Consider the following 55,314-nt stretch of genomic DNA (forward strand, 5'->3'; position numbering starts at 1 on the left):
GGTCGTCCTGTACGGCGCCCGCACGGGCGGCGACGGCATCGGCGGCGTGTCCGTGCTCGCGTCCGAGACCTTCGATGCTTCGACAGGCTCAACAACCGGGGGTCCGTCGAAGCGTCCGGCCGTGCAGGTCGGTGACCCGTTCATGGAGAAGCTCCTGATCGAGTGCACGCTCGAGCTGTTCGCCGCCCAGGTCGTCAACGGCATCCAGGATCTCGGCGGCGCCGGACTGTCGTGCGCGACCAGCGAGCTCGCCTCGGCCGGCAGCGGCGGCATGCACGTCGAGCTGGACACCGTGCCGCTGCGCGACTCGACGCTCTCGCCCGAGGAGATCCTCATGAGCGAGTCGCAGGAGCGCATGATGGCCGTCGTCGAGCCGCAGCACCTCGACGCCTTCATGGCGATCTGCGACAAGTGGGACGTCGAGGCGGTCGTGGTCGGCGAGGTCACCGACGGCGAGCACCTGGTCATCGACTGGCACGGCGAGACGGTTGTCGACGTGCCGCCGCGCTCGGTCGCCCACGACGGACCGACGTACGACCGTCCCTATGCGCGTCCGTCCTGGCAGGACGCCCTGCAGGCCGATGCCGCCGAGCAGCTGGCACGTCCCGCCACCGGCGACGAGCTGCGCGATCAGCTGGTCGCGGTGGTCTCGTCGCCCAACATGGCCGACAAGTCGTGGGTCACCGACCAGTACGACCGCTACGTGCAGGGCAACACGGTCCTGGCGCAGCCCGAGGACGCCGGCGTCATCCGCATCGACGCCGACACGAACCTGGGTGTCGCGGTCTCGACCGACTGCAACGGCCGCTTCGCCAAGCTCGACCCCTACACGGGTGCCCAGCTGGCCCTGGCCGAGTCGTACCGCAACGTGGCCGTGACCGGCGCGCTGCCGCTGGCCGTGACCGACTGCCTCAACTTCGGCTCGCCGGAGAACCCCGACGTCATGTGGCAGTTCGAGCAGGCCACCCACGGGCTCAAGGACGCCTGCGAGGTGCTGGGCATCCCGGTCACCGGCGGCAACGTGTCGTTCTACAACCAGACCGGCGAGACACCGATCCTGCCGACGCCCGTCGTCGGCGTGCTGGGGGTCATCGACGATGTCCGCCGGCGCGTCAAGCAGGGCTTCACGACCGACGGCAGCCATGTGCTGGTGCTCGGCGAGACCCGCGAGGAGCTCTCCGGGTCGACGTGGGCCGATGTCGTCCACTCGCACCTGGGTGGCATGCCGCCCGTCGTCGACCTGGAGGCCGAGCGCGCGCTGGCCAGCCTGATGATCGAGGCGGCCGCCACGGGCGTCGTCGAGTCGGCCCACGACCTGTCCGACGGCGGACTGGCCGTCGCGCTGGCCGAGGCGTCCTTCCGTCACGGGGTCGGCGTCACGGTCGATCTCGACGATCCGTTCGTCGAGCTGTTCAGCGAGTCGTCCGCGCGTGCCATGGTCGTCGTCGCGGAGGACCGCCACGAGGCGCTCGTGTCGCTGGCCGAGAAGCACGGGGTGGACCTCGCATCGGTCGGTCGCACGGGCGGCGACACGATCGAGGTCGCCGGCCAGCTCAGCATCCCGGTCGCCGAGCTCAAGGCCGCCTGGCAGGCGACCCTGCCGGCAGTGCTCGGCGCGCAGCTGGCCTAGCCATGGCGCGCTACACGCCCCTGACGCACGAGGAGTTCGCGCAGATCTGCGCCCGCCTCGACGCAGGGGAGCCGACGCGGGCCGATCTGAAGGCGGCCACCAAGCACCTGGCGGCCCTGCTGGTGCAGAAGGCGCCGGGGGCGAGCGTCGAGGTGCGCATCCCCCCGTTCGCTGCTGTCCAGGTCATCGCCGGCGCCCGGCACACCCGGGGCACGCCACCGGCGGTCGTCGAGATGGACGCCGCGACGTGGATCGCCCTGGGACGCGGGCGGCTGCAGTGGGCGGATGCGAAGGTCAGGGCGTCGGGGGAGCGGTCGGACCTGTCACCGCTGCTGCCGCTGGACGTGGCCTGACGGGTCACCGCACCGCTGCGAGGGCCCGCTCCGGGTAGTTCGTGGTCACCATCCACACGGACGCATCGTTCATCCACCGATCGAGCTCGGCAGGGCGGTCGACGGTCCACACCAGCAGCGGGAGACCGCGTCGTCGGGCGTAGCTGCGCAACGACCACCGGGCCAGAGCCTTGTGGGAGACCACCAGGTTGGCGTGGCTGAGCCGGATGCGTGTGCGCGGAAACGCGGCCTCGAGGCGGACGAGCCGGCGACGCCACGGCCGGCCGTCCCATGAGCGGGGACTCGATGACAGCCCCACCAGGAGCCCGGGCGCGTTCTCGCGCGACCACGCCACGATGCGGCGGACCGTGGAGTCCTCCGCCGTCGTGATGATGACGTCGTCGGCGCCGAGCGTCGCCACGACGTGCTGCACCAGGTCCAGCGCCCGGTGGCGCACCTTGAGGTCGACATGGGCCTTGATCCGTCCGCGGATCAGGGTCAGCACCTCGTCGAGCGTCACGAGCGCCGTCTCGGTGAGCTGGTCGTGGCGGTGCCCCGCGATCGAGCGGGCCGTCCCGTCGGACAGCTCGTCGTCGTGGAAGACGACCGGCACACCGTCGGCGGTGAGGCGGACGTCGAACTCGACGTAGTCGCAGCCCATCGCGATCGCCTGCTCGAAGGCGGCCAGCGTGTTCTGCGAGGAATGATCGTCTGCCGCGCCACCGCGGTGGGCCGAGATCAGGACCACGTGCGTCTAGGCGGTCTGCCCGCGCTGGAGCTCGGCCCAGACGCTGGCCTCGGTGGTCGTGTAGCCCGGCAGGCCGCGGGACCGGCGGTAGGCCTGGACGGCCTTGACCGTCGACGAGTCGTAGACGCCGGTCAGCCGAGGCCTCGCACCCGCCGCCACCAGGGAACGCTGCAGGCGCCACACCGACGGGCCGACCGAACCCTGCTTGAGCACGCGCGGGTTGCGTCCGCCCGACAGCAGGGCCGTCCACGTGGCCCGCGTCGCCGTGCCCGTGGGCCCCCAGCCGAGCGAGGCGCGGAAGGCATCGACGGCCCGGGCTGTGCCGATGCCGTAGTGCTGGTCGACCGAGGACAGGACCCCGCGGCGGCGCAGCAGGCACTCCAGGGTCTTGACCTGCGGCCCCTTCGACCCGATCTTGAGCGTCGCGTACCGGGTGAAGGTCTGCTTGACGCCGCACAGCGTGGGCGTCTTGCCGGGACGAGAGCCCTTGCCGACGTCGAGGTAGTTCTTGTCGATCAGCACGGACGCCCCGCCGTAGGCGACGGTCGTGTCGAGCTGGTACTGGTGGATGCGCTGCTTCTTCCAGCCGCTGTTGGACAGGTACGGCCCACCCTTGGTGTCGGCCTTGCCGTTGCCCCACGCGATCCACATCTGGTCAGGCGCCCGGAATCCCTTCCGCCCGGACCGGCGGGCCTGGTCGACGGCCTGGATCGCGGCGGAGCCGCTGGAGTAGAGCCCCGACTTGTAGCCCTTGCCGTGCAGGTACCGCGTCCAGGCGTCGACGAACTCCAGCACGATGCGGTCGCACTTCGCGGTGCGCGAGTACCACTCGATGTCCAGGTACGACACGCTGCGCTTGCCGAATCCGTACCTCTTGAGGGCGGCGATGGTCTCCCGGGCCTCGGTCCGCGCCTGCTGGCGCGCGGTCTTGGCGCTGTTGGACATCTTCGGCTTCTGCACCGAGCTCTTGGGGTTGTTCGCGAAGCAGGGAGCCTGGCGGCCGACGTGGATGGGCAGGAAGCGCCAGCCGTTGCGGGCGTTCTGGGCGACCCACTGCGGGCTCAGGTTGGGCTGCTTGTCGTCGCCGCAGAACCGAGAGATGCCCGAGATGTAGATGCCGACGGCGCTGAACGGGGATGTGAGGTTCCAGGCGTCCATCGTGGCCTGGTCGGGTGCGACGCAGGTGTCGAAGCCGTGACCCGTGAAGCTGCCCGGGGCCGATGGCCTCGCGGCCTGCGCGGGTGAGGACATCAGGACCGAGGCGATGAGCCCGATCCCCAGTCCGACGAGCGTGAGCCGAGAGGTCCGAGAAGGCATGACCTCGAGGCTACGTCGTCCGGCAGGGGTTTGTCAGGCCGTCCGGCCCCGCTGCAGCTGCGCCCACACCGTCTTGTCGGTCGTCGTGTACCCGCTGAGCTTGCGAGCCTTGCGGTAGGCCTGGACGGCCTTGACCGTCTTGGCGTCGTAGACGCCGCTGAAGCCCGGCTTGAGCCCGGCCGCGGTCAGCGCACGCTGCAGGCGCCAGACCGACTGACCCACCGATCCCTGCTTGAGCACACGGGGATTCGTCCCGCGGGCGAGCAGGGCCGTCCACGTCGCGCGGTTCGTGGTGCCGGAGGTGCCCAGGCCCTTGGCGCGGCGGAACTTCTTGACCGCCTTGGCGGTGCCGGTGCCGTACTTGGTGTCGACCGTCTTGAGGTAGCCCTGGTTCTTGAGCAGGCACTCCAGCGCCGTGACCTCGCGCCGCTTCGCGCCGACCTTGAGCGTCGGGTAGCTGGTGAACGAGCGGGTGTGGCCGCACGGCTTGGACTGCCTGACCGCGACCGAGCCCCGGCCCACGTCCAGGAAGTTCTTGTCGATGGTCAGCGTCTTTCCGCCGTGCTTGACGTTGATGTCGTTGTGGTACTGGTGGATGCGCTGGTGATTGGTCCAGCCGCTGTCGGACAGGTACGGCCCGCCCTTGGTGTCGGCCTTCTTGTTGACCCAGGCGTTCCACATGTGATCGGGCAGCGTGAAACCGGGCCGTCCGGCGAGGCGGGCCTCGTCGACGAGCTTGATGGCGGCCGAGCCGCTGGAGTACAGACCCGACAGGTAACCCTGTGCGTGCAGGTGCTCGGTCCAGGCGTCGATGAACTCCAGGACGATGGTGTCGCAGGCGGCCGTCCGGGCGTACCACTCGATGTCGAGGTAGGAGACGCTGCCGGCGCCGAAGCCGTACTTGCGCAGGGCGGCGATGGTCTCCTGCGCCTCGGCCACGGCCTGGGTGCGGGCCGTCGCGACGCTGGAGGACATCTTCTTCTTCTGGACCCGGCTGGCCGGGTTGTTCTTGAAGCACGGCGACTGGCGTCCGACATGGATCGGCATGAACCGCCAGCCGTTGTTGGCATTGCGCTGGACCCACGTCCGGCTCAGGTTGGTCTGGTACTTGTCGCCGCAGTAGCGCGAGCTGCCCGAGACGTAGATGCCGATCGCGCTGAACGGCGAGGTCAGGTTCCAGGTGTCCATCGTGGACTGGTTCGGCGCGACGCACGTGTCGAAGCCGTGACCCGTGAAGTCACCGGGGGCCTGGGGCGTCGCCGCCTGGGCAGGCATGGCGAGCAGGACGGACGCGGCGAGACCGGTGAACAGACCGGCGACGAGCAGCCGGGTGGAGGACCGGCGGGCAGAAGACCGCACGTGGGGAAGGACAGGCAGACGCATGGGCCCGAGGGTACGTCGTGGCGAGATGTGTGTCACGGCCGCATGGGGTCAGGGAAGACAATCTGGGCGGTTGTGGCTAGGCTCGATCCAGCGCGGCCCCGGTCCCTCCCCTGGATGATCGGGGTCGCGTCCTGTCTGCTCAGACCTGCCGGGCGCTGTCCCCCCAGTACGGCTTGCGGAGCTCACGCTTGAGGATCTTGCCCGACGGATTGCGTGGCAGCGCCTCGACGACGTCGATCGAGGCGGGAACCTTGAAGCCGGCGAGGCGCTCGCGGGCGAAGGCGATCAGCTCGGCGGCGGAGGCCGACTGGTCGGGCTTGAAGGCCACGACCGCCTTGACCGTCTCGCCCCAGCGGTCGTCGGGCACGCCGATGATCGCGATCTCGGCCACCGCGGGGTGCTCGGCCAGCACCCGCTCCACCTCGGGGGAGTAGACGTTCTCGCCACCGGTGATGATCATGTCCTTGAGGCGGTCCTCGATGAACAAGAAGCCGTCCTCGTCGACGCGTCCCAGGTCGCCGGTCCGGACCCAGCCGTCCTCGGTGATGAGCTCCGCGGTGGCGTCCGGTCGGCCGAGATAGCCGATCGTGGCCTGCGGGGTGCGGAACCACACCTCGCCCGATGCCCCGGTGGGGACGTCTCGCAGCGTCGTGGGGTCCACGATGCGCATCTCGGCCTTGGGCACGGGAAGCCCCGCCGAGACGAGTCGTTCAGGATGATCGGGGTCGCGGTGCGCGGCGTCGTCGAGCACCGTGATGACGCCGCCGAACTCGGTCATCCCGTAGACCTGCTGGAACTCGGTGTCCGGCCACGCCTCCAGCGCGGCGCGCAGGACCGGTGGGGGCATCGGCGCCGCGCCGTAGCCGACTGCCTTGAGGCGTCCGAACAGCGCCATGGCCTGTGGGCCGGCCGCCACGAGCGCCGCGATGACCGCCGGCACCAGGAAGGCGTGGGTGCAGCCGGCCATGATGCCGCCGGCCATGAGCGTCGCGTCGACCTCGCTGACGATGTAGGCCGGCACGCCGAGCGCCGGACCGAGCAGGGCGTACGACGCTCCGCCGACGTGGAACATCGGCATCGCCACCAGCATCATGTCGCCATCGGTGTAGGTCGTGTCGCCCGAGCCGTTGAGGCTGTGCTCGATCATGGCGTGCTGGGTCAGCTGGACGCCCTTGGGCCGTCCGGTCGTCCCGGAGCTGTACATCACGACGCACACGTCCTCCGGCGAGACATCGTCCTGGCGGTCGGTGGCGGGGCCGGCAGCCAGCCAGGCGTCGTACTCGTCGTGCTCGCCACCGACCACGACGATCCGCTCGACGTGCTCCAGCCGGTCGCGCACCAGCTCGAGCTGGTCCGCCAGGTGGTGCCCGACGAACAGGACCCGCGCGCCGCAGTCGTTGATGACGTAGTCGAGCTCATCGCCGGCGAGGCGCCAGTTCACCACGGTCGTCGCGACGCCCAGCAGGGAGCCGCCGAGCAGGACCTGCAGGATCGCGGGGTTGTTCTTGTCCAGGAAGGCGACCCGGTCGCCCCGGTGGACGCCCTCGGCCTGCAGCGCCCCGGCCGCATGACGGACCGACTCCCAGGCCTGCGACCACGTCCACCGCCGCTCACCGAAGACCCAGCACAGGTCATCGGGGCGTTCCGCGGCGCGAGCGGCCAGGAAGTCGGGCAGGAACGTGGCGGCGGGCGTGGTGCTCATGGCGGCTCCAGATACTGTGATGTGGGTCACGTCACAGTAGCGGGGTGGAGTGTCCGCGTCAGCCCTCCAGCGTCTGCGCGATGCGGTCGAGGGTCTTGTTCATGTCGTTCTTGGTCTTGCCGGCCATCTTGCTGCGCTTGAGCAGGAAGCCCTGCTTGTCCTGCGAGAGGTCCCACGTCTCGCGGACGATCGTTCCGTCGGTGGTCGGCTCGAGCTCGTACCGCCACACGCGTCCGCCGATGAGGCCCTTGAGCCCGGTGGTCTTCCAGGCGATCCGGCGATCCGGCTCGAACTCGACCACCGTGTTGGACGTCGAGTACGGGATGCCCATGTGCATCGACATCCCGAAGGTCGTGCCCAGGCTCAGCGGCTGGGAGTCCTGCCGCGTGCCGCGGACGGAGCCGGAGCCGTCGAACTGGCTGTGCTTGGCGGCATCCGCGAGCAGGGCGAAGATCTGGGCGGGCGCGGCCTTGATGGTGCGCTGGACCGTGATGGCGTCGGAAGTCATCGACCCACCCTAGGGGAGATGGCACCCAAGATTGGGTCGAGCGACACGGCCGCCCCTACACTTGAGCACGTGCCCCGCGGAGATGGACGCCTCACCCACGACATCGACCCCCAGGACGCCGGACCCCAGGATGCCTGTGGCGTCTTCGGCGTCTGGGCGCCCGGCGAGGAAGTCGCCAAGCTGACCTACTTCGGTCTGTACGCATTGCAGCACCGCGGCCAGGAGTCGGCCGGCATCGCGGTCAGCAACGGCCGGCAGATCCTGGTCTACAAGGACATGGGGCTGGTGTCCCAGGTCTTCGACGAGGCGACGCTCGACTCGCTCAAGGGCGAGATCGCGATCGGGCACGCCCGGTACTCCACGACCGGCTCCAGCGTCTGGCACAACGCCCAGCCCACCTTCCGGCCCACCGCCTCCGGCTCGGTCGCCCTGGGCCACAACGGCAACCTGACCAACACCGCCGAGCTGGTCACCCTGCTTCAGCAGCGCGATGCCGAGGCCGGCACCCAGCTCGGCAAGGGTGAGACCGCCACCTCTGACACCTCGGTCATGGCGACGCTGCTGTCGTCCTATCCGGACCGCTCGGTCGAGGAGGCTGCGCTCGAGGTGCTGCCGCTGCTGCGCGGTGCCTTCTCGCTGGTCTTCATGGACGAGGGCACCCTGTACGCGGCCCGCGACCCCCAGGGCATCCGTCCGCTGGTGCTCGGCCGGCTGGAGCGCGGCTGGGTCGTGGCCAGCGAGACCGCAGCCCTGGACATCGTCGGCGCCTCGTACATCCGCGAGATCGAGCCGGGCGAGTTCATCGCGATCGACGCCCACGGTCTGCGCACCGAGCGGTTCGCCAAGGCCGAGCCCAAGGGCTGCATCTTCGAGTACGTCTACCTCGCGCGCCCCGACACCACGATCGCCGATCAGCGGGTGTTCTCGGTGCGCGCGGAGATCGGCCGCCGGCTCGCCCGCGAGTTCCCGGTCGAGGCCGATCTGGTGATCCCGGTGCCGGAGTCGGGCACCCCCGCCGCGATCGGCTACGCCGAGGAGTCCGGCATCCCATTCGGGCACGGCCTGGTCAAGAACTCCTATGTCGGGCGGACGTTCATCCAGCCCTCGCAGACCCTGCGCCAGCTCGGCATCCGGCTCAAGCTCAACCCGTTGCGCGATGTCATCGCCGGCAAGCGGCTGGTGGTCGTCGACGACTCGATCGTGCGCGGCAACACCCAGCGTGCGCTGGTGCGGATGCTGCGTGAGTTCGGCGCCGCCGAGGTGCATGTGCGCATCTCTTCGCCGCCGGTCAAGTGGCCGTGCTTCTACGGCATCGACTTCGCCTCGCGAGCCGAGCTGATCGCCAACGGCATCTCGGTCGACGAGATCTGCCGCTCGATCGGCGCGGACTCGCTGGCGTACGTGACCCTCGACCAGCTGGTCGAGGCCACCAACCTGCCCAAGGACAACCTGTGCCGTGCGTGCTTCGACGGCATCTACCCCGTCGCCCTCCCCGAGGACGACCTGATCGGCAAGCACCTGATGGAAATTCAGGAAACGCTGCCTCTCGAGGTTCTGTGACATGACGTCCTATGCAAGCGCCGGTGTCTCGATCGAAGAGGGCGACCGCGCGGTCGAGCTCATGAAGGAATGGGTCGACAAGGCCCGCCGCCCCGAGGTCGTCGGCGGCATCGGCGGCTTCGCCGGCCTCTTCGACGCCTCGGCGCTCAAGAACTACCGCAAGCCCTATCTGGCCACATCGGCCGACGGCGTCGGCACCAAGGTGCAGATCGCCCAGCGCATGGACAAGCACGACACGATCGGCTTCGACCTGGTCGGCATGCTGGTCGACGATCTCGTGGTCTGTGGCGCGGAGCCGTTGTTCATGACCGACTACATCGCGTGCGGCAAGGTCGTGCCCGAGCGCATCGCCGACATCGTCAAGGGCATCGCCCAGGCATGCGCCGAGTCGGGCACCGCCCTGCTCGGTGGCGAGACCGCCGAGCATCCCGGGCTGCTGGGCGTCGACGAGTACGACATCGCCGGCTCCACGACCGGCGTCGTCGAGGCCGACCGGCTGATCGGTGCCGAGCTGGTGCGTCCCGGCGACGTGGTCATCGCGATGGCCTCCAGCGGTCTGCACTCCAATGGCTACTCGCTGGTGCGCCACGTCTTCTTCGAGAAGGCCGGCTGGGAGCTCGATCGTCACGTGCCCGAGTTCGGCACGACGCTCGGTGAGCAACTCTTGACACCGACCAGGCTCTACACGCTGCCGTGCCTGGCGCTGACCCGCGAGGTCGAGGTCCACGCGATGTCGCACATCACCGGAGGTGGACTCGCGGCCAACCTGGCCCGCGTGCTGCCGCCGACGGTGTCGGTACGCATCGACCGGTCCACCTGGACGCCCCAGCCCGTGTTCGGTCTGGTCGGCGAGCTGGGCGGGGTCGCGCAGGCCGATCTGGACCTCGCGCTCAACATGGGCGTCGGCATGGTCGCCCTCGTCGCGCCGGATGCTGCGGACGCAGCCCTGGCCCTGCTGGCCGACCGCGGAGTGGACGCGTGGATCGCCGGCGACGTGCAGGAGGCCGGCGTCCACGGCGCCGGCGGAACCGTCACCCTGACCGGCTCACACCGCTGACAGTGCGACAATCCGCACACTGTGGGGGGTCGATGACGAACTTCTTGGCTTCCTTGGGTAGGGTTGGCATCACGACATACTGACTATTTCTCTGCGAGGGGGTCGAGCCTTATGGGCCGCGGCCGTGCGAAAGCCAAACAGACCAAAGTTGCGCGCGACTTGAAGTACCGGACTCCGGACACAGACTTCAACACCCTGCAGCGAGAGCTCCACGGTGAATCGGGCGATCCGATTCCGGAGCAGTACCTCGACCTCGCTCGAGAAGACCCAGCCGCCAGCTGACGCTGTCAGCGAGATGACGGGCATCCCGGCGGGATGCCCGTCATCTGCGGCGTGCTGCGAGCCGTGGGCTCAGCCCTTCGGCAGGTAGACCTGGCGCAGGCGGCCGATCTCGCGGATCCGCTGCTCGGCGACCCGATCGGCAGCGATCGACGGCGGCACACCCTCGGCCTTGGCGCGCGCCAGCACGCTCAAAGTCGTGTCGTAGATCTTGGCCGCCCGTGCCTTCGCGCGGTCGAAGTCGAAGCCCTCGAGCTCGTCGGCGACCTGGATGACGCCGCCGGCGTTGACGCAGTAGTCGGGTGCGTACGTGATGCCGCGCTCCTCCAGCCGCTTCTCGATGCCGTCGTGCGCCAGCTGGTTGTTGGCCGCGCCGCAGACGATCTGCGCGGTCATCGCCTCGACCGACTCGTCGTTCAGCGCGCCGCCCAACGCGCAGGGCGCGTAGATGTCCAGCGGCTCGCGGATCAAGGTGTCGGTGTCCGCGACGGACACGACGCCCGGGTGGGTGGCCAGCAGTGCCGAGACGGCCGGCTCGTACGGATCGGTGATGACGACGTGCGCCTCCTCGGCCATCAGGTGGTCCACGAGGTGCTTGCCGACCTTGCCGACGCCTGCCACGCCGACCCGCTTGCCGGCCAGCGAGGCGTCGCCCCACACGTGCTGTGCCGAGGCGCGCATGCCCTGGTAGACGCCGAAGGCGGTCAGCACTGATGAGTCGCCGGCGCCGCCGTGCTCGACCGTGCGTCCGACCACGAAGTCGCACTCGCGCGCGATGACGTCCATGTCGGCCGAGAACGTGCCGACGTCGCAGGCGGTGAAGTAGCGCCCGTTGAGCGTCTGGACGAAGCGTCCGTAGGCCCGCAGCAGGGCCTCGCCCTTGAGCTTGCCCGGGTCGCCGATGATGACCGCCTTGCCGCCGCCGAGATCCAGTCCGGCCAAGGCGTTCTTGTACGCCATGCCCTGCGACAGGTTCAGGACGTCGGTGAGCGCCTCCGCCTCGGTCGCGTAGGGGTAGAAGCGGGTGCCTCCCAGCGCCGGACCGAGGGCGGTCGAGTAGATCGCGATGATCGCCTTGAGCCCGCTGGCCTCGTCGTGGCAGAAGACGACCTGCTCGTGGTGGCTGCCGAAGGCGGACGGGGTGGACGACGCGGGGGGAGTGCTGGGATCGGTCACGGTAGTGCTCTCTGTGGTGGGTGGCGCGGCAACGATGGTGGGTCACCGCAACGATTGAGCCACGGGGTGATGTGACTCACGATCGACTCTACTAGCGTCGGCGCCGCCGGCGAGCGCAGGTTCGTGGGCGGATGCGGCCGCGATGCACGGGTGCATGATGGGAAGGGTGAAGACTCCGCCGGCGCCCAGCATCTCCTACTCGATCACGATCCGGCTCGAGGTCCCGTCGGGCGGGTCGGCCGTCAGCGATCTCACCACGACCGTCGAGCGGGCCGGCGGGGTCGTGACGGCCCTGGACGTCGCCGCATCGGGCGCCGATGCGCTGCGCATCGACCTCACGTGCGCGGCGTCCGACACCGATCACGCCGATGTCATCGTGACGGCGCTCGCGGCGGTCGAGGACGTGTCGGTCATCAAGGTCTCCGACCGGACGTTCCTGATGCACCTGGGTGGGGTCATCGAGACGGCGACCAAGCACCCGCTGCGCAACCGCGACGATCTCTCGATGATCTACACGCCGGGCGTCGCCCGGATCTGTGAGGCGATCGTGGCGGACAAGGAGGACGCCCGGCGCCTGACCGTAAAGCGCAACAGCGTCGCGGTGGTCAGTGACGGATCGGCGGTCCTGGGGCTGGGCAACATCGGCCCGTACGCGGCGCTGCCGGTCATGGAGGGCAAGGCGGCACTGTTCAAGAACTTCGGTGACATCGACGCGTGGCCCTTGGTCCTCGACACCCAGGACGTGGACCAGATCGTCGAGACGGTCGTGGCGGTCGCGCCGGGATTCGCCGGCATCAACCTCGAGGACATCTCGGCGCCGCGCTGCTTCGAGATCGAGGCCCGGCTGCGCGAGCGGCTCGACATACCGGTGTTCCACGACGACCAGCACGGCACCGCGGTCGTGGTCCTGGCGGCGCTGCGCAATGCGCTGGCCGTCGTCGGCAAGGAGCTGTCGAAGGCGCGCATCGTGATGGCGGGGGCCGGGGCGGCCGGCACCGCGGTGCTGAAGGTCCTGCTCCACGCCGGTGCCGTCGACGTCGTGGTGTGTGATGTGCAGGGTGTCGTGTACTCGGCCCGTGAGGGGCTGGACCCGTCCCTGCAGTGGACGGCGGACCACACCAACATCGAGGGGCTCACCGGCACCCTCCAGGAGGTGCTGCCGGGCGCCGACGTGTTCATCGGCGTCAGCGCGCCGAACCTGCTGGGCGCCGAGGACGTCGAGGCGATGGCTGATGGCGCGATCGTGTTCGCGCTGGCCAACCCGGTGCCGGAGATCGACCCGGCGATCGCCCGCCGGCACGCCGCGGTCGTCGCGACCGGCCGCTCGGACTACCCCAACCAGATCAACAACGTGCTGGCCTTTCCGGGCATCTTCCGCGGGCTGCTCGATGCGCAGAGCCACGGCATCGGCACCGAGGTGCTGCTCGCGGCAGCGGAGGCCATCGCCGGCTCGGTGTCGCGCGAGGAGCTCAACGCCAACTACATCATCCCGAGCGTGTTCCACCACGACGTACACGTCCGCGTCGCGGCAGCGGTGCGAGCGGCCGCGGAGAAGGCCGATGCGTCAGAACACCCAGAAGATGCCGACGACGGTCGGCACGAAGGCTAGGGCGAGCCACGGCGACATCACCCGGGCTCCCAGGATCAGCCGGGTCACGACGTAGGTCACGACGCCGAACACCGCCGACATCGCCAGCAGGAGCACGGCATCGGACGTCCGCCCCTGGCCCTTGACCACCTCGGCCACCACGACCAGTCCGATGACGCCGTGGATCGCGATGGCGAAGAAGGCGATGGCGGCGACGCGGCGCTGCACGCGGCGCAGGGCGACGAGCTGTTCGGCGGTGGACCGGCTCTGGGTGCTCATGGGGTCACGCTCTCCTGTGCGGCGCCGATGATCCGGTGCAGCACGTCGTTGGTGGCGGTCAGGTCGGCCTCGGTCATGCCCAGGCGCTGCAGCATCGTGGCGGGGACGCCCATCGCCTGCTCGCGCAGCGCGCGCCCGGCATCGGTGACGCTGACCGCGAGGACGCGCTCGTCGCTGGTCGAGCGGCGGCGGGTCAGCAGCCCGGCGCTCTCGAGTCGCTTCAGCAGCGGGGACAACGTGCCGGGATCGAGGTGCAGCAGGGAGCTGAGCTCCTTGACCGACGGCTCCTCGTGCTGCCACAGGGCGAGCATCACGAGGTACTGGGGATGGGTCAGGCCCAAGGGCTCCAGGACGCTGCGATACGCCCCGACGACCTCTCGAGCGGCCACGGCGAGGGCGAAGCAGACCTGTTCCTCGAGGGCCAGCGGATTGCGATCGGTCACCTGTCCAGTGTACCAATCATTGGTGCACCAACCAATGTGACGCTGGCCCTGACGTTTTGACGCGACACGCCCGGCGTGTCGCGTCAAAACGTCAGGCCCAGCGGTCAGGGGGCGCTGAACAGGGCGGTGACCAGGCGGCGGCACCGCTGCGTCATCTGCTCGGCCGACTGGTCGGGGTGGTCCACCCACCAGCTGACCAGGGAGTCGACGATCCCCAACCACACCGAGGTCATCGCCGAGGCATCCAGCGGGTCGTCGTTGCCGGCCAGCCCCATGAGCTCGCCGACGCCCTCGGCCGCGACCCGGCCGATGCGGTCGGCGTGCATGGCCGCCGACTCGGCGATGGGGCCCGACGAGGGCGCGGTGGTGTCGAAGAACAGCCGCCACAGGTGGCGCCGGTCCTCCAGCAGCGAGAACATCCCGCCCAGGGTCTGCAGCCCGCGCTCGACGCCCACGGCGTCGCCACCGGCGATCCGCTCGATCTCGGCGGCGACCAGCGTGCCGCTGCGCTCGAGGCAGGCCTGGTACAGCCCGTCCTTGGAGCCGAAGTAGTTGTAGATCAGCGGCTTGGAGATGCCGGCTGCGTCCGCGATGGCCGCCAGCGAGGTGGCCGCGAACCCATGGGTGCCGAAGTGCTCGGACGCGATGTCGAGGATCTGCGCCTCGCGGGCGATCCGGGGGACGCCCTTGGTACCGGCATTGGGTCGGGGCATGCGCGAAGTCTAGTCGTGACAGGGAATTGCGTGCTAATTTACCCGCGAGTCATATGGAGGCCCCGTGGAGATGCTCGACCCACTGAAGAACCCGACGCTCGCGGCGGCGCCGTTCTTCGTCCTGACGCTCCTGATCGAGATCGCCGCGTTCAAGTTCCTCGAGTCCGACAGCGACATGCGGGGCTACGAGAAGAAGGACGCCCGCACCAGTCTGCTGATGGGCATCGGCTCGCTGGCGTCCAGTGCGGTCCTGAAGGTGTCGACCCTGGTCGTGTTCGTCGCCCTGAGCGTCTACGTCGCGCCGTGGCACCTCCCGGACGACACCTGGTGGTCGTGGGCGCTGCTGATCGTCGGGCTGGACCTGTCGTTCTACCTGCAGCACCGCTTCGTGCACCGGGTCCGGATCGGGTGGGCGGCGCACCAGGCCCACCACTCGAGCGAGTACTTCAACTTCTCGACGGCCCTGCGCCAGAAGTGGAACCCGTGGGCCGAGGCGATCTTCTGGGCGCCGTTCCCGCTGCTCGGCTTCGAGCCGTGGATGATCTACATCGCGTTCGGCTTCAACCTGATCTTCCAGTTCTTCCAGCACACCGAGCGCATCGGCACGATGTGGCGTCCCATCGAGCTGATCTTCAACACCCCGTCGCACCACCGCGTCCACCACGGCAGCGACCCGGAGTACCTCGACAAGAACTATGCGGGCATCTTCATCGTCTGGGACCGCATGTTCGGCACCTTCCAGCAGGAGCTGCACCGACCCACCTACGGCCTCACGGTGCCCGTGAACACCTACAACCTGCTGAAGCTGCAGTACGGCCCGTTCGCCGCGCTGCTGCGAGACGTGCGGTCGGCCGACCGGTGGCGCGACAAGATCGGCTACGTCGTCATGCCGCCGGGCTGGCACCCGGGGCAGACGCGCACCGAGGCCCACCAGCCGCAGCTCACAGCGCGCGCGTCGCTCCGCCGTCGACGGGCAGCATGACGCCGGTCAGGTAGCCGGCGGCGGGGGAGAGCAGGAACGCCGCGGCCCTGCCGAACTCCTCGGGACGGCCGTACCGACGCAGCGGGATCGTCTGTTCGGACGCGTCACGGGCCGCCTCCGGGTCCCCGGTCGCGGCATCGAGCGACCGGACCCGGTCGGTGGCCACCCGCCCGGGCAGCAGGCCGTTGACCCGGACACCACGTGGCCCGAGCTCGTCGGCGAGGTTCTTCGCCGCCATCGCCAGGCCCGGACGCAGCCCGTTGGAGATGCCGAGGCCGGGGATCGGCGCCTTCACGGACGTCGAGAGCACGAAGGCGATCGAGCCGCCCTCGGTGAGCCGCTCCGCGACGGCGGTCGCCAGCCGGATGGCCCCGAGGAACACCGTGTCGAAGGAGTCGCGCCACTCCTCCTCGGTGCGGCCCAGGATCGGGCCCGCCGGTGGACCGCCCACGCTGATCAGTGCGCCGTCGAGGCGCCCGAAGCGCTCCTGCGCCGTCGCGATGAGCCGGCCGGGCGCGGACGCGTCCGCATTGTCGAGCGCGATCCCAGCGGCACCGGCGCCGAGTGCAGCCACCGCCCGGTCGACCGACTCCTGCCTGCGCGAGGAGATGACGACCCGCGCGCCTTCCGCGACCAGCTGCTCGGCGGTGGCCAGGCCGAGCCCGCCCGAGGCGCCGGTGAGGATGTACACGCGATCTGCCAGGCCGAGGTCCATGCCGCCAGCCTAGGGACCCAGCCCGAGAACGTGCGGGACTGCCTGTCGACCACTACGGTCGGACCACACCTACGAAAGGGATCACCCATGTACTTCGGTGGATCGATCGCGCTCATCGCGCTCGGAGCGATCTTGTCGTTCGCGGTCCGTGACAACTTCAACGAGATCGACCTGACCGTCGTCGGGTACATCCTGATGGCGGCCGGTGTCCTCGGCATCGTCTTGTCCTTCGTTGCGCAGGGGCAGCGCAATGCGGCCCTGCGCCGCCGGGACGACCTGCCGCCGCGCTGACCCGCTCAGGCGTCCCCGGGCGGCCACACATATGGCAGGTCGTCCGGGACGCCTGGGAACAGGTGCGCGTAGTGCTCGGGGTCCTTGCGCACCAGCGCCGACTGGTGGCTGCGGTGGACGTCCTCGTCGCCCAGCCACGACGGCAGCTCACCGGCGACCTCCAGCTCGGCCTGTGACCGGATGAGCGGTACCCCGGCCAGCCCGACATCGGCCGCGATCGTCGCCCCGCACGTGTCGGCATGACCCCGCCTGAGCCACTCGTCGACGATGGCCAGGCCGTACGCCCCCAGCGCCTCGAGGCGCCCGCGCCACATCAGCGCCGCCGGATGGTGCCGCCACCCGTAGTCGGGCACCGTGATCGCCCGCACGACCTGGATGGTCTCCACCCGCTGCTTGCCCAGCCGGGCCCGGTCGAGGACCGCTGCCGTGGCGGCGAAGTCCGGGAACGGGAGGAAGGTCTGCACCGTGGGGCGGTACCCCGAGGCGCGCGGCCGAAAGCGGCGGGACGGGAAAATCTGGTCCCGTCTGCAATGGTGCGGACAAGACCCGATTCTCTCGTCCACCTCGCGGGTCGCGGTCGAAAGACGAAAGCCCCGCACAGGGTGCGGGGCTTTCGTCTTTGCTGTGGCCAGGGCCGGGGTCGAACCGGCGACCCTCCGCTTTTCAGGCGGATGCTCGTACCAACTGAGCTACCTGGCCACCGCTCGCGAACGAGCGACGACCACCATATCGCACCCCCTTCGTGGTCAACGAACCGTGTCCGCCAACCGCTGCAGCAGCAGGGCCTCGGCGACGCACACCTTGGCGAACTCTCCGACGTGCAGGCCCTCGTCGATGCCGTGGGCCCGGGTGTCGGGATCCTCGACGCCGGTGACCAGCACCGCCGCGTCGGGGAAGATCCGGGCGAACTCGGCGATGAACGGGATCGAGCCGCCCATGCCCATGTCGACCGGCTCGGTGCCGCCCCATGCATCGCGGAACGCCGACCTGGCCGCATCGTAGGCGGGCCCGTCGGCCTCGACCGTGAACGGCTCACCCACCTCGCCGCGCTCGACCGTCACCCGGGCACCGAAGGGCGCGTGCCGCAGCAGGTGGGCCTCCAGCGCGTCGAGGTGCGCCGTCGCGTCGCCGCCGGGGGCCACGCGCATGCTGATCATGGCGCGGGCACTGGGAGCCAATGTGTTGGACGCCGTCGCGACGGGCGTCGCGTCCAGGCCGACGACGCTGACGGCCGGCTCGGCCCACAGCCGTTGCACGATCGAGCCGCGGCCGATCTGCTCGACGCCCGGCAGCACCGACGACTCCGCGCGGAACCGGTCCTCGGGGTACTCCAGGTCGGACGCCGTGCCGTGGTGCAGGCCCTCGACCGCCACCGCGCCGTCCTCGTCGTGAAGGGTCGCCAGCAGCCGGCACATCGTGGTCAGCGCGTCCGGGACGACGCCGCCCCAGATGCCCGAGTGCACGGCGTGGCCCAGCGTCTCGACAGTGACCACGCAGTCGGCCAGCCCGCGCAGCGAGACGGTCAGTGCGGGGACGCCCACGGACCAGTTGGCGGAGTCGGCGATGACGATCGCATCGGCGGTCAGCTCGTCCCGGTACTGCTCCAGCAGGGCGACCAGGCTGGGAGACCCCGACTCCTCCTCGCCCTCGACGAAGACGGTCACGCCGACCGGCGGGTTGCCGTCGTGCGCCCGGAAAGCGGCCAGGTGTGCGGCCACGCCGGCCTTGTCGTCCGCGGCGCCGCGGGCGTAGAGCCGGTCACCGCGACGGGTGGGCTCGAACGGGGGAGAGGTCCACAGCGCCGGGTCGCCGGTGGGCTGGACGTCGTGGTGGGCGTACAGCAGCACCGTGGGCGCTCCGGGCGGTGCGGGGTGGTGTGCGATGACCGCGGGGGCGCCGCCCGCCTCCACGATCTGCGTACGGGCGAATCCGGCTTCGCGGAGCAGCCGTTCGACCTCGGCTGCGGAGCGGTGGACGTCGTCGTGGTGCTCGGGCTGGGCCCAGATCGACGGGATGCGGACGAGGTGCTCGAGATCGTCGAGCACCGAGGGGAGGACGTCGTGGACGCGGGAGGTGATGTCGGCCATACGTCCAGCGTGCCACGCGGCCCCGTGGTGGGCCGCGTGGCAGCGGTGGGTCAGGGTCAGGCCGTCATGATCGCGTCATCGGCCGAGATGCGCGGCAGGCGGTCGAACCAAGCGTTCTCGCCCGGGTGGCCGATGTTGATGACCAGCTGGGTGCGCCACGAGGTGCCGGCAAAGAACTCCTGGTCGATGCCCGCGGCGTCGAAGCCGCCCATCGGGCCGGCGGCCAGTCCGGCGGCACGGATGCCGACGATGAAGAAACCGGTCTGCAGCGCGGTGTTGTAGCGCGCGATCTGGGCGCGGCTGTCTGCGTCGCCGGCGAACATGTCGCCCGCGGTCGGGTTGTGCGGGAAGTGTGCGGCCATCGAGGTGTGGAAGTCGACGTCGGCTGCCACCACGGCGACCACAGGGGCGCTCTCGGTCTTGGCGCGGTTGCCCTCGGCCATCAGCGGCAGGAGGCGCTCGCGGCCGGCGCCCTGCTCGATCAGCAGGAGGCGCATCGGCTGGATGTTCATCATCGTCGGGCCGTACTTGACCAGCTCGAAGATCTCGCGGACCTGGTCGATCTTGACCGGCTCGTCGCTGAAGGAGTTGGCCGAACGGGCCTCGCGGAACAGCACGTCGAGGGTCTCATCGGGCAAGGGGAAGGTTTCAGAACTCATACCCCGTTCAACCTTCGAGGGGAAAAGAAAAATCCCACGCTCCCCGAAGGGAGTCGTGGGCTTTCTCACATGGCGACCCCGACCGGACTCGAACCGGCGACCTCCGCCGTGACAGGGCGGCGCGCTAACCAACTGCGCCACGGGGCCATGTTTTTTCGCGGCTAACCGCGGACGCAACTCTAACGCACACCCCTTTCGAGGACCAAAGCAGGGGGGGTCCCTACGGCTCATCGCCTGCTGTCGGAGGGCGCCGGCGCGACGTCGAGTCGTACAGCCGGTGCTCGCGTTCGAGGCCGTCCCCGGCGCGCGGCCCACGCGCTGTTCGCAGGGAGAGCATGGCGCCGACCAGCACGAGGGCGGTGGCGATGACGACGATCCACTTCATGTCTGAGACCTCTCGGGTGGGGATCGTTCCCACGATAGTTGCCCGCATGCCGGGCGCATCTCGACATGAGGCAGCAACCCGGCGGCGCTGTCTGCGTTGCCGCAGGCGTGGGATGACGGGAGGATGGGGACAGCCCGTTCGCCCCACTGATGCCCCGACGTCCCTGCGTCGAGCGCGGAGGACCGCATGATCGAGTACCGCGCCATCGGCAAGACGTTCGACGACGGGACGCAGGCCGTCGGCGACTTCAGCCTGGTGATGCCGTCCCGCAGCACGACCGTCCTGGTCGGATCGTCCGGCTGCGGCAAGACGACGCTGCTGCGCATGGTCAACCGCATGGTCGACCCGACGACGGGCCAGGTGCTGATCGACGACGTCGACATCGCGACCCGCAACAAGGTGCAGCTGCGCCGTCGCATCGGCTACGTCATGCAGGAGTCGGGGCTGCTGCCGCACCGCAAGGTCATCGACAACGTCGCGACCGTCCTGCGGCTCAACGGCGTCGACCGCAAGCAGGCGCGCGAGCGCTCGTACGCGGTGATGGAGACCGTCGGGCTGGACGCGTCACTCGCGACCAAGTACCCCGCCCAGCTGTCCGGCGGCCAGCAGCAACGCGTCGGGGTGGCGCGTGCGCTGGTGACCGATCCCAACATCCTGCTGATGGACGAGCCCTTCGGTGCCGTCGACCCGATCGTGCGCGAGGAGCTGCAGAGCGAGCTGCTGCGCCTGCAGCGCGAGCTGGACAAGACGATCGTGTTCGTCACCCACGACATCGACGAGGCCTTCCTGCTCGGCGACCAGGTCGTCATCTTGAAGAAGGGCGGCGAGGTCGCGCAGGCGGGTGCACCCGCCGACATCCTGGCCTCGCCGGCCGATGACTTCGTCCGCAGCTTCGTGGGCCTCGACAAGGGGCACCGCCGGCTGCACGTGCAGGAACGGGACGGGGCCCGCATCGTCGTCGACGCCCTCGGCAAGCCCGCAGGGGTCCTCGAGCCATGAGGTGGGTCCAGGACAACACCGACAAGATCGGCGACCTGCTGCTCAGCCACCTGTGGCTCAGCATCGTGCCGATCGTGCTCGGGTTCGCGATCGCGCTGCCGATCGGCTGGTTCGCCAGCCGGCACCCGCGGGCGAAGGGTTTGCTGTTGTCGATCGCCGGCGTGCTCTACACGATCCCGTCGCTCGCGTTCTTCCTGATCCTGCCCGGCATCATCGGAACGGGCTTCCTGTCGCCGCTGAACGTCGTCGTCGCGCTGACGGTCTACGCCGTGGCCATCATGGTGCGATCGGCCACGGACGCCTTCGAGTCCGTGTCGCCCGCCGTCCTCGACGCGGCGACGGCGGCGGGTTTCGCGCCCGCCGGACGCGCCTTCCTGGTGGAGCTGCCACTGGCCGGTCCCGTCCTGCTGGCCGGACTGCGGGTCGTGGCCGTCAGCACCGTGAGCCTGGTCAGCGTCGGCGCGCTGATCGGCGTCAACAACCTCGGCTCGCTGTTCACCGAGGGCTACCGCACCGACAACGACGCCGAGATCCTGACCGGTGTCGTCGCGATCGTCGCCATCGCCCTGCTGCTGGACGCGCTGATCGTCCTGGCCGGTCGGATCCTGCTGCCCTGGAACCGCGGCGCGCGCACGCGGTCGCGGCACCCGGCCTCCCCATCGGTGTCGTTCGTCCAGCGCCTGCGAGGTGCCCGCACATGAGTGTCGTCTCAGACACGATCGACTGGTTGGCCGACTCGGCGCACTGGTCGGGTGACGACGGAGTGCCGCACCGCCTCGTGCAGCACCTGGGCTACACCTGCCTGACCGTCGCGATCGCCGCAGCCATCGCGATCCCCATCGGCCTGTGGATCGGGCACACCGGGCGGCTGCGCGGCCTGGCCGTGGTGAGCTCGGGAGCGTTGCGGGCGTTGCCGACGCTCGGCGTGCTGACCTACGCCTCGCTGTTCACCGGCATCGGCATCAAGGCGGCGATCTTCACCCTCGTGCTGCTGGCCATCCCGCCGCTGCTGGCCGGCGCGTACTCGGGGCTGGAGTCGGTCGACCGCCGGACGATCGACGCGGCCCGGGCGATGGGCATGACCGAGCTGCAGATCCTCACCAAGGCCGAGATCCCCCTGGGGCTGCCGATCATCATCGGTGGCCTGCGGTCCGCGACCCTGCAGGTCGTCGCGACGGCGACCGTCGCCGCCTACATCCCCGGTCCGGGCGGCCTGGGCCGCTATCTCATCGACGGTCTCGCGACGAACGACTATCCCCAGGTCGTGGCCGGATCGATCGTGGTGATCGCCCTCGCCCTCGCCCTCGACGGAATCTTCGTCCTGCTCCAGCGGTTGGCACTTCGCAACCGTCCCGTCACGGTCCGTACCGCAGCCTGACCCCACCCCAAGGAGAGATCCATGTCCATCACCAAGCTCACCGCGGGACTCGCGGCCGCCTCGCTCGGCCTCGCGCTGTCCGCCTGCGGCGGCGATCCCACGTCCGATGACTCCAAGAAGTCCGCCAGTGACACCATCACGGTCGGTTCGGCCGCCTTCCCCGAGAACGAGATCATCGCCGAGATCTACGCCCAGGCGCTCGAGGCCCAGGGCGTCAAGGTCAAGAAGAAGCTCAACATCGGTGCCCGCGAGGTCTACATCCCCGCGCTGGAGAAGGGCGAGATCGACCTGATCCCCGAGTACACCGGCAACCTGCTGGCCTACTTCGACAAGGACGCGACCGCGACCTCGCCCGAGCAGGTCGACGACGCCCTCGAGGACGTCCTGCCCGACACGTTGGAGGTGCTGGACCCGGCCCCGGCCGAGGACAAGGACTCGCTCAACGTCACCCCCGAGTACGCCGCCAAGAACAACCTCAAGACCATCGGCGACCTCAAGAACGTCGGCAGCTTCAAGCTGGGCGCGAACCCCGAGTTCAAGGAGCGCAAGTACGGCATCCCCGGCCTGAAGTCGGTCTACGGGATCACCGACGTCCAGTTCGTCCCGATCAGCGACGGCGGTGGGCCCAAGACGCTCAAGTCGCTGCTCGACGACGACATCCAGGTCGCGGACATCTACTCCACGACCCCGTCGATCCTGGCGGAGAAGCTGGTGACGCTGGAGGACCCGAAGAACCTCATCGCCGCCCAGAACGTCATCCCGCTGATCAACGACAAGAAGTCCAGCGACAAGGTCGAGGACATCCTGGACAAGGTGTCCGCGGCCCTGACGACCGAGGACCTGCTCGACCTCAACAGCAAGAACCAGGGCGATGACAAGACCGCCCCGGACGTGCTGGCCAAGCAGTGGCTGACCGACAAGGGCCTCATCTAGCGCCCAGCGTTCGCTCAGGCCGGGGGGACGAAGATCCAGGGATCGCGGGGGATCTGCTCGATCTCGAAGGTCTCCAGCAGCTCGCGAGGGCTGCTGCCGTGCATGCCCAGGGATGCCACGATGAGCCCGAACGTCTGCGGGCCCAGCTCGGCCAGGGTCACTGCGCCGTCGCGTTTGGCCAGCCGCTTGCCCTCGGTGTTCAGCGCGAGGGGCACGTGGACGTAGGACGGTGGGGTGGAACCCAGCAACGACGCCAGGTACGCCTGGCGAGGGGCCGAGCTCAGCAGGTCGTCGCCGCGCACCACCTGGTCGATGCCCTGCTGGGCGTCGTCGACGACGACGGCCAGGTTGTACGCCACGGCGCCGTCACCGCGGCGCAGCACGAAGTCGTCCACCACACCCTCGTACGTGCCGTGCAGGGCGTCCTGGACCGTGAACGTGGCCACGTCCGAGCGCAGCCGCAGCGCAGCGGGACGGTCCTGGCGCCGCGCCTCCCGCTCTGCCTCGGTCAGGTCGCGGCACGTCCCCGGGTACGAGCCGGGTGGCGCGTGGGGGGCCGATGGCGCCTCGAGGATCTCGCGGCGGGTGCAGAAGCACTCGAAGACCAGGCCGCGCCCGGCCAGCGAGGCGAGCGCCGCGTCGTAGAACCGGGCGCGCTCGGACTGCCGGACGACGGGGCCGTCCCAGTCCAGCCCGATCGCGGCCAGGTCCGCGAGCTGGCGGGCCTCCGCTCCCTCGCGCACCCGGTCGAGGTCCTCGACCCGGATGACGAAGTCCCGCCCCGTGCGACGCGCGCACAGCCAGGCGAGCAGGGCGGTGCGCAGGTTGCCGATGTGCAGGTCGCCGGAGGGGGACGGCGCGAACCGGCCCGAGCTCACGTGTCGAGACCTCGGGCGTGGCCATCACGGACGGGGAGCACCGGCTCGGTGGGCTTGGAGTACGAGCGGTACGTCCGGTCCAGCTGGTAGCCGTGGCGCTCGTAGACCGCTTGGGCGCGGGTGTTGGAGTGGGCCGTGCTGAGCTCGACCGAGATCGCACCCGCCTCGCCGGCGAGGCGCAGGACGGAGTCCAGCAGCTCGTCGGCGGCGCCCGACCCGCGGGCGTGCTCGGCGACGAACAGGTCGTTCAGCACCCAGATCGGGGCCAGGCGCGTCGACGAGAACGACGGATACACCTGCGCGAACCCGATCGCGCGCTCTCCGTCGCGCGCCAGCAGGACGATCGACTCGTCGCGGTCCAGCCGAGCGGCCAGGAACGTCGCGGCGGCCGGCACGTCGTGGGGCGCGCCGTAGAACTCGCGGTAGTCGGCGAACAGTCCGGCGGCCTGGTCGATGTCGCTCAGCTCGGCGCGGGTGACGGTCACCGGACCAGCGTCCCACGAGACGCCGGTCGTCACGACAGCGAGCGGATGGTCCTCTGGACGACGGTCGACAGGTAGGCACTGCCCGCGCGGTTGGGGTGCTTGGTGTCCATCGTCATGTGGTTGGGCAGCGTCCAGGTCTGGACGTACGTGAAGCCGTTGTGCTTGCGGTTGGAGAACAGCCGCATGTAGCCCTGGATCGCCTTGCCGTGCTTGCGGTCGGACTTGCCCCACGGCGAGATGACCAGCACGTGGCTGCGCGGGATGCCCAGCGCATCGGTGCGGGCCGCGAGCCGGGTCATGAAGGTTCGGATGCCCTTCTTCTGCGTCGCCCGCGAGAGGGTGGTCTTCTGGCCACGGCTGTTGCAGCCGAACATGTCGTTGCGGCCGCCCTCGATGACGACGAAGTCGACGGGGGTCAGTTCCTTCAGCCGCTGGCCGAAGGTCGTGCCGTGGCAGTTGTTGCCGCGCACGTTCATGCCCGAGCCGCCTTCGGCGAGGATCGTGACCGAGGCCCCGAGATCGCGGCCCATCATCGACCACCAGCCCTGGGAGACGCTGCCCGGCTCGTCCCGGTACCACGAGGTGATCGAGTCGCCGATCACGGCGATCCGCGGCCCGGCCCCGGGAGCGGCGGGCTCCGCGGCGTGAGCGGGCAGTGCGAGGGCGAAGGACGACAGCATCACGGCCGCGGTCGACAGGGCAAGGGAGCGGAGCATGGTGGTGAGGTGCCTCTGGATTCGGTGGGGAAGTCCCGCACAGCGTAGTGGCTATCGGAACCGGCTTGGGCCGGACAGAATGAATTGATGCATCCCCGCCCCGAAAGGCACCCATGACCGACATCGCAGTGCGCACGTTGCAGATCCTCGACCGGCTGGGGGTCGGCGATCCCTTCGAGCCCGGCGGCGAGCTCGTGAGCCGTTCGCCGATCGACGGCAGCGAGCTGGGACGGCTCCGTCCGCACTCGCCGGCCGAGGCCGCGGAGGTCATCGGCCGGGCCCACGCCGCGTTCGAGCAGTGGCGCGTCGTCCCGGCCCCGGTGCGGGGCCAGTTCGTGCGCGAGCTGGGCGGTCTGCTGCGCGAGCACAAGGACGATCTCGGCGCGCTGGTGTCGATCGAGGCCGGGAAGATCGTGTCCGAGGGACTCGGCGAGGTCCAGGAGATGATCGACATCTGCGACCTGGCGCTCGGGCTGTCGCGTCAGCTCCACGGCCTCACGATCGCCACCGAGCGCCCGGGTCACCGGATGATGGAGCAGTGGCACCCGCTCGGCGTCGTGGGTGTCATCTCGGCGTTCAACTTCCCGGTGGCGGTGTGGTCGTGGAATGCCGCGCTCGCCTTCGTCTGCGGCGATGCGGTCGTGTGGAAGCCGTCGGAGAAGACGGTCCTGACGGCTCTGGCCTGTCAGGCGCTGGCCACCGAGGCGGCCCGCAGGGCAGGCGTCCCCGAGGGCCTGTCGGCGGTCCTGGTCGGCGACCGCGCCGTGGGCGAGGTGCTGGTCGACGACCCACGGGTCCAGCTGGTGTCGGCCACCGGGTCGACCCGGATGGGCAAGGAGGTCGCACCACGAGTCGCCGCCCGGCTGGGGCGGAGCCTGCTGGAGCTCGGTGGCAACAATGCCGCGATCATCGCGCCCTCGGCGGATCTGGACCTCGCGGTGCGCGGCATCGTGTTCTCCGCGGTCGGGACGGCCGGTCAGCGGTGCACGAGCCTGCGCCGCATCATCGTCCACGAGTCCATCAAGGACGATCTGGTGGCGCGGCTGACCGCAGCGTACGAGACGTTGTCGATCGGGTCGCCGCTGGAGGCCTCGACCCTGGTCGGACCGCTGATCGACCAGCCGGCGTTCGAGGCCTTCGGCGCGGCCGTCGCCCAGGCCGAGGCCGACGGCGGGAAGCTGGTGACCGGCGGCGAGCAGGTCGACGTCGAGGGCGGCGGGTTCTACGTCCGGCCGGCGATCGTCGACATGCCCGCGCAGACCGATGTCGTCAAGGCCGAGACCTTCGCGCCGGTCCTGTACGTGCTGACCTACCGCGACTTCACCGACGCCCTGACGCTGCACAACGATGTCGCCCAGGGGCTGTCGTCGGCCATCTTCACCCTCGACGTCCGCGAGGCCGAGCTGTTCATGTCGGTCGTCGGCTCGGACTGCGGCATCGCCAACGTCAACATCGGCACCTCCGGCGCGGAGATCGGTGGTGCCTTCGGTGGCGAGAAGGAGACCGGCGGTGGACGCGAGTCCGGATCGGACGCGTGGCGCTCCTACATGCGCCGCTCGACGAACACGATCAACTACTCCACCGAGCTGCCGCTGGCACAAGGCGTGGAGTTCGGGTGAGCCCCGACGGGGATGCCGTCACGCCGACCAGGCTGCGTACGGACCTCGCCCGGTCCCTCTCGCAGCTCTACGGCACGGAGGTCCCGGCCTACACGACCCTCGTCGAGGTGTCGGAGCAGGTCAACCGCGACGTCCTGGCAGCGGATCCTGATGCCGAGCGGCTCGGATCGATCGAGCGGGTGACGGCCGAGCGGCACGGCGCGATCCGGCTCGGGACGCCGCAGGAGCTGGCGCAGGTGGCCCGCATCTTCGGTGCCTGCGGCATGTACCCGGTCGGTTTCTACGATCTGCGCGATGCGACGCCGGCGATTCCCGTCGTCTCGACGGCGTTCCGTCCGCTGGATCGTGACGAGCTCGCCCAGAACCCGTTCCGGGTGTTCACCTCGTTGCTGGTCGTCGACGACCGGCGGTTCTTCGACGCCCGGCTCGAGGCCGAGCTCACCGAGTTCCTGGCCGCGCGAACACTCTTTCCCGGTGAGCTGCTCGAGCTCGCTGATCTCATGGAGCAGCAGCACCGGCTCACCGCGGAGCAGGGCGAGCGCTTCATCGAGCTCGCCACCGCGGCCTTCGCGTTGTCGCCCGAGCCCGTCGACCGCGCCTGGTACTCCCGGCTCGAGGAGGTCTCGAGCGTCGCGGCCGACATCGGTGGCGTCGCCTCGACGCACATCAACCACCTGACCCCGCGGGTGCTGGACATCGACGAGCTGTACCGCCGGATGGGGGAGCGCGGCATCGAGATGATCGACCGCATCCAGGGGCCGCCCCGCACGGACCAACCGGATGTCCTGCTGCGGCAGACGTCCTTCCGGGCGCTGGCCGAACCGCGCCGGTTCCGCGAGCCGGACGGCAGCATCGTCGTGGACTCGTTGCGGGTGCGCTTCGGCGAGGTCGAGCAGCGCGGTGTCGCGCTGACGCCCACCGGTCGTCAGGCGTACGACGACCACGGGATCGCCGCGCTGCCGGACACCGACGAGCAGCTCGACGCCCTGGACCTGGCCTACTACACCCGCGACGAGGCGGGCGGCCTGCGGCCGATCGTGTACGAGGACTTCCTGCCCAAGTCCGCGGCCGGCATCTTCGCGTCGAACCTGACCGGCGAGGGCCGCTCGAACGCCGGCGAACGGTCAGCGCGCCGCGATGCGCCCTGGATGCGGGACGTGCTCGGCCGCGAGCTGCACGACCCGTACGACCTGTACGCCGCCGAGCGCTCGGCAGGTCGAGGGGATTGACGCATCTGGGTCAGGGGTACGCCCTGATGATGGATGACTCCGAGGACCAACCCGACGATCACTGGACCGGAAGCCCGAAGAAGCCCTGGCTCAACCCGCCGATGACCCACAAGCTGGGAGCCGGTCGCGGTGCGTGGCGCTGGGGGATGCTGGTCATCGCCGTCGTCGTGCTGCTGGTGATCGTCCTGGCGGTCCTGGTGAACACCGGTCGTCTGTCGAACCAGTGGCTGCTGGCCCTGATCCCCTTGGCCATCATCGCCGCGGCCGTGCCCCTTGTGCTGACCGTCTTCAAGGCCAGCGCCGAGGAGAAGCTGGGTCCGAAGGACCAGCTCGACTGACATGAAGCGGCGGACCCAGATCGGTCTGCGTAAGCCCGGGGTCCGCCGTCTTCGTGGTGCGACAAGGACCAAGTACCCGGGACGGCCGATCTCAAACATCGGGCTCGCGTCGACCTGTCTGGAGTCGCCGCGCTGAGGGTATGGGCAGGGCTGTCGGCAACCGATTTACATCGACGAAGGAGCCTGCATGAAGGCCATGGTCTATCGCGGTCCGTACAAGGTGCGGGTCGAGGAGAAGGACGTCCCGGCGATCGAGCACCCCAATGACGCCATCATCCGGGTCACTCTCGCTGCGATCTGCGGCTCCGATCTGCACCTGTACCACGGGATGATGCCCGACACCCGGGTCGGCCACACCTTCGGCCACGAGTTCATCGGGGTCGTCGAGCAGGTCGGCTCCTCGGTGCAGAACCTGAAGCCCGGCGACCGTGTCATGGTGCCGTTCAACGTCTACTGCGGGTCTTGCTACTTCTGTGCCCGCGGCCTGTACTCGAACTGCCACAACGTCAACCCGAATGCGACGGCGGTCGGCGGCATCTACGGCTACTCGCACACCTGCGGCGGGTACGACGGCGGCCAGGCCGAGTTCGTCCGGGTGCCGTTCGCCGACGTCGGTCCCTCGCTGATCCCGGACTGGATGGACGACGAGGACGCGCTGCTGTGCACCGACGCACTCGCCACCGGCTACTTCGGCGCCCAGCTGGGCGACATCGTCGAGGGCGACACCGTGGTGGTGTTCGGCGCCGGTCCGGTCGGGCTGTTCGCCGCCAAGTCGGCGTGGTTCATGGGCGCCGGTCGGGTCATCGTGATCGACCACCTCGAGTACCGGCTGGAGAAGGCCCGCGAGTTCGCCCACGCGGAGACCTTCAACTTCGCCGAGCACAAGGACATCGTCGTGGAGATGAAGAAGGCCACCGGTTACCTGGGCGCCGACGTGGTGATCGATGCGGTGGGCGCCGAGGCGGACGGCAACTTCATCCAGCACGTCACCTCGGCCAAGCTCAAGCTGCAGGGCGGCTCGCCGGTCGCGCTGAACTGGGCGATCGACTCCGTCCGCAAGGGCGGCACCGTCTCGGTGATGGGCGCCTACGGCCCGATGTTCAGCGCGGTCAAGTTCGGTGACGCGCTCAACAAGGGCCTGACGCTCAACATGAACCAGTGTCCCGCCAAGCGGCAGTGGCCGCGGCTGTTCGAGCACATCAAGAACGGCCACCTCAAGCCCAACGACATCGTGACCCACCGCATCCCGCTGGAGCACATCGCCGAGGGGTATCACATCTTCTCGGCCAAGCTCGACAACGTCATCAAGCCGCTCATCGTCCCGAGCGCCGGCTGAGAGAGGCACCGACATGACCTACACCGCCCGCAAACCGCCGCTTGCCCGTTCCAGCGACCAGCTGCGAGCGCAGATCCCCGGCTGGGGCGTGGACCTGGACCCGGCCGACCGTCCCGCCTTCCCGCAGGAGCGTTACGACCCGGATGCGACCGGGGCCCACTGGGACTTCCCGGAGCGCCAGACCGCCCACGGCTTCCGCGAGCGCTCGATCGAGCACGAGTTCCTGCCACCGGTGTTCGGCACCTCGGCTCCGCTGCACGGCGTCTCGGGCGCGGTGCGCCGCTTCGCCTACGCACGCTTCAGCGAGGCCCGGGCCGCACACTGGCTCCTGCTGCTGGGGGCCGATCGCATCGACTCGACCGGCGCCCACCTGCGCTCGCTGGCGACCTTGCGTCCGGACAACCCGATCAGCGAGACCGGCATCCGCGCCGAGCTCACGCACCACGGCTTGTCGTCGCGTCGCGGCAACCGGGTCGACACCCGGCACCAGTGGATCGATCCGGTGCTGGTGGCCGGCCCGTGGGTCGTCGGTGCCACGATCGCGGTCAAGGCAGCACGCCGGATCGCTCGGACGAAGGCGCGCGCGACGGATCCTGCATGATCACGATGGATGCCGCGCCGGGGGTGCACTGCGTGACATCGGCCGGAACGAACCTGTACGTCGTGCCGGACGACGGCGCGGTGACGCTGGTCGATGCGGGGTTGCCCCGCATGTGGGCCGAGACGACCCAGCTGCTGCGTTCCCTCGGGCACACCTGGCACGACGTCGCCGGGATCGTCCTGACGCACGGGCACTTCGACCACATCGGCATCCTGGCCAGGGCCGCCGCCGAGCACGGTGTCCCGGCCTGGGTGCACCCGGGGGACCGGCGCATCGTGCAGCATCCGTACCGCTACCACCCGGGACGTCCGCGGCTGCTGTACCCGCTGCGGTACCCGCGCTCCGTGCCGCACCTGACGTCGATGGTCGCGGCCGGGGCGCTGCGGGTGCGGGGTGCCGAAGCGGTGTACTCGTTCGCCGACGGCGACGCGCTGGACCTGCCCGGGGCGCCCACCGTCATCGCGACCCCGGGCCACACCGACGGGCACTGCGCGATCCGGATGCCTTCGCGGGACGTCATCTTCACCGGTGACGCCCTGGTCACGCTGGACCCCTACACGGGTCGTACCGGTCCGCGGATCGTGGCGCAGGCCGGGACCCAGGACGCGGCGGTGGCGAAGGTGTCCCTGCGGCAGATCGGTGCGGTCGAGGCCCGTTTCGTCGCCCCGGGACACGGCCAGGTGTGGCGGCGGGGGGCTGCCGAGGCGGCGGCCGTGGCGGAGGCGGCCCCGCTGCCCTAGGTTCCGCCCGAGGGGGCGGCGAGCGCTGCCTCACCGGTTGGAGCGCGCAGCCTGGGGTATGGCAACGGGCATGGATCACAACCTGTGGATCGGTGCGGTACGGCACGGCGAGAGCACCGCGAACATCGCAGCCAGGGATGCGGCCCGGGACGGGCTCGATCTCATCGAGATCACCGAGCGGGAGGCGGATGTGCCATTGTCCGATCTCGGCCGGCGCCAGGCCGAGAGCCTCGGCCGACGGCTCGCACGGATGCCCGGGTCCGAGCGGCCCGAGCTGGTGCTGGCCTCGCCGTTCCTGCGCGCCCGCGAGACCGCCGAGATCGCCACCAGCGGTCTGGAGGTGCCGATGCGCATCGACGAACGGCTGCGCGACCGCGACCTGGGCATCCTGGACCTGCACACCGTCGAGGGCATCCGGGCGGAGTTCCCGCAGGAGGCCGAGCGCCGCAGGCACCACGGCAAGTTCTACTACCGGCCGCCGGGCGGCGAGTCGTGGACCGATGTGGCGTTGCGGCTGCGCATGGTCCTGCGCGAGATCGAGCAGGACCTCCCCGCCCAGCGGGTCCTGGTCGTCGCGCACGACGTCGTCGTCGCGCTGGTCCGCTACGTCCTGGAGGACCTGGACGAGCACGTCCTGATGGAGGAGGCCAAGAAGATGCCGGTCAGCAATGCCTCGCTGAGCAGCTGGATCAAGGACGACCACGGGTGGCACCGGGAGAGGTTCAACGACGTGACACATCTCGAGGGTGATGACAGCACCCGTCCCACCGCAGAGGAGCCGGTCGCGTGAGCGCCCGCGAGGTGGTGTCGCTGACCCCCGCATTCCTGCGCGAGTGGCCTCTGCCGAGCCCGCAGGGCGACAAGAGCTCACGCGGCACCGTCCTGGTCATCGGCGGCTCGCGCTCGACGCCCGGCGCCGTGATCCTGGCGGGGACCGCGGCCATGCGGGCGGGAGCGGGCAAGCTGCAGATCGCCACGAGCGAGAGCACGGCGCCGGCCCTGGGTGTCGCCGTCCCCGAGGCGATGGTGATCGGCCTGCCGGAGACCCCGATGGGCAATGTGGCCGCCGAGCCCCCGCAGCAGCTGCTCGACCTGGTGTCGTCGGCCGATGTCGTGGTCGTCGGCCCCGGCCTGTTCGACGGTGACGAGACGGACCAGCTGCTGGCCGCGGTCCTCGGCGCGCTCGGCGACGACTCCGCAGCTGTGGTCGATGCGTGCGCGCTGGCCTCGGTCGCGAGACGTCCGGAGGTGCTCGAGGGATGCGCCGACCGGGTGGTGCTGACACCCAACCAGAGCGAGGGCGCCGGGCTGCTCGACCGGGAGCTGTCCGACGACCTCGACGCGGAGGCGGCGGAGATCGCCCAGAAGTACGGCTGCGTGGTCTCCCTGTTCGGCCACATCGCCGGTCCGGTCGGCGGCGCGTGGCGCGACGAGACCGCGGGCAGCGGCCTCGGCACCTCCGGCAGCGGGGACGTCGCCGCAGGCATGGTCGGCGGGCTGCTGGCGCGCGGCGCCGAACCGTCCCAGGCCGCCTGCTGGGGGATCAACGTCCACGCCGCGGCCGGGCAGCGGCTGGCGGTCGAACGGGGGCGGACGAGCTATCTGGCCCGTGAGATCGTCGACGGCATCGCGCCGGCACTGGCGGCCCTGGAGGTCTGAGCGGGCCGGCGGGGCTCAGGCGATCCGGGTCACGTGACGGGACGTCTCGACGAGCCGGATCATCAGGGCCAGGCAGATGTCGGGGGTCGTCCCGCGTGGCGGCGAGCACTCGGCGAGATCGGCCAGGGCGTCGAGCAGGTCGTGGCCGGCGGTGATGTACTCCCGGTCGATCCGGGGGCGCGGCACCGCGTCGGCGAAGTACGCCAGGCGGCACGTGCCGACGCGACGGGCCACGTCGACGTCGGTCCGTTCTGCACCGATGAGCCCGCCGGCCTCGGGGACCACGATGACCGACTGCGCCAGCTGGCTCAGGAGGCGGTTGATGCGCACGAGATCCGCCACGACGTCGATCGACGTGGCTGGGCGGATCAACACCGGGCGGTGGGCCGCGTCAGCCCACTGGAGCTGCTCGTGCGCGGTGTGCAGCATGGAACGCCGCGCCGAGGCTCCCCGCATGACCTGTCTGGCGGCGACGAGGTCGTGGTCGAGCGCAGCGCTCATCCCGTGCTCCCACGCCTCGGAGGTGTGGCGGAGGCTCTGGCGGACGAGGTCGAGCCGGTGGTCGGGCTCGTGGCGGAAGATGGTCACACGACGATGCTGGTGCCGCCCCGATCCGGGTGCTAGGCAGTTGACGGGACCCTGTCACGATCTTGGCGGGATCCTTGCAGGCGCTCACACGTCGACGTGGGAACCCAGCATGACGACCCGGTCGCGGGGCAGCCCGAAGTGATCCGCAGCGTCAGCCGTGACGTGGGACGTGGCGATGAACAGGCGCTTGCGCCACTTGGCCATGCCCGGCCGGGTGCTGGCGCGCAGCTCGATGCGGGACAGGAAGTACGTCGCGTCCTCGAGGTCGATCGGACCCTCGGTCTGCTGCGGGGTGAGCCTGGCGAGCGCCGCCGGGACGTCCAGGGTCTCCGCATATCCGAACCGGACGACCACGTGGGTGATTCCGTCCTCCGGCCGGCCGAGCGGGTCGGCCTGCAGGCGGTCGGCGTCCGCGACCCGTGGGACCGTCTGGACGTCCACCGTCAGGATGACGACGTGCTCGTGCCGGACGTGGTTGCGCTCCACATTGGCTCGCAGGGCGAGCGGGGCCGTCGCGCCGCGGTTCAGGAAGATCGCCGTGCCCGGGACGACCGTCGGGCGGCCCTCGTCGCCGCCGATCTCGGCGACGAACTCGAGCAGCGGGCCCTCCAGGCGCTCGCGTCGCGCCGTGACGAGCTGACGTCCGCGCTGCCAGGTCGTCATGATGGTGAAGAACGAGATGGCGATGGCCAGCGGAAGCCACGCGCCGTGCACGAGCTTCGTCAGGTTCGCCGCGATGAGCAGCGCGTCGAGCGCCAGCAGGGGCACGGCGGCCAGGGCCAGCAGCCATACCGGCGTCGACCAGGTGCGGTGGGCGACGTAGAAGAACAGGATCGTGGTGATCGTGATGGTGCCCGTCACCGCCATGCCGAATGCGTAGGCCAGCGCCGCGGAGCTGCGGAAGGCGAACACGAGCGTCAGCACCGAGACGAGCAGCAGCCAGTTGACCCACGGGACGTAGATCTGGCCGTGGGCGGAGCGCGACGTGTGCAGGATGCGCAGGCGCGGCAGGTACCCGAGCTGCGCGGCCTGCGACGCGACGGAGAAGGCGCCGGTGATGACGGCCTGCGAGGCGATGATGGTGGCGGCGCACGCCAGCACGATGAGCGGGATGCGAGCCCATCCCGGCGCGAGCAGGAAGAACGGGGCGCTGATGTTGTCGGAGTCGGACAGGATCAGCGCACCCTGCCCGAGATAGCTCAGGGCGCAGGCGGGAAACACCAGGAAGAGCCAGCCGACCGAGATCGGCCGACGGCCGAAGTGCCCCATGTCGGCGTACAGGGCCTCGGCGCCCGTGACGGCCAGGACGATCGCGGCCAGCGAGAAGAAGGCGTACTCGAAGTTCCCTGCGAGGAAGTCGATCGCGTAGGTCGGGGAGATGGCCTTGAGGATGGCCGCGTCCTTCGTGATGCCCCAGGTGCCACAGGCGCCGATCACGGTGAACCAGGCGATCATGACGGGGCCGAAGAGCCGGCCCACCCTGGCAGTGCCTTGCCGCTGCACCGAGAACAGCACGGCGATGATCACCGCTGTCACGGGCACGATCCACGGCTCGAAGCCGGGGTCGATGGTCTTGAAGCCCTCGACCGCCGACAGCACGGAGATCGCCGGGGTGATCATGCTGTCGCCGAGGAACAGTGCCGCGCCGAAGACGCCCAGGGCGGCGAGCGTCACGGCCGCGCCGGTCTTCTGGGTGCCTGCCCAGCGGCGGAGCAGCGAGATGAGGGCCATGATCCCACCCTCGCCGTCATGGTCGATCCGCAGCGCGAGCAAGACGTAGGTGATCGTGACGATCAGCGTGATCGACCACAGGATCAGCGACACCACGCCCAGGACGTTCGGATCACTGACCGGCACCGGGTGCGGGTCCTCGGGGTTGAAGACCGTCTGGATCGTGTAGATGGGACTGGTGCCGATGTCGCCGAAGACGACCCCGAGTGCCCCGACGACAACGGCCAGGCGCAGGACGTCCTTCTTCGGGGAGCGGACAGAGGTCATCTGGCCAACCTAGGCGCAATTGTCTTCGCGTCTGGACGCTTTGCCACCTCAGCCGCGGACCCCGCCCGGATCGGGCGCGACGAGTCGCTGGCGGCAGACCACGACGTGGGGCAGGGGCAGCAGCGCGGCCTCCAGTGCGTCGCCGCGCGTCGGATGGGCAGGCCGCCTCCCGATGGGGCCGGCGGGATCGTGCTCCGTGATCACCACCATGGTCTGGTAGGCCCGGTGCCGGCGGGTCAGGTAGTCCGCGATCGAGACCGACACCGGTTCGCCGTCGCACGGGAGGTGGGCAAGCAGCACGAGCGGGATGCCCGGCTCCCACAGCTCCCACCGGCGGATGAAGTCCCGCTCGTCCTCGGGCCCGTCGTTGACGTGCACCGCGATCAGGCGGTTGCCGGACATCATGGACCACGCCGTGCTGAGCGCCGTCCGTGCGCGGTCGTCGACCGCACCCAGCGGGACGACCCCCATGACGGGCCGACGCGACGGCATGGGCGGGATGTGTCTTGTCGAGTGAGCTGTTGAGGGCGCCGATCGGGTGGACATGACGTCAACGTAGGCAGCGGCTCCGGGGCCGAGAAGAGGCTTGACGCGATCTTGACGACACCTTGACGCCGTGCCGCGGGTCGTCCCGGACGGTCCGCGCTCAGACGCAGATCGGCCGGTGCGGCGCCGTGCTGCGCACGTCCGCCACGATCAGCTGCGGATCGATCTGGATGGTCCCCACGCCGAGGGGTGACAGCAGGGCGTGCAGCGCGCCCTCGCTGAGCCGGATCCAGGGCTGTGCCGGCTGCACGGCCTCGAGTGCGGCGATCGAGCTGTAGGCGAGCCCCACCCGGGTGCCGTTCCTCTGGCGGGCCGTCAAGGGGGTCAGGGTGCCGAACGGCGAGTGGCGGACCGGGACGACCAGTGTGTCCATGGGGGTGGTGCTCCTTCATTCGTGGATGTCTGACCTGCCGAATGTAGGAGCGCCGGCCGCGGCCGGTCAGTGCCTTGACGCGATCTCTGCGCGGCCTTGATGCGATACGTCTTCTCACCGGGACGGGAGCGACGATCCGGCGGGTGGGGGCTGGACCCAGGCGCCTCAGGTGTCACGGTCGGACGGTGCGACTCGGGCCGGGCTGAAGGTCCCGCCGACCTGCTCGGTGCTGGGACCGTCACGATCTGGGTAAAGCCTCATCGGGCGGCCGGTCCGTTAAACAGTCAGCGGGCCGGTTTGCTCTTCCCGACCTCGAAGCACCCCCAACGGGATTCGAACCCGTGCTACCGCCGTGAAAGGGCGGCGTCCTAGGCCGCTAGACGATGGGGGCCAGAAAACCCGTTCAGCATAGACGGTGACGCGTTCCGGCGTCACACCGCGTCGGGCAGGATGGGTTCATGATCGAGGTGAGCGAGGACCGGTTCGCCGAGCTGGTGGAGGCCGCATTCGCCGCCGTGCCCGACGAGCTGGCCGACCTGCTGGACAACGTCGTGCTGTTCATCGAGGACGACGCCCCGGCCGATGACCCCACCCTGCTCGGCCTCTACGACGGAATTCCGCTGACCGAGCGCGACGGGACGTACGCGGGCGTCATGCCCGATCGCATCTTCGTCTACCGCAACCCGACCCTGCAGATCTGCGAGACGGAGGACGATGTGGTGGAGGAGGTGCGCATCACCGTCGTGCATGAGATCGCGCACCACTTCGGCATCGAGGACGACCGCCTGCACGAGCTCGGCTATGCCTGAGGTCCGCCGGGCGGCGGAGCGGTTCCACACCGTCGGCGACGGTGTGCAGACCTGGCACAGCTTCTCCTACGGCGTCCACTACGACCCCGAGCAGATCGGCTTCGGGCCGGTCATGGCGATCAACACCGAGCACATCGCCCCCGGTGGCGGCTACGACACCCACCGGCACGCCGATGTCGAGATCGTCACCTGGGTCCTGCAAGGGGTGCTGCGGCACGAGGACTCGACGGGTCAGGCCGGGCTGGTGCGTCCCGGCACGGCACAACGGCTCAGCGCGGGCACCGGCGTCGAGCACTCCGAGCGCAACGCCTCGACCGACGAGCCCCTCGTGTTCGTGCAGATGATGCTGCGCTCGGACCACGACGGCCCGCCGGAGTACGCGCAGGTCGACGTCGACCCCGCTCCCGGACGGCTGACCCCGACCGTTGACGTGCACGCCGCCGGGCAGCTGTTCGTCGTGTGGCTGGACCCGGGACAGCGGGTCACCGTCCCGGCCGCCCACCGCAGCCTGGTGATCGTCACGTCAGGGGCGCTGAGCAGTGGCGGCGTCGATCTGGAGGCGGGCGACGAGCTGCGCAGCACCGGCGAGGGGGAGCACGTCCTCGCCGCGCACGGGCCGGCGTCCGCCCTGGTGTGGCAGCTGGACTGAGTGGTCGGTGGCGCATTGTTGTTGCGTCCTGCAACGGGGTGGGACTCGTCCCCGCAACATTCAGGCCATAGTCTGAGATGGTGAGAGGCTGGAATGCGCACGCTGAGGCTGTCGATCGGCTCCTGAGGTCCTACGAGTCGATTCCCGCGGGCGCACGCGTGCGCCTCGCCAAGAAGACCTCCAACCTGTTCAGGCCACGCGCCGCCAACGAGGCGCCGGGCCTGGACGTCAGTGGCCTCGACGGCGTCATCGCGATCGACACCGCGGCCGCGACCGCCGACGTGCAGGGTGTCTGCACCTACGAGGACCTCGTCGCGGCGACCCTGTCGCTGGGCTTCATCCCGTACGTCGTGCCGCAGCTGCGGACCATCACTCTCGGCGGGGCGGTGACCGGTCTCGGCATCGAGTCGACCTCCTTCCGAAACGGCCTGCCTCACGAGTCCGTCGTGGAGATGGACATCCTGACCGGCGGGGGCGAGATCGTGACGGCCACGCCCGACAACGAGCACGCCGCCCTGTTCGAGGCGTTCCCCAACTCCTACGGCAGCCTGGGCTACGCCACGCGCCTGAGGATCAAGCTGGAGAAGGTCCCGCCGTTCGTCACGCTGCGCCACGTCCGCATGGCCGACGCCGCCCAGGCCGTCAAGGCGATCCAGGACATCGCCGAGACCGGTGAGTGGCTCGGCCAGCGGGTCGACGGGCTCGACGGCACCGCGTTCAGCCCCGACGAGATCTACCTGACGCTGGCGCACTTCAGCGACACGACGCCGGCAGGCGTCAGCGACTACACCGGCCGTCAGATCTACTACCGCTCGATCCAGCAGCGCGAGACCGATGCGCTGACGATGAACGACTACATCTGGCGCTGGGACACCGACTGGTTCTGGTGCTCGGGAGCCTTCGGCGCGCAGAACCCGTGGATCCGCCGCATCTGGCCCCGCCGGTACCGCCGCAGCGACGTCTTCCACAAGATCGTCGGCCTGGACGAGAAGCTCGGCATCATCAAGACGCTGGACCGCATCAAGAAGATCCCCGGCCGCGAACGCGTCATCCAGGACATCGAGGTGCCGTTGGACAAGGTGCCGGAGTTCCTCGAGTGGTTCGACGCCGAGGTCGGCATGCGGCCGGTGTGGCTGTGTCCGTTGCGGACGACCCGCGCGTGGCCGGTCTACCCGCTCGCGCCCGGCGCGATCTACGTCAACGCGGGGTTCTGGGGCACCGTCGAGGTGCCGGCCGGCTCTCCCGAGGGCCTGATCAACCGCAAGGTGGAGGACGCCGTGCACGCCCTGGGCGGGCACAAGTCGCTGTACTCCGAAGCTTTCTACGACCAGGTGACGTTCGACCGGATGTACGGCGGAGACGTGCTCGCTGCCGTGCGATCGACGTACGACCCCGACAGCAGGCTGAGCACCCTGTTCGAGAAGGCAGTGAGGAACTCATGACCACAGATGTAGGAGTACGTCTGTCCATCGCCGATGCGCTGGGCCGACTCATGAAGGACGAGATCTCGTTCCGGTTCGAGGCCTTCGACGGGAGCGTCGCCGGTCCGGTCGACGCCCCGTTGACGCTCCGGCTGCTCAACGAGCGCGGCCTGTCGTACCTGATGACCGCTCCCGGCGACCTGGGCTTCGCCCGGGCGTACGTCGCCGGCGACCTCGAGCTCGACGGCACCCACCCGGGCGATCCCTACGAGGCGATGGCGCTCCTGATGAGCCAGCTGCGCTTCAAGATCCCGTCCGCCGCCGAGATGCTGCAGATCATGCGGAGCCTGGGCTTCGGCACCCTCAAGCCCCCGCCGCCGCCGGCCGAGGAGCACCTGCCCAAGTGGCGCCGTGCGCTGGAGGGCATGCGGCACAACAAGCGGCGCGACGCCGAGGCGATCCAGCACCACTACGACGTCTCGAACCGGTTCTACGAGCTCGTGCTCGGCCCGTCGATGACGTACACCTGTGCGGTCTTCCCCACGCGGGAGTCGACGCTGGAGGAGGCGCAGCACGAGAAGTACGACCTCATCGCGCGCAAGCTCGACCTCAAGCCCGGCCAGCGGCTGCTGGACGTCGGGTGCGGCTGGGGCGGCATGGTCCGCCACGCGGCCAAGCACTACGGCGTCAAGGCGCTCGGCGTGACGCTGTCGCGCGAGCAGGCCGCGTGGGCGCAGGAGGAGATCAAGCGCCAGGGCCTGGAGGACCTGGCCGAGGTCCGCTACGGCGACTACCGCGACATCACCGAGGACGGCTTCGATGCGCTGAGCTCGATCGGCATGACCGAGCACATCGGGGTCAAGCAGTACGACGAGTACTTCAGCTTCCTGCGGAGCCGGATCCGCGTCGGCGGACGCCTGCTGAACCACTGCATCACCCGGCCGAACAACAAGATCACGTCGACGGGCGCCTTCATCGACCGCTACGTGTTCCCCGACGGTGAGCTGACCGGCGTCGGCCGCATCACGATGGCCGCCCAGGACGCGGGCCTGGAGGTGCGTCACGTCGAGAACCTGCGTGAGCACTACGCCCTGACCCTCAAGGGCTGGAACGACAACCTGGTCAAGAACTGGGACGAGGCGCTCGAGGAGGTGTCGCTCGGACGGGCGAAGGTCTGGGGTCTCTACATGGCCGGGTCGCGCCTGGCCTTCGAGCGCAACGAGATCGAGCTGCACCACGTCCTGGCGGTCAAGCCCGACCGCCTCGGCAACGCCGACTGGCCGCTGCGTCCCACCTGGCTCAGCTGACGCCCGCCGACGGGGACGCCGGCGGCGGGCCGGTCTAGGCTCTTGGTCGACGGACGAGTTCTGAGCGGGGAGTACGCGTGACCGACGACCTCCAGGTGCTGCGCGACCAGCTGGCCTACATCGACGTCGACCCGTATGCGGTGGCCGCCCACGCGCTCCGCTACGGGACGCCGGGGATGCTCGACCTGCTGGCGCTGATGGCCACCGACGGCCGCGACGACTTCGCCGCCGTGCTGGCGGCGTGCGACCGGTTCGTGGCCACCGGGGCGCAGCGGTTGCCCGACGAGCTCGCGGCGGCCTACCTGCCCCGTGCCGTCGGTGCGCTGGCCCAGACGCTGGTCGGCAAGCGGTACTGGCAGGGCAGCTACGCGCTGTCGGCCCGCATGCACCGGTTCGCGCACGCCCTCGGCACGCTGGACGACCAGCCGACCAGCTTCCCGCGGCTGCTGGTGCAGACCAATCTCGCCGCCGGTGAGCTCGCCTACCTCGACCAGCTGATGGCCGCCGAGCCCGACCTGGTCGACGACCACCTGCGCTGGATCGTCGACACCGACCGGCTCGGCCCGGCCACCACCGGCGAGGCGTTCGACGCCGAGGCGTGGAGTGCGTCGTTCACCAAGATCTTCTCCGCGGCAGACGCTGCGCCGGTGCACCTCCGCCCCGGCAGCGGTCGTCCGTTCGACCGGCTCGCGGTCGCCGCACCGCCGCCGGAGGTGACCGGGCAGCCGCTGGTCAGCGTCATCATGTCGGTCTACCGCCCCGACGCGAGCTTCGAGGCATCCGTGCGCTCGATCCTGGCCCAGACCTGGACGAACCTGGAGCTGCTGGTCGTCGACGACTGCTCACCGGCCGAGTTCACCGCCACGATCGAGGCGGCCGCCGGGTGGGACCCGCGCATCACGGTGCTGCGCATGCCGCGCAACTCCGGCACGTACCAGGTGCGCAACCACGCGATCGCCCGTGCCCGCGGTGAGCTGGTGACCTTCCAGGACTCCGACGACTGGTCGCACCCCGAACGGATCGCCCGCCAGGTCGCCGCGCTGGCCGGACGCCCGGACGCCATCGCATCGCTGAGCTCGTGGGTGCGGATGACGCCCGAGCTGGTCCTCAACCGTGTCGGCTACCAGGCGACCCGCGTCAACGCCTCGTCGATGATGTTCCGGCGTGAGCCGGTCGTCGAGCGCCTCGGCGGGTTCGACACCGTCCGCAAGGACGCCGACTCGGAGTTCCGTGACCGACTGGTCGCCACGTACGGCGAGGACGCACTGGTCGTGCTGCCGGACGTCCTCGCGGCGGCCCAGCTGACCGCCGACTCGTTGTCCCGCGACGACTTCTCCTTCGGCTGGTGGGCGCCGACGCGCGAGTTCTACGGGGCCTCCTACGCGTACTGGCACGAGCGCATCGCCGCGGGCGAGGCGTCGCCGCGGATCGACCCGGACGGGCCGCGGCCCTTCCCCGCACCGGCCGGCTTCATCGACCGGGAGCCCCGGCCGGTGACCTACGACGTGGCCTACGTGAGCGACTGGCGGGTCGGCATCCACCGCTACGACGGCGCGCCGCGTCGCGTGCAGGCCCTGCTCGATGCCGGCATGACGGTGGCGGCCGGCCAGGCGATCAACCTGCGCCACGCCTACCGGACCCGGCGCGAGCCGGTCGCCGACCTGCGCCGCATGCGCGCCGAGCGTGGCCTGGGCTGGCTGGTGTGGAGCGAGCCCGTGCACGCCTCGCTCACGATGATCGACTCCCCGGAGCTGTTGATGTTCCCGCGGGACGCCGCCGACGTCCGGGTCACGACCGACCGGCTGGTCGTCGCCGCCGCGACCTCGCCGCGCACCAGCGAGCACGGCTGGACGCTGTACGACCCCCGCGCCGTCGAGCGGCACGGACGCGAGCTGTTCGGCGTGGACGTCGAGTGGCTCCCGGCGCACGAGGGCGTCGCCGCCGACCTGCGGGCGGCCGGGGCCACCGCCACGATCCTGCCGCCGCACGGCATCGCCGTGGCGCCCCCGGGACCGCCCCGTCCGGCGACGGTGCACCAGCCGCCGGTCATCGGTGCCGCCCGTCTGGAGAAGGTCGGCAAGAACCGGCTCCCCGGCGCCAAGCTGCTGCAGTACCTGCCCATCGACGGCTCGTACGCCGTACGGGTGCTCGACGACCACGAGGTCGTCCCGAAGCTGTTCCGCAAGAACCCGATGCCGGCGAGCTGGACGATCGTCAGCGGCGTCCCCGTCGAGGAGTTCATGGCCGGCCTCGACATCTGCTTCGGGTACGCGCCCGAGGCGTGGGGCGACGGGCCGACCTGGCCGATGACCTGCGCGCTGGCCGCGGGCGCCGTGCTGGTCGTGGACCCCCGTCACCGCGAGGTCTTCGGCACCGCGGCGGTCCTCGCCGGGCCCGAGGACGCGCGCGCGGCCATCGATGGGCTGGCGGCGCGTCCGGCGGCGTACGCGGCCCAGCGGGAGCTGGGCGATGCCTACGTCCGCTCGGTGCTCGACCCGGCGGTCTTCGTCGAGCTCGTCGCCGGCCTGCGGAACTGAGCAAACGCGTCCTTCGGTGCATCGGATAACCTGTCGGAGGCCCACGCCGCCGGGGCAGATCGCCCGGCACCGAGTCCGAGCCACAGCCTGAATCCGAGCACAGACGGGACGCAGCATGTCCACCGCACAGCAACGCAGTGCTCCTGCGGCTCCCGGTGGCACCCTGACCAAGCCGGAGCACGGCCGCATGATCCGGCTCGACATCGAGGGCATGCGCACGATCGCCGTCGGCGCCGTGCTGGTGGCCCACGCGGGCGTCCCGTTCATGGCCGGCGGCTTCGTCGGCGTGGACGTGTTCTTCGTCCTGTCGGGCTTCCTGATCACCGGCCTGCTGGCGCGTGAGGTCTCACGTACGGGGCGGGTGAACCTGGCCGGCTTCTGGGCCCGGCGCATGAAGCGGCTGCTGCCGGCCAGCGCCACGGTGCTCGCGTTCTCCGCGCTCATCGCGTACCTGTACCTGCCCATCACGCAGCGCAAGGACTTCGGCGGCGACATCGTGTCGGCCGCGTTGTACGTCGTGAACTGGCGACTCGCCGACCGTGGGGTCGACTACCTCGCCGAGGACGTCGGCCAGTCACCCGTCCAGCACTACTGGTCGCTGGCGGTCGAGGAGCAGTTCTACCTCGTGTGGCCGATCCTGATGCTGATCATCGGCCTGGTCGCCGCCAGGCGCTGGAAGCGCGGGGCGTTCGTCGTGCTCGGCATCGCGACCGTCGCCTCGTTCGCGTACTCGGTGCAGCAGACCGCCGACAGCCCCGCGACCGCCTACTTCGTCTCGACGACCCGTATCTGGGAGCTCGGTATCGGCGCCCTGCTGGCGCTGGCCGCGACGCGGGTCGAGCGGCTGCCGGCGATGCTGCGGGCGATCGGCGGCTGGGTCGGCATCGCGCTGATCGTCTATGCGGTGTTCATGTTCGACGAGTCGACCACCTGGCCGGGCACGAATGCGCTGGTGCCGACGATCGGCGCCGCGCTGATGATCGCGAGCGGGCTGCGGCTGACGCCCGGCTCGCCGCAGAAGCTGCTGAGCCTGGCGCCGATGGTCTGGATCGGCGGCCTGTCGTACTCGATCTACCTGTGGCACTGGCCGATCATCGTGGGGGCGCAGGCCAAGTGGCCCGATCTGCAGCTGCGCTGGGCCGTCCTGCTGATGATCGCCTCGATCGTCCCGGCGTACCTGAGCCACCGCTTCATCGAGAACCCCGTCCGGTTCGGGACGTTCTTCAAGCCGACCGGGCGCGCGCTGGGCCTGGGCCTGGCGCTGACCGCGATCGGTGTGGGCGTCGGCGTGCTGCTGAGCGCCTCGGCCACCGTCGGCGGCGTCGACGAGGCGAACCGGTCCGACAGCCCCGGTGCGGCCGCGCTGCTCGACCCGGCCTTCGCCGACGTCGACTGGGCGGCGATCCGCAAGGTCGACACGATGCGTCCGCTGCCCACCCAGGCGGTCGACGACCGTCCCTCGTTCTACAACGACGGATCGGGCTGCCAGGTCGACAACGGCATCGCCGAGCCGAAGGCGTGCCCGTACGGCGACACCGCGTCGAAGCGAACGGTGGTCATCGTCGGTGACTCCAAGATGGCGCAGTGGCAGCCCACGTTCGCCGCGATCGCCAAGCGTGAGGGCTTCAAGCTCGTCCAGCTGACCAAGTCCGCGTGCACCTTCGCCGATGTGGAGTTCGCCCGCGACAACCGGGCTGACTGCCGGGCCTGGGGCCGCACGGTGCTGAAGGACATCCTGGAGATGAAGCCCGATCTGGTCATCGAGTCGCACCGGTTCATCGACGCCCTGCCGCCCGGCGCGAACGACGACAAGGACTCCACCGAGGACGCGATGGTCGACGGCCTGACCAGCTACTGGCGGACCATCACCGACGCCGGCATCCCGATGGCCACGCTGCTGGACAACCCGTCGCCGCCGAACGCCCCGGTCTACGAGTGCGTGGCCCAGCACCTCGACGACCTGGCGCGCTGCTCGTTCGGCCTCGAGGGAGCAGTCAAGGCGTCCGCGGCACCGGCCCAGCTCCGCGCCGCGGCGCAGGTGCCGGGTGTGGCGGTCATGGACCTGACGTCGACGATCTGCCCGGGCGGCAAGCGCTGCGCTGCGGTGATCGGCAACGTCCTGGTCTACCGCCAGGGCACGCACCTGACCAAGACCTACCTCGACACCGCCGAGCCGCAGCTCGCTGCCGCCCTGTTCACCGCCTCCAAGGGCGACTTCGGCGCCAAGCTGCCGTAGCCCGCCGGGCAGACCGAGGATGAGGGTTCGCGGCAGCCAGGACGACCACAAACCCTCATCTTCGGTCCGGCCTCGCCGGACCCGCGGGTGGGGTCAGCGGTAGCCGCGGGTGCGGACGAGGTTCTCGATGGCCTCGACGGTCCGCTGCGAGTTGTTCCGGTCGTGGAAGGTGAACAGCTTCCGGGCGCGCTCGTCGTACTCCGGCTCGCGCACGTTGCCGCGTAGCAGGTAGTGCTCGATCGCCTCGATCGTCGACTCCACGTCGTGCACCACCGGGCCGAAACCGTCCCGCTCGTGGTCGAACCACGACGGCTCGGCGTGACCGGCCAGGAACTCCTCGCGGTCGAAGTGCGTGTAGATCAGCGGCGTACCCAGGTAGGCCAGGTCGAAGTGCACCGAGGAGTAGTCGGTCAGGAACAGGTCGCAGCGGCGCATGACGTCCTGGATGTCGGACGCCCCACCGTCCAGGATCGAGACCCGGTCGCCGCCCAGCGTCGGGTCGACGTACTCGCCGCGCAGGTTGTAGTGCGGCATGAACTCGAACCGGAAGTCGTGCTCGGTCAGCAGCGCGTGCAGGCGCGGGCTGGTCAGCAGGTCGCGGACGAACCGCTGGTACGTGGACCCCTCGAAGGGCTGCTCGCCGCTGGCGCCGTCGCCGAACAGCTGCGGCGCGAGGTAGCGGCGCCACGTCGGCATGAACAGGATCGTGCGGCTCGGCGGCGTGGGGACCAGCGCGTCGTAGCGCGGCAGCCCCGTCTCGACGATCTGGTCGTCGTAGCCGGACGTCCGGCGCAGCGCCTCGGTCTCGGCGTGGGCGGCGGTCAGGAACAGGTCGTAGCCACCGGTGCGGCGCCGGATCTCGCGGGTCTTGTCGTGGACGCCGTGCTTGAGGTAGACGCGGTACGAGCCGACCCGCCAGTTGAGCTGGCGCATGTAGTGCTGCTTGGCCCAGCTCGCCGGCACCATGTGCTTGATCGAGTACGCATTGGCCAGGACCGTCGCGTTGACCATCAGCACGCGGTGCCGCCACGACGAGTGCCGCACGACCCGGCCGAGCTTCGACAGCTCGTCGAACCGGTCGCTGGACGGGTCGAGGACGTAGTACGCCCGCACGTCGGGGCGCTCGCGGCGCAGATAGGTGAACAGGTGGTAGCCGTTGTCGCGCGCCGTGTCGGCACGCTCGCCGACCAGCCAGATCTCGTGCCGCCGCAGGAACGGGCGGGTCACGGCGCGCAGCGGCGCGATCGTCGCGAACGGACGACGCCGGACCAGGTCCTTGAGGGTGCGCAGCGCCAGGCCGGCCGTCCAGCGCAGGCCGGCCAGCGGGGCCGGGAAGGCCTGCGACACGAACTCGGCGTGCTCGGTCGCGGACGGGAACAGCTGCAGCCGCCGGCCCGCCGTGACGATCGGGCGCGACGAGGCCAGGGCGCCGGGAGCGGCACCGACCGGCACCGAGGACGCCTCACCGGAGCCGTCCGGGGTCGCCAGCGTGATCTCCATGCCGGTCGTGCCGATGGGGACCTGGTCGATCGGGACGTCGGCGATGAAGCCGGTCCAGCGCTCGGCGCCGTCCTCGTAGCGCAGCCGGGGCTCGGTGACGGCGCTCAGCGCGCGGGTGCCGTCCGGCCGCAGCCAGTGCAGCACGAGGGTCTGGTCGGCAGGCTGCGGGCCGTCGGTGCCCGGACGGCGGCAGGTGCCGACGAGGCGCAGGGTGCGTCCACCGTCGACGACGTCGAGCCCGTGCAGGCTCGCCGCGACGATCCGGACCGGCTCGACCGCGCTCACGGTGCCTTTTTGGGGTCGATCTCGGCGATCGCGTCGAGGATGGACTGGCGGGCGTGGGCCAGGTCGGTCAGCGTCCGGGCCGAGGCCCGGTCGATGGCCGCGCGGGTCTTGGCGTCGTCCGTGGCGGCGACCGGATCGGGGGCCGTCAGCAGGTACGCGGCGATCGTCGCCTGCAGCGCCAGGATGCACAGCAGGACGAGGTCGTAGCTGTCGGCGATCAGCGCGATGACGCCGACGACGACGAACAGCGCGGTCGCACCGGCCAGCACCAGGGTGCGCTCGGCGAGCAGCCGACGCGCGATCGATCGTGCGGTGGACTGCCAGGTGCTCATCGGGATCCTCCAGGAGAAACGAGTGCCGTGACGGCGGTGGCGTAGGTGTCCGGCGACAGCACAGTCTCGCAGAACCGCAGCGAGCGCTGCTGCTGCTCGGCGAACCGTGCGGGCTCGGTGGTCAGCGCGGTGACGAGGTGCTCGGCGTCCGGGTCGTCGAGGTACAGCGCCGCATCGCCCAGGAGGGGACGCAGCGCCGGGTCGACGATCACGACGCAGCCGCGCGCCATCGCCTCGATCGCCGGACGCAGCAGCGTCGACCCACCGGTCCTGGTGGGCGGGACGATCACGATGTCGCACTGGTCGTAGAACGCCGTGGCGGGCGTCCTGGCCGCATCGAAGCCCAGGGCGTCTGCTCGGACGGGCTTGCGCGGCTCGCCCTCCAGCACGCGCAGGTCGACCTCGCGGGGGACGATCCGGGCCAGCCCGCGGCGATCTGCCGACTCCACCCGGTAGGACGCGGCGTCCGCGATGCCGACCACCGGCGTGCCCGGCAGCAGGCGCCGCGGGAACCGGGCGACGCGGGCGACCTCCATCAGGCGGGGAGGGTGGACGATCCCGGTGGCCCCGGCCGCGGTGATCGCCGCGGCGATCTCGGCGGTCGCCGGGATCCACTCGGTCGCGACGTCGAACATCGTGCGCACGACGGACTCCACGTGCACGGGGTCCCACGAGACCCGGGGTCCGTCGCCGGTGACCGGCAGCCGGTCGGCCACCACGACGACGCGCTCGGGACGCATCGCGACGGCCTCGGACGCCCGGGGGAGCGTCACCAGGTCGACGTCGCGGACCAGCAGGACCTTCGGGGTCATCGGCGCGCCGAGCAGGGCCCAGTCGGTGACCCGCTGGTACATCAGCTCCAGCAGGTCGGCGCGGGGGTAGTGCCGCTGGCGCGAGGAGAACCGCAGGGCGTCCGCGCGGGCGATGCCGATCGTCAGGCCGGCGCCGGCGATCGCGGCGACCTCGTCGGCCACCCCGGTGTACGCCAGCGGCCCGGGACGCGGATCGGTCAGCACCACGACGTCGGGAGCCAGGTCGGCGTACTCGGTGCCCTCCATGTCCGGCGGCGCCGGGAACGCCCGGCGTCCGTCGGCGTCGGGAGTGCGGGGGACGGCCAGACCGGCGGCGATCTTGGCATGCCAGTGCCGGAACGCCGAGTGGTAGGTCGCGCGGGCCGGACGGTGCCAGCTGGGCCGGAAGTCCTCGCGCGACAGCGAGCCACCGGTCAGCTGGTACAGCGACAGCGGCATCTTGAGGTTGACGACGCTGTCACGGCCGAAGACCGTCGCGATCCGCTCGATGTACTCGGTGTCGGCACCCTTGCGCATCAGGTCGAACGGGCCGAGCGTGCCCAGCACCAGCTCGCGCCGCGCGATCAGGGACGGCGCGCTGTGCGCGAAGGCCAGCGAGCCGACCCGGGTGATGTACAGATCGGTGTGCAGCCGGATCGCCTTCGAGAGCGTTGCGACGACCTTCGGGTCGGCGAACTCGGCCATCTGGCGCTCGAGCCGCCGCGGGTGCGACCAGTCGTCGCCGTCCTGGATGCCGAAGAACTCGCCCTTGGCCAGCGACAGGCCGTAGTTGCGGGCCCGGTAGGCGCCGCCGTTGACGGGCATCCGGTGATAGCTGACCCGGTCGTCCAGGGCGGTCGCCCGGGCGAAGATGTCCTCGAAGCCGGCCGGGCTGTGGTCGTCGACCAGGATGATCTCGATGTTGCCCCAGGTCTGCTCGAGGATCGACCGGGTCGCGGTCAGCAGGCTCTCGGTGGGGGAGTAGACCGGCATGACGATGCTGATCAGCGGCCCGTCGACCGAGCCCGCGGGGGCGTCGGTGCGCACCGTGTCGAAGGGGCTGTCGGTCGCCTCGAACCGCATGGGGTCGAGGCCACGGTCGATGAACGGGGCGTTGAACGCCTGCTGCCACGTCTCCAGGGAGGCCGGCTCGACACCGCGGAAGGGGTTGATGATGTCGGTGTTGACCGCCCAGTGGTACCAGGACTCGGCGCTGTTGGTCCTGACGTCAGGGTTCGCGTGCGAGGTGTGCCGGCGCACGTAGTCGACACGGCCCACGGCCAGGTGCGACTGGACGTCCTGGCGGTCGTACTCGTACGCGTTGCCGTCGCGGTCGGCGATCGTGCGGGCCAGGGCGAACAGGTCCGCGGCGGTCCGGAAGTCGCCGTCGGTGCCGAAGGCCCGGCCGAGCATCAGGTACGCGAAGCCGTACAGCGACGGGCCGTGCAGCGGCGCCAGGGCCTTCGCGTCCGGTGCGCGTCCCGCGGTAGCCTCTGCGGCCATCCCGGTCAGCTCGTCGACCCCGTAGCGTCCCCGGGAGGCCATGCGGGCCAGCATCTCCTCACCGCCGGTGTACTCGTAGCGCAGCAGCGTCGCGGCGAGCCGGGCGGACGAGACGACGCCGGAGTCGGCCAGGTCGGCCAGGTGACGGGGCACGTCAGGATGCGAGGAGGTCATCGATCTCAGGCGATCTCGATGATGACGGGGGCGTGATCGCTGGCGCCCTTGCCCTTGCGCTCCTCGCGATCGATCCAGGCGGTCTCGACGCGGGTCGACAGGGCCGGCGACGCGAGGATGAAGTCGATGCGCAGGCCACGCTTCTTGGGGAAGGCCAGCTGCTGGTAGTCCCAGTACGTGTAGACGCCGGGGCCGGGGGTGAAGGGGCGGACGACGTCGGCGTACCCGGTGTCGACGATCGCGTGGAAGGCATCACGCTCGGGCTTGGACACGTGGGTGTGGCCCTCGAACACCGACATGTCCCACACGTCATCGTCCTGCGGAGCGACGTTCCAGTCGCCGGTCAGAGCGATCTGGGCGTCCGGGTTCTCGGCGAGCCACTCGGCCGATGCCTGGCGCAGGCGCTCCAGCCACAGGAGCTTGTAGTCGTAGTGCGGGTGCCCGATCTCGCGGCCGTTGGGCACGTAGAAGCTCCAGACGCGCACGCCGCCGCAGGTCGCGCCGATCGAGCGCGCCTCCACGATCTCGGGCTCGCCGAACATGGGCTGGTCGTCGGCGAACTGGGTCGCGACGTCCTCCAGGCCGACGCGCGAGATCAGCGCGACGCCGTTCCACTGGCTCAGGCCCTGATGGGCGAACTCGTAGCCCATCGCGGAGAGCTCGAGGCCGGGGAACTGGTCCTCGCGGCACTTCGTCTCCTGGATGGCCAGGACATCGATGTCATGACGCTCCAGGAAGGCGGTCACGCGATCGATGCGGCTGCGGATGGAGTTGACGTTCCAGGTCGCGATTCGCACGACACGAACCTATCGCGTCGCGCCACTCAGGCCGCATCGTCGTCGGTCTCCAGCTCGCAGACCGTGAGCTGGTCGCGTTTCGCGAAGCCCGTGCGGAAGGCGGCACGCCCGACCATGTGGGCCGAGACGGGCGCGGTGAGCAGCTGGAACACTGCGATGAGGAACAGCACCGTGATGGCCGACAGGTCCTGCAGCCGCAGGCCGAGCCCGGCGAGGATCATGAGCAGACCGACGGTCTGCGGCTTGGTGGCCGCGTGCATGCGGCTCAGCACGTCGGGGAACCGCACGATGCCGATCGCAGCGATCGCGGCCATGGCCGCTCCACCGATCAGCAGGGCGCCGGCGATGACGTCGATCATGCGTCCTCCTCCGGATCGGTGGGCTCGTCGTGCGAGGAGCGGTCGGTGTCGGGGGCGGCGAACCGCGCGATGCTGACCGAGCCCAGGAATCCGACCAGGGACAGCACGACGAGGATCGACAGGGTCGTGCCATGGCGTCCGACGGCCGCCTCGACACCGATGGCGCCGGCGCTGGCCGCGACGAAGACGTCCGCGGCCACCGTGCGGTCGAGCATCGTGGGCCCGCGGACGATGCGCACGATGCACAACAGGCCGGTGATGGCCAGCAGCACTGAGCAGATGGTTCCGACCACGATCATGACTGGTCTCCTGCCCGGCAGGCGACGATCTCGGACTCGGATCCCAGGGCCTCGATGACCCGGAGCTCCTGCGCGAGGGCGTTGGCCCGCGCGCGCTCGATCTTCTCCGGGGTGCTGCCGTCCAGCAGGTGCAGCCAGATGTGGCCGGTCTGGCTGTCCAGCTCGATCAGCAGGGTGCCGGGCACCAGGGAGATGAGCTCGGCAGTCAAGGTCAGCAGCAGCTCGGACCGGGTGGCCAGATCGACGCACAGGACCGCGCTGCGCGGGGGCTTGGCGGGACGGATCGCGATCCAGGCGACCTGGACGCTGGCCAGCAGCATCTCGAAGAAGAAGATGCCGATCAACTTCGTGAGCGGCCAGGGCCGGATGCGGCCGGTCCACGTGATGGGCGGGAACGGGAAGACCGTCGTGACCAGCAGGGCGACGAGCACGCCGCCGACAACGATGAGCGGGGTGAAGGCGCCCCACAGCAGCGACCAGACGACGGTCAGGAGAACGATGACGGGGACGCGTGACATCATCCGCCACCCCCCAGGACCGCGAGGACGTACGAGCTGCGCCCCTGCAGCTCCTCGGCTGCCCGGGTCGTGAAGGACAGCAGCGGCCCGGCGACGACGGTGAGGGCGACCGTGCAGGCCACCAGCAGGAGCGTCGGCAGCACCATGCCCAGCGGCAGGCGCTGGTCGGTGGCCGTCTCGGTCTTCCACGTGCTCGTGCGCTCGGTCTTGGTGGACACCCCGGTCCGCCCGTGCAGCGATCCGGTGTGCGACTCGTGGTCGAGGTCGTCGGCGTCCTCGGCGGGCTGCCAGAACGCACGGTTCCAGACCTTCGCGATCGCGTAGAGCGTCAACAGGCTCGTCGCGAGCGCAGCGGCCACCGTGACGTACGCCAGCCATCCGCCGTTGTCGACGCCGGCCTCGACCAGTGCCAGCTTGCCCAGGAAGCCCGAGAACGGCGGGATCCCGGCCAGGTTCATCGCCGGCACGAAGAACATCATCGACAACATCGGTGCGGCCCGGGCCAGACCGCCGAGCTTGTCCAGGTTGGTCGTGCTGCTGCGGTACTCGATCAGCCCGGCCAGCAGGAACAGCGTGGTCTGCACCGTGATGTGGTGCGCGATGTAGAAGATCGCGCCGGACAGCCCCGCGGCGCTGCCGAGGGCCACACCGAACAGCATGTAGCCGATGTGGCTGACCAGCGTGAAGGACAGGATGCGCTTGATGTCGGACTGGGCGACCGCGCCCATGATGCCCACGACCATCGTGAAGACCGCCGCCCACAGCAGCAGCGTCTGCAGGTCGTTGTCGGGGAACAGCAGCGTCTGGGTCCGGATGATCGCGTAGATGCCGACCTTGGTCAGCAGGCCCGCGAACACGGCCGTCACCGGCGCGGGAGCCGTCGGGTAGGAGTCAGGGAGCCACGCCGACAGCGGGAAGACGGCCGCCTTGATGCAGAACGTCGTCAGCAGCAACAGCTGCAACAGGTTGGACACCTCGGTCGGCAGATCGGACATCCGCTCGGACAGCGCCGCCAGGTTGACGGTGCCGGTGGCGGCGTAGACGCAGGCGATCGCGACGAGGAACACGACCGACGACATCATGCTGACGACGATGTAGATCGTGCCGGAGCGCACCCGTGCGCCCGTGCCGCCCAGGGTGATCAGGACGTACGACGACACCAGCAGGATCTCGAAGCCCACGAACAGGTTGAACAGGTCGGCCGACAAGAAGGCGTTCGAGACGCCCGCGCTCAGCACGAGGAAGGTCGGGTGGAACACCGACAGCGGGGCGTCGCGGCCGAACTCCACGATGCCCTGGCCGAAGGAGTACAGCAGGACGCACAGCGTCACGACGGTCGACACCAGCAGCATGAGGGCCGACAGCCGGTCGGCGACCAGGCTGATGCCGATGTCGGCGGGCCAACCGCCCACGTTGACGGTCTGCGGCCCGAAGCGGTCGGCACGCACCAGCAGGATGGCCGCGACGGTGACGACCATCGCGAGGATCGCGGTGCTGATGACGCGCTGCGCCAGGGCGGAGCGGCCGAACACGAGGCACAGGCCGGCCCCGAGCAGGGGCAGGATGACCGGGAGCAGGACGATCTGGTTCACGAGGTTGCCCCCCTGTTCGGAGTGTCGGAGCCTTCTTCGTCCGGCAGGGCGGCATCGCCGGGATCGAAGGTCGTGGAGGTCTCGTCCTTCTCGGCGCGACGGCGGATCGCGTCGTCCTCGACGTCGTCCTGCACGTCGTCGTGCCCGGTCAGCTGCCAGGCGCGGTAGGCCAGGGCCAGTCCGAACGACGTGACGCCCAGCGTGATGACGATCGCCGTCAGGACCATCGCCTGTGGCAGGGGATCGCTCATCGGGTCGTCCGACAGCCCGACGATGGGCGCGGTGCCGGCACGTCCGGAGATCACCAGGTAGAGCACGCTGACGCCGTTGCCGATCAGCACGAAGCCGATCAGGATCCGGGTCAGGCTGCGCTCGAGGACGAGGGTGACCCCGGCGGCGACCATGACGCCGACCAGGATGACCAAGGGGAGGTTGGGGGTCATGCGCGGGCTCCCTCGGAGCTGCTGGAGTCCTCGGCGTCGACATGGGTGTCGATGCCGCTGCCCAGGCTGCGCAGCACATCCAGGGCCAGCCCGACGACGACCAGGTAGACGCCGATGTCGAAGAACACCGAGGTCACCAGGTGCAGGGTGCCCAGCAGCGGGATGTGCAGGTCGACGATCGCGCTCTGCAGCACGCCGCCGCCCAGCAGCGTCGGCAGCAGGCCGGACAGCGTCGCGACGGCCAGACCGATGCCCAGCACGATGCCGGCGTCGATGGGGGCCGCCTCGTCGAGCTCGGTCCGTCCACCGGCGAGGTACCGGATCATCAGGGCCAGGCCCGCCACCAGTCCGCCGGCGAATCCTCCGCCGGGGGCGTTGTGGCCCACCAGCATCAGGTAGATCGAGAACACGATGACGGCGTGGAAGATCAGTCGTGTCACGACCTCGAAGACGACCGAGCGGCGAGCGTCGGCGATCGCGCGGCCCGAGCGCAGCCAGCGGCCCCGCGCCTCGGTCGCCGGCACGGCGCCCGCGACCGGCACGGGGGTGACCCGGCGGCGCGGGCGGGTGGAGCGATCGGTGATGAGGAAGATCAGGCTGGCGACACCGGTGGCCGCGACGACCAGGACCGAGAGCTCACCGAGCGTGTCCCAGGCGCGGATGTCCACGAGCGTGACGTTGACGATGTTGTCGCCGCCGCCGTACTCGACCGCGGGCTCGGCGAATCCGTCGGAGACCGGTCTCGCCGTGCGCGCGTTGGTCGCGACGAGCGCGAATCCGGAGACCGCCGCACCCGTGGCGATGCCGATCGCCACCCGCACCCACCGGCTGAGCGTGAACGGGCGGTCGGAGAAGAACGGCGGCAGCCGGCGCATGACCAGCACGAAGGTCACCAGCAGGAAGGTCTCGACCAGGATCTGGGTCAGCGCCAGGTCGGGCGCGCCGTGCGCGACGAACAACAGCGCGGTGCCGTAGCCGGTCAGCCCGACGAGCAGGACCGCGCGCAGCCGCCGGCGGGAGCGCACCGTGAGGATCGCAGCGACCGCCATCAGCACAGCGGCCGCCAGCTGGACGCGACTGTCCGCCCCGCGCACCTGGATGTCGTCCCAGGCCCTCAGCAGCGCGATGCCCGGCACGACCACCAGGACGACGAGGATCACGCCGAGGTAGATCGGCAGCGATCCGCGCTGGGTCACGCCGGTGACCTCGACGGAGAGCCGGTCGATGCCGCGCATGATGCCGTAGTAGGCGCGCTCGGCGTCGGGGAACCGGAACCGATCGGCGACCGCCCGCTGGGTCGCTGCGACGGGCTTGCGCCACCAGAACAGCGCCAGACCGGCCACGATGCACAGCACCGAGAGCCACAGGGCCAGGGAGAACCCGTGCCACAACGTCAGCACCGGGGCGTGCGAACCGGGCAAGAAGTCATCGGCGTACGACTCGAGGCGTGGGGTGATCCAGTGCCCGGCGAAGCCCGCCACGAGCGTGGCGGCGGCCAGGACGACCGGGGCG

At 70.1% G+C, this 55,314-nt stretch carries 57 protein-coding genes and 3 tRNA genes (2 of these 60 only partly in view); 26 read left to right on the top strand and 34 right to left on the bottom strand.

Annotated features, from left to right (window positions below; all coding sequences use genetic code 11):
• Positions 1–1,630, top strand: the 3' portion of a protein-coding gene (purL, locus tag NQV15_RS01700) for a phosphoribosylformylglycinamidine synthase subunit PurL (RefSeq protein ID WP_232403284.1). Its footprint begins 677 nt before the window's first position; the window shows 1,630 of its 2,307 coding nt (coding positions 678–2,307); its start codon lies off the left edge, out of view; it ends in the stop codon at positions 1,628–1,630.
• A gap of 2 nt (positions 1,631–1,632) precedes the next feature.
• Positions 1,633–1,983 carry a sterol carrier family protein gene (locus NQV15_RS01705; protein ID WP_232403293.1) on the top strand — a complete coding sequence of 117 codons (351 nt, stop codon included), beginning with the start codon at positions 1,633–1,635 and terminating at the stop codon, positions 1,981–1,983.
• A 4-nt stretch (positions 1,984–1,987) separates the two neighbouring features.
• Here NQV15_RS01705 and NQV15_RS01710 read toward each other — a convergent pair whose 3' ends face one another.
• The 5 genes from NQV15_RS01710 to NQV15_RS01730 form a co-directional block, all read right to left on the bottom strand.
• Positions 1,988–2,710, bottom strand: a complete 723-nt coding sequence (locus NQV15_RS01710; RefSeq protein WP_232403295.1) for a glycerophosphodiester phosphodiesterase — start codon at positions 2,708–2,710, stop codon at positions 1,988–1,990.
• Positions 2,711–2,716: 6 nt separating this feature from the next.
• Entirely contained in the window at positions 2,717–4,027 is a 1,311-nt protein-coding gene (locus NQV15_RS01715; protein WP_232403296.1) for a glycoside hydrolase domain-containing protein, read from the bottom strand.
• A gap of 33 nt (positions 4,028–4,060) precedes the next feature.
• On the bottom strand, positions 4,061–5,410 hold the full coding sequence (locus tag NQV15_RS01720) for a glycoside hydrolase domain-containing protein (protein WP_232403297.1): 1,350 nt from the start codon (positions 5,408–5,410) through the stop codon (positions 4,061–4,063).
• Between the two features lie 139 nt (positions 5,411–5,549).
• Positions 5,550–7,112, bottom strand: coding sequence for a long-chain-fatty-acid--CoA ligase (locus NQV15_RS01725; protein ID WP_232403298.1), 1,563 nt, complete (start codon positions 7,110–7,112; stop codon positions 5,550–5,552).
• Between the two features lie 58 nt (positions 7,113–7,170).
• Positions 7,171–7,620, bottom strand: a complete 450-nt coding sequence (locus NQV15_RS01730; protein WP_232403299.1) for an SRPBCC family protein — start codon at positions 7,618–7,620, stop codon at positions 7,171–7,173.
• Between the two features lie 69 nt (positions 7,621–7,689).
• Here NQV15_RS01730 and purF point away from each other — a divergent pair, with 69 nt between their 5' ends.
• From purF to NQV15_RS01745, 3 genes are all read left to right on the top strand, one after another.
• Complete coding sequence (gene purF, locus NQV15_RS01735; RefSeq protein WP_232403300.1) at positions 7,690–9,180, top strand: amidophosphoribosyltransferase; 1,491 nt, start codon at positions 7,690–7,692, stop codon at positions 9,178–9,180.
• Position 9,181: 1 nt separating this feature from the next.
• Complete coding sequence (gene purM, locus NQV15_RS01740) at positions 9,182–10,237, top strand: phosphoribosylformylglycinamidine cyclo-ligase (RefSeq protein ID WP_232403301.1); 1,056 nt, start codon at positions 9,182–9,184, stop codon at positions 10,235–10,237.
• Positions 10,238–10,348: 111 nt separating this feature from the next.
• Entirely contained in the window at positions 10,349–10,519 is a 171-nt protein-coding gene (locus tag NQV15_RS01745; RefSeq protein WP_232403302.1) for a DUF3073 domain-containing protein, read from the top strand.
• Between the two features lie 69 nt (positions 10,520–10,588).
• Here NQV15_RS01745 and NQV15_RS01750 read toward each other — a convergent pair whose 3' ends face one another.
• On the bottom strand, positions 10,589–11,692 hold the full coding sequence (locus NQV15_RS01750) for a Glu/Leu/Phe/Val dehydrogenase dimerization domain-containing protein (protein ID WP_232403303.1): 1,104 nt from the start codon (positions 11,690–11,692) through the stop codon (positions 10,589–10,591).
• Positions 11,693–11,858: 166 nt separating this feature from the next.
• On the opposite strand from NQV15_RS01750, the gene NQV15_RS01755 reads away from it, so the two are divergent.
• Positions 11,859–13,301 (top strand): NAD-dependent malic enzyme, encoded by a 1,443-nt coding sequence (locus NQV15_RS01755; RefSeq protein WP_404801315.1) that lies wholly within the window; start codon positions 11,859–11,861, stop codon positions 13,299–13,301.
• On the opposite strand, the gene NQV15_RS01760 is transcribed toward NQV15_RS01755, so the two are convergent.
• From NQV15_RS01760 to NQV15_RS01770, 3 genes are all read right to left on the bottom strand, one after another.
• Positions 13,257–13,559: a hypothetical protein gene (locus tag NQV15_RS01760; RefSeq protein ID WP_232403305.1), complete on the bottom strand. Its 303-nt coding sequence runs from the start codon at positions 13,557–13,559 to the stop codon at positions 13,257–13,259. The two genes, NQV15_RS01755 and NQV15_RS01760, sit on opposite strands and share 45 nt — an antisense overlap.
• Complete coding sequence (locus tag NQV15_RS01765) at positions 13,556–14,002, bottom strand: MarR family winged helix-turn-helix transcriptional regulator (protein WP_232403307.1); 447 nt, start codon at positions 14,000–14,002, stop codon at positions 13,556–13,558. Before NQV15_RS01765 ends, NQV15_RS01760 begins: the two co-directional genes overlap by 4 nt.
• 104 nt (positions 14,003–14,106) lie before the next feature.
• Positions 14,107–14,715: a TetR/AcrR family transcriptional regulator gene (locus tag NQV15_RS01770; RefSeq protein WP_232403309.1), complete on the bottom strand. Its 609-nt coding sequence runs from the start codon at positions 14,713–14,715 to the stop codon at positions 14,107–14,109.
• A gap of 70 nt (positions 14,716–14,785) precedes the next feature.
• On the opposite strand from NQV15_RS01770, the gene NQV15_RS01775 reads away from it, so the two are divergent.
• The gene (locus tag NQV15_RS01775; RefSeq protein ID WP_232403480.1) at positions 14,786–15,697 is read left to right on the top strand and encodes a sterol desaturase family protein; all 912 of its coding nucleotides are present in this window, start codon (positions 14,786–14,788) and stop codon (positions 15,695–15,697) included.
• On the opposite strand, the gene NQV15_RS01780 is transcribed toward NQV15_RS01775, so the two are convergent.
• A complete protein-coding gene (locus tag NQV15_RS01780; protein WP_232403312.1) occupies positions 15,657–16,412 on the bottom strand; it encodes an SDR family oxidoreductase in 756 nt (251 codons plus the stop codon). The genes NQV15_RS01775 and NQV15_RS01780 overlap by 41 nt on opposite strands.
• Before the next feature lie 87 nt (positions 16,413–16,499).
• On the opposite strand from NQV15_RS01780, the gene NQV15_RS01785 reads away from it, so the two are divergent.
• Positions 16,500–16,703 (top strand): DUF6458 family protein, encoded by a 204-nt coding sequence (locus tag NQV15_RS01785; RefSeq protein WP_232403314.1) that lies wholly within the window; start codon positions 16,500–16,502, stop codon positions 16,701–16,703.
• A gap of 5 nt (positions 16,704–16,708) precedes the next feature.
• On the opposite strand, the gene NQV15_RS01790 is transcribed toward NQV15_RS01785, so the two are convergent.
• The 6 genes from NQV15_RS01790 to NQV15_RS01815 form a co-directional block, all read right to left on the bottom strand.
• Entirely contained in the window at positions 16,709–17,167 is a 459-nt protein-coding gene (locus NQV15_RS01790) for an MSMEG_6728 family protein (protein WP_232403316.1), read from the bottom strand.
• Between the two features lie 161 nt (positions 17,168–17,328).
• Positions 17,329–17,402 (bottom strand) — tRNA-Phe (locus NQV15_RS01795).
• A 47-nt stretch (positions 17,403–17,449) separates the two neighbouring features.
• Positions 17,450–18,790 (bottom strand): dipeptidase, encoded by a 1,341-nt coding sequence (locus NQV15_RS01800; RefSeq protein ID WP_232403322.1) that lies wholly within the window; start codon positions 18,788–18,790, stop codon positions 17,450–17,452.
• Between the two features lie 56 nt (positions 18,791–18,846).
• Positions 18,847–19,449 (bottom strand): malonic semialdehyde reductase, encoded by a 603-nt coding sequence (locus tag NQV15_RS01805; RefSeq protein ID WP_232403323.1) that lies wholly within the window; start codon positions 19,447–19,449, stop codon positions 18,847–18,849.
• A 70-nt stretch (positions 19,450–19,519) separates the two neighbouring features.
• Positions 19,520–19,596, bottom strand: a tRNA-Asp gene (locus tag NQV15_RS01810).
• A gap of 73 nt (positions 19,597–19,669) precedes the next feature.
• Positions 19,670–19,834, bottom strand: a complete 165-nt coding sequence (locus tag NQV15_RS01815) for a hypothetical protein (protein WP_232403324.1) — start codon at positions 19,832–19,834, stop codon at positions 19,670–19,672.
• Between the two features lie 186 nt (positions 19,835–20,020).
• Here NQV15_RS01815 and NQV15_RS01820 point away from each other — a divergent pair, with 186 nt between their 5' ends.
• From NQV15_RS01820 to NQV15_RS01835, 4 genes are read left to right on the top strand one after another with little or no spacing between them, the layout of a single operon-like run.
• Positions 20,021–20,833, top strand: a complete 813-nt coding sequence (locus NQV15_RS01820) for an ABC transporter ATP-binding protein (RefSeq protein ID WP_232403329.1) — start codon at positions 20,021–20,023, stop codon at positions 20,831–20,833.
• The gene (locus tag NQV15_RS01825; protein ID WP_232403331.1) at positions 20,830–21,534 is read left to right on the top strand and encodes an ABC transporter permease; all 705 of its coding nucleotides are present in this window, start codon (positions 20,830–20,832) and stop codon (positions 21,532–21,534) included. Before NQV15_RS01820 ends, NQV15_RS01825 begins: the two co-directional genes overlap by 4 nt.
• On the top strand, positions 21,531–22,211 hold the full coding sequence (locus NQV15_RS01830) for an ABC transporter permease (protein ID WP_232403333.1): 681 nt from the start codon (positions 21,531–21,533) through the stop codon (positions 22,209–22,211). The genes NQV15_RS01825 and NQV15_RS01830 overlap by 4 nt, the downstream gene beginning before the upstream one ends.
• Before the next feature lie 21 nt (positions 22,212–22,232).
• Positions 22,233–23,144, top strand: coding sequence for an ABC transporter substrate-binding protein (locus tag NQV15_RS01835; RefSeq protein ID WP_232403335.1), 912 nt, complete (start codon positions 22,233–22,235; stop codon positions 23,142–23,144).
• A 14-nt stretch (positions 23,145–23,158) separates the two neighbouring features.
• Here the strand turns inward: NQV15_RS01835 and gluQRS are convergent, their stop codons facing one another.
• From gluQRS to NQV15_RS01850, 3 genes are read right to left on the bottom strand one after another with little or no spacing between them, the layout of a single operon-like run.
• Positions 23,159–24,022 carry a tRNA glutamyl-Q(34) synthetase GluQRS gene (gene gluQRS / locus NQV15_RS01840; RefSeq protein WP_232403337.1) on the bottom strand — a complete coding sequence of 288 codons (864 nt, stop codon included), beginning with the start codon at positions 24,020–24,022 and terminating at the stop codon, positions 23,159–23,161.
• The gene (locus tag NQV15_RS01845; RefSeq protein ID WP_232403340.1) at positions 24,019–24,507 is read right to left on the bottom strand and encodes a GNAT family N-acetyltransferase; all 489 of its coding nucleotides are present in this window, start codon (positions 24,505–24,507) and stop codon (positions 24,019–24,021) included. Before NQV15_RS01845 ends, gluQRS begins: the two co-directional genes overlap by 4 nt.
• A gap of 29 nt (positions 24,508–24,536) precedes the next feature.
• Complete coding sequence (locus NQV15_RS01850; RefSeq protein ID WP_232403342.1) at positions 24,537–25,223, bottom strand: SGNH/GDSL hydrolase family protein; 687 nt, start codon at positions 25,221–25,223, stop codon at positions 24,537–24,539.
• Between the two features lie 113 nt (positions 25,224–25,336).
• On the opposite strand from NQV15_RS01850, the gene amaB reads away from it, so the two are divergent.
• From amaB to NQV15_RS01890, 8 genes are all read left to right on the top strand, one after another.
• The gene (amaB, locus tag NQV15_RS01855; protein ID WP_232403344.1) at positions 25,337–26,842 is read left to right on the top strand and encodes an L-piperidine-6-carboxylate dehydrogenase; all 1,506 of its coding nucleotides are present in this window, start codon (positions 25,337–25,339) and stop codon (positions 26,840–26,842) included.
• On the top strand, positions 26,839–28,071 hold the full coding sequence (gene hglS / locus NQV15_RS01860; RefSeq protein ID WP_232403346.1) for a 2-oxoadipate dioxygenase/decarboxylase: 1,233 nt from the start codon (positions 26,839–26,841) through the stop codon (positions 28,069–28,071). The genes amaB and hglS overlap by 4 nt, the downstream gene beginning before the upstream one ends.
• A 29-nt stretch (positions 28,072–28,100) precedes the next feature.
• Positions 28,101–28,409: a hypothetical protein gene (locus tag NQV15_RS01865; RefSeq protein ID WP_232403348.1), complete on the top strand. Its 309-nt coding sequence runs from the start codon at positions 28,101–28,103 to the stop codon at positions 28,407–28,409.
• Positions 28,410–28,596: 187 nt separating this feature from the next.
• Positions 28,597–29,745, top strand: a complete 1,149-nt coding sequence (locus tag NQV15_RS01870) for a zinc-dependent alcohol dehydrogenase (protein ID WP_232403350.1) — start codon at positions 28,597–28,599, stop codon at positions 29,743–29,745.
• Positions 29,746–29,758: 13 nt separating this feature from the next.
• Complete coding sequence (locus NQV15_RS01875; protein ID WP_232403352.1) at positions 29,759–30,346, top strand: hypothetical protein; 588 nt, start codon at positions 29,759–29,761, stop codon at positions 30,344–30,346.
• On the top strand, positions 30,343–31,086 hold the full coding sequence (locus NQV15_RS01880) for an MBL fold metallo-hydrolase (protein ID WP_232403353.1): 744 nt from the start codon (positions 30,343–30,345) through the stop codon (positions 31,084–31,086). The genes NQV15_RS01875 and NQV15_RS01880 overlap by 4 nt, the downstream gene beginning before the upstream one ends.
• A gap of 70 nt (positions 31,087–31,156) precedes the next feature.
• Complete coding sequence (locus NQV15_RS01885; RefSeq protein WP_232403354.1) at positions 31,157–31,876, top strand: histidine phosphatase family protein; 720 nt, start codon at positions 31,157–31,159, stop codon at positions 31,874–31,876.
• On the top strand, positions 31,873–32,745 hold the full coding sequence (locus tag NQV15_RS01890) for an NAD(P)H-hydrate dehydratase (protein WP_232403355.1): 873 nt from the start codon (positions 31,873–31,875) through the stop codon (positions 32,743–32,745). The genes NQV15_RS01885 and NQV15_RS01890 overlap by 4 nt, the downstream gene beginning before the upstream one ends.
• Before the next feature lie 15 nt (positions 32,746–32,760).
• Here NQV15_RS01890 and NQV15_RS01895 read toward each other — a convergent pair whose 3' ends face one another.
• From NQV15_RS01895 to NQV15_RS01915, 5 genes are all read right to left on the bottom strand, one after another.
• On the bottom strand, positions 32,761–33,333 hold the full coding sequence (locus NQV15_RS01895) for a hypothetical protein (RefSeq protein ID WP_232403357.1): 573 nt from the start codon (positions 33,331–33,333) through the stop codon (positions 32,761–32,763).
• A gap of 84 nt (positions 33,334–33,417) precedes the next feature.
• Complete coding sequence (locus tag NQV15_RS01900) at positions 33,418–35,331, bottom strand: potassium transporter Kup (RefSeq protein WP_232403361.1); 1,914 nt, start codon at positions 35,329–35,331, stop codon at positions 33,418–33,420.
• 48 nt (positions 35,332–35,379) lie between these two features.
• Positions 35,380–35,823 carry a hypothetical protein gene (locus NQV15_RS01905; protein WP_232403363.1) on the bottom strand — a complete coding sequence of 148 codons (444 nt, stop codon included), beginning with the start codon at positions 35,821–35,823 and terminating at the stop codon, positions 35,380–35,382.
• 154 nt (positions 35,824–35,977) lie between these two features.
• A complete protein-coding gene (locus NQV15_RS01910; RefSeq protein ID WP_232403365.1) occupies positions 35,978–36,250 on the bottom strand; it encodes an SAV_915 family protein in 273 nt (90 codons plus the stop codon).
• Positions 36,251–36,568: 318 nt separating this feature from the next.
• Positions 36,569–36,641: transfer RNA gene (locus tag NQV15_RS01915), tRNA-Glu, on the bottom strand.
• Positions 36,642–36,708: 67 nt separating this feature from the next.
• On the opposite strand from NQV15_RS01915, the gene NQV15_RS01920 reads away from it, so the two are divergent.
• From NQV15_RS01920 to NQV15_RS01945, 6 genes are all read left to right on the top strand, one after another.
• Positions 36,709–37,059, top strand: coding sequence for a metallopeptidase family protein (locus tag NQV15_RS01920; protein WP_232403366.1), 351 nt, complete (start codon positions 36,709–36,711; stop codon positions 37,057–37,059).
• Positions 37,052–37,708 (top strand): pirin family protein, encoded by a 657-nt coding sequence (locus NQV15_RS01925; protein ID WP_232403367.1) that lies wholly within the window; start codon positions 37,052–37,054, stop codon positions 37,706–37,708. The genes NQV15_RS01920 and NQV15_RS01925 overlap by 8 nt, the downstream gene beginning before the upstream one ends.
• Positions 37,709–37,785: 77 nt before the next feature.
• Positions 37,786–39,150, top strand: a complete 1,365-nt coding sequence (locus NQV15_RS01930) for an FAD-binding oxidoreductase (protein ID WP_404801316.1) — start codon at positions 37,786–37,788, stop codon at positions 39,148–39,150.
• Complete coding sequence (locus NQV15_RS01935; RefSeq protein WP_232403369.1) at positions 39,147–40,436, top strand: class I SAM-dependent methyltransferase; 1,290 nt, start codon at positions 39,147–39,149, stop codon at positions 40,434–40,436. The genes NQV15_RS01930 and NQV15_RS01935 overlap by 4 nt, the downstream gene beginning before the upstream one ends.
• Before the next feature lie 77 nt (positions 40,437–40,513).
• Positions 40,514–42,973, top strand: coding sequence for a glycosyltransferase family 2 protein (locus NQV15_RS01940; protein WP_232403370.1), 2,460 nt, complete (start codon positions 40,514–40,516; stop codon positions 42,971–42,973).
• 115 nt (positions 42,974–43,088) lie between these two features.
• On the top strand, positions 43,089–45,209 hold the full coding sequence (locus tag NQV15_RS01945) for an acyltransferase family protein (protein ID WP_232403371.1): 2,121 nt from the start codon (positions 43,089–43,091) through the stop codon (positions 45,207–45,209).
• 93 nt (positions 45,210–45,302) lie between these two features.
• Here NQV15_RS01945 and NQV15_RS01950 read toward each other — a convergent pair whose 3' ends face one another.
• The 10 genes in view from NQV15_RS01950 to NQV15_RS01995 are tightly spaced (at most 26 nt apart) and all read right to left on the bottom strand, a layout consistent with a single transcriptional unit that may run on beyond the window.
• On the bottom strand, positions 45,303–46,994 hold the full coding sequence (locus NQV15_RS01950; RefSeq protein ID WP_232403372.1) for a CDP-glycerol glycerophosphotransferase family protein: 1,692 nt from the start codon (positions 46,992–46,994) through the stop codon (positions 45,303–45,305).
• Positions 46,991–47,326, bottom strand: coding sequence for a hypothetical protein (locus NQV15_RS01955; RefSeq protein ID WP_232403374.1), 336 nt, complete (start codon positions 47,324–47,326; stop codon positions 46,991–46,993). Before NQV15_RS01955 ends, NQV15_RS01950 begins: the two co-directional genes overlap by 4 nt.
• Positions 47,323–49,773, bottom strand: coding sequence for a glycosyltransferase (locus NQV15_RS01960; protein ID WP_257125081.1), 2,451 nt, complete (start codon positions 49,771–49,773; stop codon positions 47,323–47,325). The genes NQV15_RS01955 and NQV15_RS01960 overlap by 4 nt, the downstream gene beginning before the upstream one ends.
• Before the next feature lie 26 nt (positions 49,774–49,799).
• Positions 49,800–50,591 carry an exodeoxyribonuclease III gene (locus tag NQV15_RS01965; RefSeq protein ID WP_232403378.1) on the bottom strand — a complete coding sequence of 264 codons (792 nt, stop codon included), beginning with the start codon at positions 50,589–50,591 and terminating at the stop codon, positions 49,800–49,802.
• A gap of 26 nt (positions 50,592–50,617) precedes the next feature.
• Positions 50,618–50,950, bottom strand: a complete 333-nt coding sequence (mnhG, locus tag NQV15_RS01970; protein ID WP_232403379.1) for a monovalent cation/H(+) antiporter subunit G — start codon at positions 50,948–50,950, stop codon at positions 50,618–50,620.
• Positions 50,947–51,249 carry a monovalent cation/H+ antiporter complex subunit F gene (locus NQV15_RS01975; protein ID WP_232403380.1) on the bottom strand — a complete coding sequence of 101 codons (303 nt, stop codon included), beginning with the start codon at positions 51,247–51,249 and terminating at the stop codon, positions 50,947–50,949. Before NQV15_RS01975 ends, mnhG begins: the two co-directional genes overlap by 4 nt.
• A complete protein-coding gene (locus tag NQV15_RS01980; protein WP_232403381.1) occupies positions 51,246–51,770 on the bottom strand; it encodes a Na+/H+ antiporter subunit E in 525 nt (174 codons plus the stop codon). The genes NQV15_RS01975 and NQV15_RS01980 overlap by 4 nt, the downstream gene beginning before the upstream one ends.
• Positions 51,767–53,359: a Na+/H+ antiporter subunit D gene (locus NQV15_RS01985; RefSeq protein WP_232403382.1), complete on the bottom strand. Its 1,593-nt coding sequence runs from the start codon at positions 53,357–53,359 to the stop codon at positions 51,767–51,769. The genes NQV15_RS01980 and NQV15_RS01985 overlap by 4 nt, the downstream gene beginning before the upstream one ends.
• Complete coding sequence (locus NQV15_RS01990) at positions 53,356–53,802, bottom strand: Na(+)/H(+) antiporter subunit C (RefSeq protein WP_232403383.1); 447 nt, start codon at positions 53,800–53,802, stop codon at positions 53,356–53,358. Before NQV15_RS01990 ends, NQV15_RS01985 begins: the two co-directional genes overlap by 4 nt.
• Positions 53,799–55,314 carry the 3' portion of a Na+/H+ antiporter subunit A gene (locus tag NQV15_RS01995; RefSeq protein ID WP_255670291.1) on the bottom strand. 1,361 nt of this gene lie beyond the right edge of the window, so only the last 1,516 of its 2,877 coding nucleotides appear in the window; its start codon lies beyond the right edge, outside the window; the stop codon is at positions 53,799–53,801. Before NQV15_RS01995 ends, NQV15_RS01990 begins: the two co-directional genes overlap by 4 nt.

Source organism: Aeromicrobium wangtongii (assembly GCF_024584515.1).
GTDB lineage: Bacteria > Actinomycetota > Actinomycetes > Propionibacteriales > Nocardioidaceae > Aeromicrobium > Aeromicrobium wangtongii.

What these genes read in the sequence shown, in the direction of transcription:
- NQV15_RS01980 (WP_232403381.1), bottom strand. Translation starts at nt 51,770, where the DNA reads ATGATGTCACGCGTCCCCGTCATCGTTCTCCTGACCGTCGTCTGGTCG.
- NQV15_RS01990 (WP_232403383.1), bottom strand. Translation starts at nt 53,802, where the DNA reads ATGACCCCCAACCTCCCCTTGGTCATCCTGGTCGGCGTCATGGTCGCC.
- NQV15_RS01920 (WP_232403366.1), top strand. Translation starts at nt 36,709, where the DNA reads ATGATCGAGGTGAGCGAGGACCGGTTCGCCGAGCTGGTGGAGGCCGCA.
- NQV15_RS01800 (WP_232403322.1), bottom strand. Translation starts at nt 18,790, where the DNA reads ATGGCCGACATCACCTCCCGCGTCCACGACGTCCTCCCCTCGGTGCTC.
- NQV15_RS01775 (WP_232403480.1), top strand. Translation starts at nt 14,786, where the DNA reads ATGCTCGACCCACTGAAGAACCCGACGCTCGCGGCGGCGCCGTTCTTC.
- NQV15_RS01885 (WP_232403354.1), top strand. Translation starts at nt 31,157, where the DNA reads ATGGATCACAACCTGTGGATCGGTGCGGTACGGCACGGCGAGAGCACC.
- NQV15_RS01835 (WP_232403335.1), top strand. Translation starts at nt 22,233, where the DNA reads ATGTCCATCACCAAGCTCACCGCGGGACTCGCGGCCGCCTCGCTCGGC.
- NQV15_RS01900 (WP_232403361.1), bottom strand. Translation starts at nt 35,331, where the DNA reads ATGACCTCTGTCCGCTCCCCGAAGAAGGACGTCCTGCGCCTGGCCGTT.
- NQV15_RS01745 (WP_232403302.1), top strand. Translation starts at nt 10,349, where the DNA reads ATGGGCCGCGGCCGTGCGAAAGCCAAACAGACCAAAGTTGCGCGCGAC.
- NQV15_RS01910 (WP_232403365.1), bottom strand. Translation starts at nt 36,250, where the DNA reads ATGGACACACTGGTCGTCCCGGTCCGCCACTCGCCGTTCGGCACCCTG.
- NQV15_RS01925 (WP_232403367.1), top strand. Translation starts at nt 37,052, where the DNA reads ATGCCTGAGGTCCGCCGGGCGGCGGAGCGGTTCCACACCGTCGGCGAC.
- NQV15_RS01820 (WP_232403329.1), top strand. Translation starts at nt 20,021, where the DNA reads ATGATCGAGTACCGCGCCATCGGCAAGACGTTCGACGACGGGACGCAG.
- mnhG (WP_232403379.1), bottom strand. Translation starts at nt 50,950, where the DNA reads ATGATCGACGTCATCGCCGGCGCCCTGCTGATCGGTGGAGCGGCCATG.
- purM (WP_232403301.1), top strand. Translation starts at nt 9,182, where the DNA reads ATGACGTCCTATGCAAGCGCCGGTGTCTCGATCGAAGAGGGCGACCGC.
- NQV15_RS01875 (WP_232403352.1), top strand. Translation starts at nt 29,759, where the DNA reads ATGACCTACACCGCCCGCAAACCGCCGCTTGCCCGTTCCAGCGACCAG.
- NQV15_RS01715 (WP_232403296.1), bottom strand. Translation starts at nt 4,027, where the DNA reads ATGCCTTCTCGGACCTCTCGGCTCACGCTCGTCGGACTGGGGATCGGG.
- NQV15_RS01705 (WP_232403293.1), top strand. Translation starts at nt 1,633, where the DNA reads ATGGCGCGCTACACGCCCCTGACGCACGAGGAGTTCGCGCAGATCTGC.
- NQV15_RS01730 (WP_232403299.1), bottom strand. Translation starts at nt 7,620, where the DNA reads ATGACTTCCGACGCCATCACGGTCCAGCGCACCATCAAGGCCGCGCCC.
- NQV15_RS01975 (WP_232403380.1), bottom strand. Translation starts at nt 51,249, where the DNA reads ATGATCGTGGTCGGAACCATCTGCTCAGTGCTGCTGGCCATCACCGGC.
- NQV15_RS01935 (WP_232403369.1), top strand. Translation starts at nt 39,147, where the DNA reads ATGACCACAGATGTAGGAGTACGTCTGTCCATCGCCGATGCGCTGGGC.
- NQV15_RS01825 (WP_232403331.1), top strand. Translation starts at nt 20,830, where the DNA reads ATGAGGTGGGTCCAGGACAACACCGACAAGATCGGCGACCTGCTGCTC.
- NQV15_RS01805 (WP_232403323.1), bottom strand. Translation starts at nt 19,449, where the DNA reads ATGAGTTCTGAAACCTTCCCCTTGCCCGATGAGACCCTCGACGTGCTG.
- NQV15_RS01955 (WP_232403374.1), bottom strand. Translation starts at nt 47,326, where the DNA reads ATGAGCACCTGGCAGTCCACCGCACGATCGATCGCGCGTCGGCTGCTC.
- NQV15_RS01930 (WP_404801316.1), top strand. Translation starts at nt 37,786, where the DNA reads ATGGTGAGAGGCTGGAATGCGCACGCTGAGGCTGTCGATCGGCTCCTG.
- NQV15_RS01850 (WP_232403342.1), bottom strand. Translation starts at nt 25,223, where the DNA reads ATGCTCCGCTCCCTTGCCCTGTCGACCGCGGCCGTGATGCTGTCGTCC.
- NQV15_RS01725 (WP_232403298.1), bottom strand. Translation starts at nt 7,112, where the DNA reads ATGAGCACCACGCCCGCCGCCACGTTCCTGCCCGACTTCCTGGCCGCT.
- NQV15_RS01905 (WP_232403363.1), bottom strand. Translation starts at nt 35,823, where the DNA reads ATGCCGTCGCGTCGGCCCGTCATGGGGGTCGTCCCGCTGGGTGCGGTC.
- NQV15_RS01815 (WP_232403324.1), bottom strand. Translation starts at nt 19,834, where the DNA reads ATGAAGTGGATCGTCGTCATCGCCACCGCCCTCGTGCTGGTCGGCGCC.
- NQV15_RS01830 (WP_232403333.1), top strand. Translation starts at nt 21,531, where the DNA reads ATGAGTGTCGTCTCAGACACGATCGACTGGTTGGCCGACTCGGCGCAC.
- NQV15_RS01880 (WP_232403353.1), top strand. Translation starts at nt 30,343, where the DNA reads ATGATCACGATGGATGCCGCGCCGGGGGTGCACTGCGTGACATCGGCC.
- amaB (WP_232403344.1), top strand. Translation starts at nt 25,337, where the DNA reads ATGACCGACATCGCAGTGCGCACGTTGCAGATCCTCGACCGGCTGGGG.
- NQV15_RS01865 (WP_232403348.1), top strand. Translation starts at nt 28,101, where the DNA reads ATGGATGACTCCGAGGACCAACCCGACGATCACTGGACCGGAAGCCCG.
- NQV15_RS01760 (WP_232403305.1), bottom strand. Translation starts at nt 13,559, where the DNA reads ATGAGCACCCAGAGCCGGTCCACCGCCGAACAGCTCGTCGCCCTGCGC.
- NQV15_RS01870 (WP_232403350.1), top strand. Translation starts at nt 28,597, where the DNA reads ATGAAGGCCATGGTCTATCGCGGTCCGTACAAGGTGCGGGTCGAGGAG.
- NQV15_RS01945 (WP_232403371.1), top strand. Translation starts at nt 43,089, where the DNA reads ATGTCCACCGCACAGCAACGCAGTGCTCCTGCGGCTCCCGGTGGCACC.
- NQV15_RS01780 (WP_232403312.1), bottom strand. Translation starts at nt 16,412, where the DNA reads ATGGACCTCGGCCTGGCAGATCGCGTGTACATCCTCACCGGCGCCTCG.
- NQV15_RS01720 (WP_232403297.1), bottom strand. Translation starts at nt 5,410, where the DNA reads ATGCGTCTGCCTGTCCTTCCCCACGTGCGGTCTTCTGCCCGCCGGTCC.
- NQV15_RS01785 (WP_232403314.1), top strand. Translation starts at nt 16,500, where the DNA reads ATGTACTTCGGTGGATCGATCGCGCTCATCGCGCTCGGAGCGATCTTG.
- NQV15_RS01770 (WP_232403309.1), bottom strand. Translation starts at nt 14,715, where the DNA reads ATGCCCCGACCCAATGCCGGTACCAAGGGCGTCCCCCGGATCGCCCGC.